Below are 57671 nucleotides of genomic sequence, written 5' to 3'. Positions count from 1 at the left end.
ATTACGATGATTTAAACGCATAAATAAAATAATTATTATTGTCATAAAAGGAATTAAAGCAATAATTACAATTGCAGATCAACGCATAATTTTACCTCCATTTAATCAGAGCCTAAAGTAATATTACCATTATTTCCTTGGAAAAGTTTTAACTTTAGTCTTTGATTATCAATATATAATTTAGCTAAACGAAACATTTTGCGATCTTTAACCAAAATTCAATCAATAGCTTCAACAGGAATTGCTTCATATATTTGAACACGATTAGTATCAACATTTAAACCTCAATCTTTAACAGTGTTTTGAAATAATTTATGAATATCAACAGAAATAATAGCTATTTTATTAACATCAACATTTTGCTCTGCACATCACTTTCAAAAAAAATGACGTGTTGAATTACCTAACTCTAATTCTAAATAAGTAGCATGTTCTAAATAAGTTCAAACAATATATTCTTGCTTTGGCAATAATTTAATTTGTGAAGAAGGTTTAATTCCTTGTTCTAATATTAATGTAATGTTACTAACATCAGTATAAAAAAATAAGTTAAAAATATTTTTATTTTCTAAATGTTTAATAATTTTAATAGTTGATCTTCTTCTAAAATTTAAAAAAATATTATTGCGCTTTTTATTATTCGTTAAAGTAGAAGATTTATTAGTTTTTTTTTGTTTTTTAAACCTATTAAAAAAAGGAGTTTTTTTTTCATTGTCTTCTGATAATTTAGAAATATCCAAATTAGGTTGATTTTCATCACTAAAATATTCTTTAATTTTTTTAATTCGTCGACTTCAACCCATAAATTATGACCACCTTATTATTAATATTTACCTAATTATACTAAATTTTTTTAAAATAATGGTGCTAAAATTCTAAGCAATAATAAAAATACACCCCGATAGGCAAAACTACGATGTAGTAGTGGATTACTAATAATTAAACTAGAATGAATAAAATCTTTTTCAAATGAAGCAGATAAATCACTATTTGTTTTACTATCATAAACAATTACTAAAGTTTGATGATCTGAATAAAGACTACGATAATCAAGATTAGTTGAACCAATAATAGTAATATCATCATCAAAAATACCAGACTTAGAATGGTTAAAAACATTATTATATTCATAAATTTTAACACCTGACTCAATCAATGAATCATAATAAGTTCTTGACATATCTAATGATAAAAATTTATCAGTAATTCCGGGTAATGATAATCTAACATCAACACCAGAATAAGCACTATTACGCAATGCAGTAATTAAATCGCTAGTTGGAATTAAATAAGGAGTACTAATTCAAACTCGCTTTTTAGCATTACTAATAAATTTAATAAATAAATCTTTTTGAATTGTTTCTTTAGTAATCGGTCCATCATCAATTACTTGGACAATAATATTATTTTTAATTTTTATTTCAGATTTTTCAGCACTAATATCAAGAATATTACCAGTAATAAAATGCCAATCTTGTCTAAATATTAAATCAATTGATTTAACAGCTTCCCCAACAATTCTAATTTGGGTATCTCTTCAAAAGCCATACTTTGCAGAAAGATAAATATAGTTATCTGCTAAGTTAACTCCACCAGCATAGCCAATATTCCCATCAATAATGATATCTTTACGATGATTACGAAAATTATAATTTCCTGTCATAAATGGTAATCTAACTGGTGAAAATTTATGAATAATAATTCCCATTTTTTTCATTTTTCATATTTTATATTTAGATAAACTAAAATATGAACCAACAGCATCATAAATCATATAAACTTTAACTCCTGCTTCAATCCTTGCTTTTAAAACATTAATAATTACTTCTAATAGTTCCCCTTCACCAAGAATAAAATAATTAATAAAAATATAACTTTTTGCTTGTTTTAAATCTTCAATTAATTTAACAAATTTATTAGGACCATTATTTAAAATTTGAACATCAGTATTATTATAAAATGGTCGATGAGAAATTCTTGTTGTATAGTTAAATAAAGATAAAGTATCATCACTCAAAGTTATTTTTTTTGATTCTAAAATTGAATTAGCAAAAGTTCAATCTTCTTGGGTATAAAAATAACTATTTGTTTTTAAATAAGCTTTTTGTTTTCGTCGATAACGATAAGGACGACCAAAAGTTCAATATAAAAAAATACCGATGATTGGCAAACATAAGGTAACCATAATTCATGATAGTTTTGCATCTTGCATACGATTGGTAATAAAAATAATAATACCAGTTAAAATAGTTAAAGTAATAATTATCATCAAAATAATTCATGAATATTTAATATAATTAAATATAACGAAAACTATTGTTGCAATCAAAGCAATATATAAGATTAATGATAAAAGTAAGTTTACTCGTTTACGCATGATTTCTCCTTAATATAAAGAGTTCTTTATTAAATTATATCTAATTATTAATAAATTTATTATTTAAAAGTAAAAAAAAGCAATTAATGCTTTTTAAATAATGGCGGAATGGGAGAGATTCGAACTCTCGCGACAGTTTCCCGTCCTAACTGATTAGCAATCAGTCCTCTTCAGCCTCTTGAGTACCACTCCAAAGTTATAATAATTATTTTTTTTACAATTATTATTATAACTTTAATTTTAAAATTTACTATGTATTTTTTAATTTTTTTTTAAAAATCCTATATTCCAAAATAAAATTTCACTATTTTTTAAATTAAATAAATAATATATTACTAAATTTGTTACAAATTTATTTATTACTTGAAACCACTATTCAATAATCTAATTAATTTATACAACACAAACATTGCATTGATAATTTTCACTATCCTCTAAAACCTCTTGACGAATACGAACATAATAAATTGATGAACAACCTTTTTTAAAGGCTCTAATATAAGCTTTATTTAAATCACGAGTTGTCGCTTTATCAGTAATAAATAAAGTTAAAGAAATTGCTTGATCAACGTGTTGTTGTGCTGCTGCTACAATATCAATAATTGGATTAGGGCCTAATTCATATCCACCTGCAGTGTAATATGCTAAATTATTATCATCAATCTTATAAGCAGGAACATAAACACGACCTAATTTCCCTTCTTTTCGTACCTCAACAGGAGCAACTACCGGTTGTAGACTTGGTGTACATGAAGATAAATAACTAATTGAACCAGTGGGTGCTACTGCCATTAAATGTGAATTAGCCAATCCTGTTTCTTTAATTTTTATTACTAATTCTTTTCATTGCTTCTGAGTTGGAATCATAATGTTATATTTTGCAAATAATTCTTGTATTTTTTTTGTTTCAGGAGTTCATTTATCTGACTGACATTTTATATATTTATCAAAATATGAACCATCAGCAAATTTTGAATTTTTAAATCCACTAAAACTTCCAAATTTTAATGCTAATTTATTTGAAGCACTAAAAGCATGATAAGCCATAACATAAAAGAAAATATTAGTAAAATCAATTGCTTCTTTTGAATCATAAAAAATATGATTTGTTGCTAAAAATCCATGTAAATTCATAGCGCCTAAACCCAAAGCATGATTTTTTTTATTTCCATATGCAACTGATGGAGCACTAGAAAAATCACTACTTCTTGATACGTGATCTAATGAATGAATTGCTTGAAAAATAACCTCACCAAATTCACTTCCACTTTCCATTACTTTTGCAATATTAATACTTCCTAAATTACAACTAATATCTTCACCAATTTCTTTAAAACTTAAATCACTATTAAATTCACTAGCTGTACTTACTTGAATAATTTCACTGCACAAATTACTCATAACAATTCTACCAGGATGAGCATTATTTTTATTTACTGTATCATCAAATAATAAATAAGGATATCCACTTTCAAAATGTAATTCAGCAATCATTTGAAATAATTTGCGAGCACTAATAAAATTTTTACTAATATCAGGGTTTTTTAACATATTATAATACTCTTTAGTAATAGAAATATCTGTCATTGCTTTACCATAAACTTTTGCAATATCATAAGGACTAAAAAGTGCCATCTGTTCATTATTTTTTGCTAATTCAAAAGTAATATTAGGAATAACTACTCCTAAAGACATTGATTTAATACGAATTTTTTCATCTGCATTTTCACGCTTTGAATCTAAAAATAACATAATATCTGGATGATGAACATTTAAATAAACTGCCCCAGCACCTTGTCTTTGACCTAGTTGATTAGCATATGAAAATGAATCTTCAAGAATTTTCATAACCGGGATAACCCCTGTTGCTTGATTTTTAATATTTTTAATTGGCGCTCCAAATTCTCTTAAATTTGTTAAACACAAAGCAACTCCACCACCACGTTTTGATAACTGTAATGAAGTAGTAATAGCTCGAGCAATTGATTCCATGTTATCTTCAATTCGTAAAAGATAACATGAAGTGTATTCACCTCTTTGTTTTTTCCCTGCATTTAAAAATGTGGGAGTAGCTGGTTGAAATCTACCAGACATAATTTGTCTTAAAATTTTACTAGCATGTTCAATATTACCATCAGCAAAAAATAAACTATTCATAACAACTCTATCTTCATAATTTTCTAAATATTGTTTACCATTAAAACTTTTTAAAGCATAAGAATTATAAAATTTTAAAATACCCATAAAACTTGTAAACTGATAATTAAAACTGTATGCTTCATTTGTTAATCGTTCAATTTCCGTAATTGAATATTTATTAATTATTGTTTCATCATAATATTGATTTTTTACTAAATATTCTATTCTTTCTTTAACGGTTTTAAAAAGCAATAAATTTGGTTTAATATGATTTTTCATATAAGATTGTGCTGCTTGCAAATCAAATTGTGCATTATTAGTAGTTTTTGCTCTAGCATTTAAAGTAACATATTCATCACTTTCTAAAGTTCCAGATAAAGTATTTATTTCATTAGTATTTTTTTTATCTTTATCTCAAAAATCTACTAATATATTTTTTATTGTTGATACATCATTTTGAGTTCCTAATAATTCAAATTGAAATAATAGTGGGACATTTAATTTTTTTGAAAGAATTGGCCCAGCAATTGCAAAAGTATCACCAAAATTAGTATTCCCCGACGCAATAACACCACGACAAAAATTACGATTTTGCTTATTATTTAAAAATTTAATTACCTGTTTAGGAACTGCCCCTTCTTTAATATCACCACCCCCACTATATGTTGGTGTTATTAACACATAATCTTTATCAACTAAAATTTCCTCTTGTAAATCGTGAGGAATTCTTGAATTTAAAACCTCTAATTTTTGAATAAAACGATGAGTATTATTTGACAAAGAAGAAAAATAAACAACATGAATTTTTCCTTCTGGCTTTAATATTTTTTGGTTTGAAACTTTTACAACATCATTATGCATTTTTTTACTCCTTTAAAATTAAAATTCTCAATCTTCATCTTGCGTTTCTACAGTAATGCCCATTACATAAGATGAACCATTACCTGAAAAGAAATCGTGATTTTCATCAGCTCGAGCTGATAATTGATTAAAAATTTCCGGTTTAATTCTTGTTTGTTCTTCACTAAAAGGTGAATCATATCCTAAATTTTGTAAAAACTTACCAGCATTATATAAACTAAACTTAATAGCGTCTTCAGCTAAATTAAATTCTTGATATAATTCTGTCAAATATTGCTTTTCTAAATCAATTAATTTAAACAATAAATCAAATACAAATTTTTTCATTTCTTCTTGTTTTTCTTTTGGTAACTTTTCAACTTTTCTTTGATATTTATAGCCACTATAATAATTATGAATAACTTTATCACGTAAAATTAATCTAATAATATCTGAAGTATTAGGTAATTTACTACGAGCAGATAAATAAAATGGTAAATAAAAACCACCATATAATAAAAAACCCGGCATTAAAGCGGCAGCTACTTTCGATTTTAAAGGATCATCACTTGTATAATAAGGAATTAGTGCACGTGCTCTGGCTTGTAAACTTTCATTATTAATTACTCACTCATGAGCAGATTCAATCTGCTCACTAGAACATAAAGTTGAAAAAATTGTTCCGTATGATCGAGCATGAACTGCTACCATAAAAGCAAAATTTGTATAAATAACTTGTTCATGATCAGTTAAAGAATTAGGTATTTGTGCAATATCACCAACCGTTGCCTGAATTGTATCTAATAAAGTTAAACCTGTAAATGTTCTTGTTATTAACTCTTGTCATTTTGGATTTAATGTTTTTCAAGAAGTCAAGTCATTAGAAACAGGAATTTTTTCTGGTAACCAAAAATTTTGAGTAATACGATTTCAAACTTCTAAATCTTTTTCATCATTGATTACATTTCAATTTACAGATCGCATTTTTCCATTAAAATTTTTCATAATATACTCTAATGGTGACTGTGATTGTTGAAAATATTTGTTATCTTTTGCCATTTATTATTACCCCTCTACTTAATTAAACAACTAAAACATCCCCTATATTATATAAAGGATGTTGTCATTATTAAAAATTACTTGATTAAAATTACAAATATTAAAAAATAAAAGTAATTATTAAAAATAATCATTAATTCACGCCCAGGAATATAATATCACTTAAAAAATTAGACCGGTCTACTGGCTTAGCTTCATTTTACTTGTTACCCTTCTCAAAGTTTTATCTTCAATGGTTTTGTAACGTTCATCAACATCACAGTTGCTGGGGCAGCAAAGAATTCTCATCTTTTTCCCGAACATCTAAAGTTCCTTGTTATTTAGTTGTATAAATATTCTACTACAAGAAAAACAATTTTGGTAATTTATAAATACATTACTATGTATTTTTTTAACCTCAACTATTTTAAAATTATTCTTAATTTTTTTATTATGAAAATTTTCATTTTAATATACAAAAATAATTTAATATATTTTACTATTGTTTTTTAAAGTAAAAAAACATTAATCTTTATACTTTATTTGTTAATAATTTTTTTCAACTTTTTGTAATTGTTTAATAAAATCATTAATAGTGCCGTTATTTTTAACAATAAAATCAATATCTTTATTTAAAATTAAATATTTTTTTTGTTGATTTAATAGTGAAATAACTTGTAAATCATTAACATTATCACGTTCTTTTATTCGTTGGATTTTTTTATCTTCCTCAGCCTCAATTAAAAGAATTTTATCAACTAATAAATTTAAATTTGCATTAAATAATACTGCACAATCAATAACAATTAATTCTTGGTGTATTTTATTACGAATAATATCTTCTTCAACAATTTTTACGATTTTTGGTCAAATAATATTTTCTAATTTACGTAAAATATGAGGGTGTTGAAACGCTTCATACCGTAATTTTATTTTATTAATTGTTTTATCACTATTAATAAAAGTATTACCGAATTCATTAATTAATGCTTTTTTTGTTTCTTTTAGTGTATAAATATGTTTAACAACTTTATCAACAAAAATAACATACGCACCTTTATTTTGAAAAAAATTTGTAGCGGTTGTCTTACCTACTCCCGCTTCACCAATAATACCAATAATCATGAGTTCACCCTTACTTATGTTCAATTTGATAACTTGCAAGAATACCAATCATTGCTGCATTATCAGTACAGTATTCTAATTTTGGAACAATTATTTTTAAATTTGGATATTTATTTTTTAAATCTAATACTGCTAATCTTAATTGCTGATTAGCACTAACTCCTCCTGCTAAAACTAAAGTTTTTGGATTATTTTTTTTTAATGCTAATTCAATTTTATTAATTAACACTTGAATAACTGTTGTTTGAAAAGAAGCTGCAAAATTATTAAATTGTAACTTACCTTTTTCTTTATTTATCAAATTAGCACATGCTGATTTTAAACCACTAAAACTAAAATCTAAACTATTATCATTTTTAGGTAATGGTAATTTATAAGTTGGCTTTCCCAATTTAGCACTTCGTTCAATTTCAAGACCACCGGGATATTTTAAACCTAACATTCTTGCAACTTTATCATAACATTCACCAACAGCATCATCTAATGTTTGACCAAGTATAGTGAAATTTAAATGTTCATTTGCCAACATCAACTGTGTATGACCACCACTAACTAATAAACCAAGTACTGGAAATTCTCATTCATTATTAATTAAAGAAGCATACAAATGTCCATACAAATGATTACATGGAAGCAATGGCTTTTCTAAATAAGCAGCAATAGTTTCTGCTATAATTTTACCTACGTGTAAACAACTAGCAAGACCAGGAGTATTAGTATAAGCAATAAAATCAATATCCATAATTGAAATGTTAGATTTTTCAATTGCTGTTTGTAAGACAGTAGCAATATTTTCACTATGAGCTCGTGCTGCTAATTCTGGAACAACACCACCATATTGTTGATGAAGCTTAATTTGTGAAGCAATAATATTACTTAAAACATTTTTATCTTTAATAACAGCAACACTAGTTTCATCACAACTAGTTTCTATTGCTAAGATTATCATCAATATCCTCTTCTTTATAATAAGCAACTGCTGATTCTAAAGCTAAAATCATCATTTTTTTAAAACTAGTTTCGCGTAATGTTGCTGAAATTGATTCACCGGTAATAAAAGAATCAGAAATTGTTAATAAACAAGCAGCATTTTTTTCTAAATGTTTTGCATTAGCAAATAAAGCAAAAGATTCCATTTCTACTGCTAAGCATTTGCTAATTAAAGGATTAGTTTTATAATCATTATCATTAATACGATAAAATACATCACTTGAATGAATTAAACCTGATCTTAAATTTATTTTTTCACTTACTATATACGAAGAATTTTCATTTTTTTGCTGATCAAATTCATTATCAATTTTTTGTGCCACTTTATTAATAATTTTGCTAATATTACCAACAGATTCAATTTGATTTTCATCAATATTAGCAGCATATTTAGCGAAAGTAGATTCACTATATACTTTAGTAGTATTAATAATATCATAAACTTTAACATCTTTTTGATATGAACCAGCACTACCAACACGAATAATACAGTCAACATCATAAAATTTAAATAACTCATATGAATATATACCAATTGAAGGCATACCCATACCACTAGCAGCAATAGTAATATTATATCCTTTATATTTTCCAGTAAACATTAGCATATTACGAACATTATTTACTTGTTTTCAATCTTGTAAAAAATTAGAAGCAATGAATTGAGCACGTAATGGATCGCCTGGCATAATTACTACTTTTGCAATTTGATCACGAGCAGCTTTAATATGAGCTGTTGGAATTTTTTCTTTATTTTCCATATATTCTCCTTTTTTTAAATAATAATAGTTATTATAATATATTGTTAATTTAGTAACAACATTAATATTTTTAATGACTGGTTTTTTATTTTAAAAATTAAATTTAATTTTATAACTTTTCATACTAATTAAAGAAAATAAAAAATAATCTAAAAAAGTTTAATCAACACCTTTTTAGTTTTTTTAGTATAATTTACTAAAACTAAATAATGTTTAGTTTATAAAAAACTCATTACTTTATTTTAAAGTAAATGAGTTTTTATTTTAAAAAGGTGGGAAACATAAATGTTTAAAAATTTAACTAAAGGAAATAAAAAAGAAATAGAAGAATGCCAAAGAAAAATGAAAAATTCTTCTGAAAATCAAAAATATTTACAACAAAAAATATATTTTGAATGAGAAAAATTAGATAAAATAAATTGGATAACAGAAGCAGAACGAGTAGTTGAAACAAATAATACTATAAAACCATTAGAACAAAAATTACGAAAAGAAGAAAAAAAATGAATAAATAATTATAAACAAATAGAAGTAATAAAAAATAGACCATATTGTCAAGAAGAAAGAAAACAACGAGAAGCATTAAAAAGTCAAGAATTTGCAAAATTAAAACATGTACGTATGAATGAACCATCTATTTATCATGATGGAACTTTTGGTATAGTGGAATGGCAACCCTTTTTAGGACTATTTTTTGGTAGACATTTGTTTTTGATAACTAACTGAAGTTAGGTAGTTTAAAGTGCTGTGAATTCTTATGTTGTTATATCAATTGATGTAATCAAATAATTCTAATTTTAATTGGATTAATGATGTAAAATTTTTATCATTAATAAATTCAATTTTGAAAGTTTTAAAAGTTGCTTCAGCAACAGCATTGTCATAAGGACATCCTTTTTTGCTTAAAGATCGAGTTATTTTGAAAGCTAATAAAAGTTTATCAATAGTTTTATTATTGAATTCATTACCGCGATCAGTATGAAATATTTCAATATCTTTTAAACAGTGATTTGATTGCATAAATGCTTGATATACTAATGATGCAGGTTTTTTAACTCCAACACTATGTCCAATAATTTCGCGGTTAAATAGGTCGATTAATAGGCAAATATAGTTTCATTTACCATTAACTTGAACATAAGTTAAATCACTAACAATAACTTCATTTTTAATTCTATTATTAAAGTTTCTATTAACAAGATTGGTTATTTGACTATCATTGACTTTATTATGATAATTTTTGAATGATAATTTAGTGTATTTTGATATTAAATTATGCTTATTCATAATTTCTTTAATTTTTCTGCGTGATAAATAAATTTCTTGGTTTGCTAGTATGACTTTTAATCTTCTAGTACCATAAACTTCTTTATTTTCTTTAAAAGCACTAATAACAGCTTGTTCATAAATATTATTTTGAATTTTATTTTTTTTCTTTAAATTAAAATAATATGTTGATTTAGAGAGTTTTAAAAAATGACACATTGTGCGAATTTTATATTTAGATTTATTATTTGCAATAATCTCTACTTTCTGCCTATTATTAGTGCTGCTTGCTTTAAAATATCAATTTCCATTCGTAACTGTTTTAATTCTTTATTTGCTTGAATTAATTGTTTTTCTAAATCTGAAAGATTATCTTTAGTTTTAAAACTACCTGAATTAGTAAATTGCTTAATTCAATTGTAAGTAGCTGCTCTTGTAACATTGTATTCTTTAACAAGGCAAGATACTGATTTGCCACTTTGATATAAAGCTACTATTTGTTTTTTAAATTCATCTGAATATGAGTTAATAGTGACCATAATTATAATTCCTTTCTTTTAACTAATTTGTTCACTTGTCTATGTAATTAGTGTCCAATAAAGTGTAACCCATCCAGTTTTATGGTGCTTCAGCATTTAACCAAGACCTTTCAACATGAAATACTTCTAATGTAATATATATGAGTTGCATGTTTTATGGTGCTTCATCATTTAACCAAGACCTTTCAACCTGAAATGTAGAAAAAGTAACAGAGCATAAACATTTTAGTCTTAATTCAGGAATTGATAATTCTAATAAATTACCAAAATTTAAAAACTAAAAATTTTTTCCTAATATTTATATAAAAATATCTTTGTATTTTACAAAGATATTTTTATTTCTATCATAAACTAAACACTTATTGCATTTATTTTTAAACGACTTAAAATATAATTAACTTCTTAAGTTTAAGAAGTTATTGGGGAAAAACAAAAAAAAGGAGAACTTAATGAAAATATTAATCAAAACATTAAGTGTTTTAACACTTGCAACAACCACAGGAAATTTAACGAGTTTCTTAAACTCAACTATACAAAAAAATAATATTACAACTAACTATATTCAAAATAAAACTCAACAAGACACAATTTATATTGACAAAGATGGCAAACAAATAACAACTAGTGAAAGAGATTTGTCAAATATAAATAGTAAAGAAGTTATTCAAATTGGATTTTTTAAAAATAATCAACAAATACAAGTAGTAACAATGCCAGAAACTATTGAAAAAGTTCCAAAACAATTACCACCAGAAATAACATCCTTGAGAGAAATGTTCATAAAAGCCAAATCATTTAATCAAGATATTTCAACATGAAATACTTCTCACGTGACAGATATGGCTTATATGTTTTATGGTGCATCAGTATTTAACAAAAATATTTCATCTTGAAATACTTTTAATGTAACTGATATCAGTTACATGTTTACACGTGCTTCAGCATTTAACGAAAATATCGGAAACTGAGATACATCAAAAGTAATAAACATGAGTAGTATATTTTTTGAAGCAACTTCATTTAACCAAGACCTTTCAACATGAAATACTTCTAATGTAACAAATATGAATAGTATATTTAATGGTGCTTCAGCATTCAATAATGATTTATCAAAATGAAATACATTAAATGTAAAAAATATGCATGCTATATTTTGTAATGCCACTGCATTTAATAAAGACCTTTCAACATGAAATACTTCTAATGTAACAAATATGAGTTCAATGTTTTATGGTGCTTCATCATTTAACCAAAAAATTCTAAATTGAAATACTTCTAATGTAACAAGTATGGATTTTATGTTTTATAATGCCACTACATTTAACGAAAATATTTCAAAATGAAATACAAAAAATGTAACAAACATGAATTCAATGTTTTATGGTGCTTCATCATTTAACCAAGATCTTTCAAAACGAAATGTAAATAAAGTAACAAGTCATGAAGAATTTGCTATTGGTTCACAAATTGATAATTCTAATAAATTACCAAAGTTTAAAAACTAAAATCAAAAATTTTAATAAAAAAGTAATATCTTATTGACATTAAATAAATAAAAATGTCTTTAAATTTTTAAAGACATTTTTATTAAACTCATTTATTAAACAATATTATCAATTTACAAAGATAAATCTTTTTTAATAAGAAAATAATTTCCTAATGGAAATAAACCAAGAGGTACTATTAACATTATTGGATATTGTCAAGCAAAATCTAATGCTCTAATAGAAAAAAGTGGTGCTTTTGCTACTTCTGTAACACCGGGAGCAGGTGTTATATTTGGAATATCACCAAACTTAAATGGAGAATTTAATAAAGAAGCAATTGTCATATATTTAAAATATTTAAGGTACTCAACTTCAGGAATAAAAGAGAATAATGTCATTGTTTGAAATAAAATAAATACCGTTGAAATACCTGTTGCTACTGAAAGAGAAATAACTGACTTATTAAAGTAACTAATAAAAGTTCAATTAATTGATGCTCAAAGTAAAGCCAATAATATTAACCCCAAATTATATAAAACAAGATATCCAAATTCTTGAAGTTTAAAATCTTGAAATCTAATTGGAAAAATAATTAATTGAAAAACAAAAGCCGAACCATATAATATTAATATTGAAGAAAGCAAAACAAAAAGTTTTGAATTTAAAATAGTTTTTCTAGACATTGGCATTGTTAATCATGAAGCTAAATAACATTTATCAATTTCTTTAGAAACTAAAATATGATTTAAAATTAAACTAAAAGAAAAAATTAATATTAACCCCGGAATACCAAAAAAAACAAAATTAAGATAAGTCATGCCACCTAATCCACCTAAACCTGATACTCCATGTTCTTCGCCAATGAATGTCATAGTTGGAGCAAGATAATCTTGTGTTAAAATGGGAACTATTAAAATACATAAAATTATAAAAAATAATATTAATGGAATTTTAACATTTTTAAATTGTGATTTAACAAATCTAAAATTAATCATTAAAATTTACCTCATCCTTATAAAATTTAATAAAATATTATTCTAAACTAAATGGTAATTCTTTAAAATTAGCAACTTTATAAAGTGATAATTCTTTTAAAAACTTATCAACATTAGTACTTAAAACATTCACTTTAATAACTTTTGTTATATTATTTTTTTCAATAATATCTCATTTTTTATTTAAGAAATCATTATAATCTTTCACTGTTGAAAATTTAATTTCATAATTTTTCTTAGCAGAATTTTGTATTTCCTTAATTGATATTTCAGAAATTATTTTCCCTTTTTTAAAAATAGCAACTTTATCACATATATTTTCAATTTCGCCAAAAATATGGGAACTCATAAATATTGTTGCACCTTCATTTTTAGAATTTCTAATTAAAGTATTAAACCTTTCTTGCATTAAAGGATCTAAACCTGAAGTTGGTTCATCTAAAACTAAAACTTTTGGTTTATGCATAAAAGCTGAGATAATCGCTACTTTTTGTTTCATACCCTTAGACATTTTTTTAATTTTTCTTTTTGCATCAAGTTCAAAATAATTAATTAATTTTTCAACATATGCCCAAGAAATATTTTTTCTAATAGTAGCTACTGTCTTTAAATAAGAAATTCCTGACATATAATCAGGCAATGTTACTTCACCAGCTAAATAGCCAAGAGATTCCATAATTTTTGCCGATTCTTTTCAACAATCATAATCTAAAATATTTGCAAAGCCAGTATCAGATTTAATAAAACCTATCATTTGTCTAATAACAGTAGTTTTTCCAGCACCATTAGGACCAATAAAACCATAAACTTCACCTTTGTTGATTGAAAGATTAATATCAAAGCAACCAATATTTGGAGAATATTCTTTAGTTAAATTTTTTAATTTAATTATATTCATATTTCCTCCAAACTAAATTAATTCATGAAATTATTATAAACGAAAAAGGGGAAAATATAAATAATGATATGTTTCTCTTTTATAAGCGAATCTTTAATATACTTATTTTCAAGTTTTATAAAACATTATCATTTAATTAAATTAAATAATTAAACGTTTCCTAACTCACGAAAACGAAATGAAGTTTTATTTAATTTCTTTAACTCTCGTTTATTTAAAATATAAATAATTATTCCGGCAATTAAACCAACTAAAACACAAACGATAGCAATAATTAATAAAATTTGAATTCCCTGCAATGAATAATTTCGATGACCATCAACCACATAAGAATTATTTGGCAATTTTCCAATGGCTGAAGCAACATAATTAAATCAAGCATCTGGAGTAAAAGCAATTCAAGAAATTAATGATATTGTACTAGCATAACTGTTCTTTTCCATTGGTAATTCTCCAACTTGAACAAATCTTAACGTCAATAATGCTCAACCTACACAGCCAATAAACATAAAAAGTAAACACATTATAACTTGAAATAAAACTTGAACGAGGCTTTTTAATAATCTGTGTATCTTTGTTTTACAAAGTTACTAATTTAGATTAATTCTGTCTTCAAATTTTATCATAAAATGAGCAATTGCTGTATTTCAATTTTGAATAGGCAATGTTCATTTTTTTGTTATATTTTCAATTGCCAAGTAAAATATTTTGAAAACTGCCATATCATTAGGAAAAACTTTTTTATTTCTGATGATTTTTCGTAATTGACTATTAACAGATTCAATAGCATTTGTAGTATAAATCACTCTTTTGATTTCTACTGGATAACTAATAAAAACCATTAAATTATCTCAATTTTTATATCAAGATTTAGCAATTTGAGGATATTGTTTATTTCACTTATTTTCAAATGATTCTAAAGCCTGCATTGCTTGTTCTTCACTACATGCAGTATAAATTGGTTTTAAATCTGCAACTAGAGATTTTCTATGCTTATATGAGACATATTTAAAACTATTTCTAATTTGATGAACTATGCATAATTGATGTTCTGTTTTAAGATAAACTGATTGTATTGCTTCTGACATGCCTGTTAAATTATCACTACAAGCAATAAGAATATCATTTAAGCCATGATTTTTCATTTATGTTAAATTTGCTAATCAAAATTTAGAACCTTCATTTTCACTAATTCATAATCCTAAAACATCTTTTTTGCCTTCTAAATCAACTCCTAATGCTATATAAACTGATTTGTTAATAATCCGTTTATCTTGTCGTACTTTAACTACTATACAATCAAAATAAACAATAGGATAAATACTTTCTAATGGTCGATTTTGTCATGCTTTAACATCATCAATAACATCATCAGTAATTTGACTAATAACACTTTCACTAATATCAGCACCATGATATAACTCTTGCAACTGCATTCTAATGTCAGATAATGTCATTCCTTTTGCATACAAGGAAAGAACTTGTTGATCAAAACCATCAAATCTTCTTTGCCTTTTAGGAACTATTACAGGAGTAAAATTACTATTGCGATCTCTTGGTACATCAATTTCAATTTTACCTTGTTGAGTTATTAATTTTTTTGAACTTGTACCATTACGAGCATTTTCAGTAGTACTATGTTGATTTTTTTCATATCCTAAATAATTTTGCATTTCAGAATTCAACATTTTTTCAACTAATCTTTTTGTTAATTCTTTATATAAACCGCCAGATTTAAAAACTGTTGTTAAATCTTCAGTATTTTCTAGTAATAAATCTACTGCTTTTGATATTGGATCATTATTATTAAAGTTATCTTTTTTAGCCATCTGTAACTCACTCTTTCTAGTCATTTAATTATATTTACTAGAATTAATTAAACATAGTTATTTTTGTAAGTTACACAGATTACTAAACATTTCCACTTGAACTGCTTTTGATGACTGTAAAAATCAAGCATTACCTCAACCAGGGATAACTACATATAAAGAACATGCAATCATTCCAACTAATAATAAAAATATTAAACCCAAAACGTAAGACTTTCACTTATCAGCTCAACGACCAATTGGACTAGCAACTAAAAATCTTAAACCATATGACCGAATTCCACCAAGAATAGTTACTACACCAACAGTAACACCAACTTCTGTTAAAGCGTCCTTCATATAATATGCAAAAGTAGACTGGAACATGTACATCCCAAAAACAAAAATACCACAAAGTCAAACTCGCAAAAATTTCATTGGTTGAAATAGTGAAATTATTTTTTCTTTTCAAATAATTTCTGTTTCTTCACGTTTTTTATTAGGAATAAATATTCAAACTAATAATGCCATTATAAATACCATACCACAAATAAAATAAGCAAAAACTAAAAATGGTATTTTTGTAATAAAATCATTTTGACCATATTGATTTTGTAAATTTTTAGTTAAAATTGTTATTCCTGTTGCAATTCCAGCAATAAAAATTAAACCAAATAATCCCAAAACTGTGCCTTCAAGACCATAAGCAACACCTTGTTGTTCTTTTGTTACATTCTGTGATACTAATTTTCAAAGTGGTGCTCAAAAAAGTCCCGCAATCGAAATACCCCATATTGTATAAATAATATACAATTGAATCATTCGTATATTTTTATCCATATTAAGTTGAATTATTAACGTTCATCATAAACCACATAATCCAGTTATTATAAGTGATACTATCATTATTTTTTTTGCACTAAAACGATCAGTAAGTCAACCACCTGGAATTCTAGAAATAAGAGCAACAAAACCATAAATAGCAACAACAAAATCAAAATCATCTTGATTTAAATTAATATACTGATTAAAGTTGGGAATAATATATCGTAAATAAAGCACTCCACTAAAAACAAATAAATCAGATAAAGCTAAAATGCTAATAATCAAAATAGTTTTACTATCCAAGTCATGTGTAAAACTTTTTCAACATTTACTTAAAAATATCTTCATTATTTATTTTTCTGCTTTCATAATAATTTAGGATTATCACTAATATAGCCAGTTACTTGATTACCATATATTTCATTTATCTTCACGGCTTCTTCATCACTCTTAAATGTTCATATATTTAACGGTTTTTTTAATTTTTTTAACTTACTAATCATTTCAAAATCTAAAACTACGGAAATTGAAGGATGCAAATAATCAAAGTTTTTAATATACCTCTCACTAAAATCATTTTTATTTTCAAATAAATAACCTTTTTTCATAGGATATTTAATTCTTTTAACAATTTCGTTTAATAACTGGTGATTAAATGAAGAAACAATAATTTCGGCTTTACTTTTTTTTTCTAATTTTTTAATTTCTGAAAAAATAACCATTAATTGATTTGAAGTATATTTACGATTAATTTCTTCTTTAATTTCAACATTAATCATTTGATAATTTTTACTTAATTTTTCAATAAAATCATTAAATAATGGTGGAATTCATTCTTTATTATTTTTAAAAAATTCCAAATTAATAATTTCTTCATATAATAAACTACTAACCTCACTTTTATTATTGGCAATTCTTTCAAATGTATCATCATGAAAAATAATTACTTTATTATCTTTTGTTAATCGAATATCAAACTCTACTGCTTGGCAAATTTTCAAAGCATTTTGGAAATCAATGATTCGATTTTCACCTTCTGTAGAACGAAATCCACGATGTGCCACTAATAATGCCATAAAATAAACACCCCCAATATTCCTATACCTAATTATTTTACACTAGACTTGTTTTGTAATTAAAAAAGTACTTTGTGTTTCCCAAAAATTCAACTATAAAATTTTATTTTTTTAAGTTTAAGTAAAAATTAACAATTAAAATTAATATTTAATTAAGGAATAAGTCTAGTTGATAAATTATAATCATAAATATCATTATCTAAATTACTTGTAACTACAATACTATTATTTCATTCAACATTTTGTTTTGCTATTTTTTCATTAACTAACAATTGTTCAATAGTTTTATCTAATAAATTTAATTGTTCTAATTCTAAATTATTTGATATATCTTTTACAATTTCTTCACTATACACATCATCAAAAATTAAATTAGATGACAAATTTTCACTACTCATTACTGAACTTTGTTCTTCATTAACCATATATTCAAATTCTGCTTCCTCTAACAACTTATCTAATTCTGTTTCTTGTGTTTCTGAATAAAGTTGTAATTCTAAAACATCTCATGCAATATTTTTTATTTGTTCACTACACATATCATCACAATTAAAACTGCTTAAATCAAAATTTTGTTTTAAAGTAGAAACACGACCAGATTGCAATTCTTTTTGTTTTTGTTTTTTTTCTTTATGGCGTTGATATCATTTTTTATTATATTCTTTCATTTTTGCCTTTATCTCAGGCCTTTGAGTATACTCTCGTTTTTTTTCTTTATTTTGATGACATCATTTTTTATTATATTCTCGCTTTCTTGCCTTCACTTCAGATTTTTGAAAATATTCTTTAATTTTTTCTTTATTAAGTTGATATCTTTTTTCCTCATATTCTTTCCTTCTTGCTTTTACTTCGGGTCTTTGAAAATATTTTTTCTTTTTTGCTTTTACTTCAGATCTTTGATTATATTCTTTCCTTCTTATTTTTACTTCGGGTTTTTGTTCATATTCTTGCTTTCTTGCTTTCACCTCGGGCCTTTGAGCATATTCTTTAATTTTTTCTTTATTACGTTGATATCTTTTTTCCTCATGTTCTTGCCTCCTTGCTTTCACTTCAGGTCTTTGATCATATTCTCGTTTTTTTTCTTTCATTTCAGGTCTTTGCTCATATTTTTTTCTTCTTGCTTTGACTTCAGGTCTTTGAGTATACTCTCGTTTTTTTTCTTTATTAAGTTTATATAACATTTTTCTATATTCTTGTATTTTTTCTTTATTGCGTTGGTATCTTTTTTTCTCACATTCTCGCTTTCTTGCCTTCACTTCAGACCTTTGATCATATTCCCTTCTTCTCGCCTTTACTTCTGGTCTTTGAGCATACTCTCGTTTTTTTTCTTTATTTTTTTGATATAATATTTGACTTTTTTTTAATTTCTGTTCTAGCATAACTTCTTCATCATTTTGAAATGAAGAAGTTACATTAATAACTACACTTCCATTATCCATATTTTTGCCCTTCTAAATATAATTTTTTTGTTATTAAAATAAAAATATTTTATAATAAGATTCATACTTTTTATTATCTTTATTTTTCTTATATTCCTATGCTTTTTTAAGTAAAAACCTTAATTTAAACTTAAAAATATTATTAACAATTAAAATTAATTAAGGAATAAGTCCAGTTGATAAATTATAATCATAAATATCACTATCTAAATTACTTGTAACTACAATACTATTATTTCATTCAATATTTTGCTCCGCTATTTTTTTACCAACTAATAACTGTTCAATAGATTTATCTAATAAATTTAATTGATCTAATTCTAAATTATTTAATACATTTTTTATAACCTGTTCATCATACATATCATCAAAAATTAAATTAGATGACAAATTTTCACTACTCATTACCGAACTTTGTTCTTCATTAACCATATATTCAAACTCTATTTTCTCTAACAACTTATCTAATTCTGTTTCTTGTGTTTCTGAATAAAGTTGTAATTCTAAAACATCTCATGCAATATTTTTTATTTGTTCACTACACATATCATCACAATTAAAACTGCTTAAATCAAAATTTTGTTTTGAACTAAAAACATAATCAGATTGTAATTCTCTTTGTTTTTGCTTTTTTTGCTTATTAACTTGATATCTTTTTTTATCATATTCTCTTCTCCTTGCTTTCACTTCAGGTCTTTGTTTATATTCTTTTTGCCTTTCTTTATTGCGTTGATATCATAATTTACTATTTTTTAGTTCCAGTTCTTTATTAAGCTGATATCTTTTTTTATCATATTCTTGTTTTTTTGCTTTCACTTCAGGTCTTTGAGCATATTCTTGTTTTTTTTCTTTATTTTTTTGAAATAAATAAGGTACATTAATAACTACACTTCCATTATCCATATGCTTTGCTCCCCCTATAAACATAATTAATTTAATTTAAACTTTTACCACATTTTTTCTATCTATAAAAAATTATATTTATTTTTTAAATAAATAAAAGTCTTAGTTTAAACTTAAAAAAATTATTATTAATACTTTAAAATTAATTAAGGAATAAGTCCGATTGATAAATTATAATCATAAATATCACTATCTAAATTACTTGTAACTACAATACTATTATTTCATTCAATATTTTGCTCCGCTATTTTTTTACCAACTAATAACTGTTCAATAGATTTATCTAATAAATTTAACTGATCTAATTCTAAATTATTTAATGCATTTTTTATAACCCGTTCATCATACACATCGTCATAAATTAAATTAAATGAGAAATTTTCACTATTTAATAACAAATTTTGTTTTAGTGTTGGTTTACCAACTAATAACTGTTCAATAGATTTATCTAATAAATTTAATTGATCTAATTCTAAATTATTTAATACATCTTTTATAACTTGTTCATCATACACATTATTATAATTAAAACTACTCAATTCAAAATTTTGTTTTGAACTAAAAACACGATCAAATTGCAATTCTCTTTGTTTTTGCTTTTTTTGCTTATTAAGTTGATATCATTTTTTATCATATTATTGTTTTTTTGCTTTTACTTCAGGTCTTTGAGCATATTGCCGTATTCTTTCTTTATTAAGTTGATATCATTTTTGATTATTTTTTAGTTCCTCTTCCTTATTGGTTTTATATAATGTCTGTCTATATTCTTTTTTTCTTATTTTCACTTCACGTTTTTGAGCATATTCTCTCATTTTCAATTTTACTTCAGACCTTTGAGCATATTTTTTCTTTTTTGCTTTTACTTCAGGTCTTTGAGCATATTGCCGTATTCTTTCTTTATTTTTATGATATCACTCTCGATCATATTTTCTCCTTCTTTCCTTCACTTCAGGTCTTTGCATATATTCTCTTCTTCTCGCCTTTACTTCTGGCCTTTGAGCATATTTTTTCTTTCTTACTTTTACTTCAGGTTTTTGATTATATTCTTTTATTTTTGCTTTTATTTCAGGTTTTTGATCATATTTTTGTTGTTTTTCTTTATTAGATTGTTTATTAACTATTTCATTAATTTGAAATGAATAAACTGTATTAATAACTATACTTCCATTATTCATGTTTTTCCCTTCTAAATATAATTAATTAAATTTAATTTAAACTTTTACCACATTTTTCTATCTATCAAAAATTATATTTATTTTTTTTGATAAATAAAACTGTATTATTGTGAATTTTTTTTCAAATTCTTAATAAAATAAAAAATTTTATAGTATAAAATAACCATAAAATTTTTTATTTTTTATTATATTTTTAATTAAGTCTTGGAAAATATTACTAAAAAAGTAAAATTTAATTTCAAAATTAATTCATCATTAAAATTATTAATAACTAATTTTATCGTTTAGATTTATTGAAAGCAATACCCAATGCTTTTGGTGTTTTACTTCATTTTGATGTAAACACTAAAACTAATAAAGATGTTACAAAAGGCAATATATTCCATATATCAGAATTACTTGATATTCATTGAGGAATATTTGGTAAAAACGTAATTCTGGCACCTGTTGTTTCAACAATAGCAAATAAGGCAGCACCAATTGTAATCAATGGTACCCTTCATTGTCCAAAAATTAAAATAGCTAAAGCAATAAAACCATTTCCACTAACTGTTCCACGAAAAGTTTGACTGGCATACATTGGAAAAATACCACCAGCAATTCCTGCTAAAAAACCAGATAATAATACAGCAACATATCGTTGTTTAATAACATTAATTCCCGCAGCATCAACTGCATTGGGATTTTCACCAGTCGCAACATGATGTAATCCTCATTTAGTATATTTCAAAATAATAGCAATACTGACTAAAACTATAATTGCTAAAAATAAATATAAATTAAAAAATTCATTATTACCAATTTTTGGTAATTGATAAATATTTGTTAATGAAATAAAACCATTATTCCCTGGTAACTGAACAACAAAAACTGCAATTGCTGCTGCTAAAATATTAATTGCAACGCCAGAAATAATTTGATCAGATTTTAAAGTAACTGATGCAAAAGCATGGAAACAAGCAAATCCCATTCCCGCTAATCCACCTACTAATAAAGCAATAATTTGTGATCAATTACCTCAATTAACAGCTATATTTTTTCCAAATGAAGAAAAAGCAAGAGCACCAATCGTCATCATTCCTTCAATACCAATATTAACAACACCAGCACGTTCTGAAATTAATCCAGATAATGCACCAAGTACTAAAACAACAAAAATTAAACTAGAATGTTCAAGAATTATTTTGAGTGCTTCCATTAACTTTTTCCTCCTGTTCTTTCGGTTTTTATTTTCATAATTGCTTGTTGTTCATTTTTAAATATATCAGTAAATTTATTAATAAAAGTTGTCTTTTCAATTTCCGCTTTTTTAGTAAATTGTTTGGTTAATATATTAATATTACTATTAATTGGGATAATTTGACTTTTTAATTGCTGTTTGTTAATTTTATAATTTTTAATTAACTCTTTAACATTATTTTTATAATTAGTTTGAAGTTGATGTTTTGCTAAAATTAATTGTTTTTTTATTTTTTTATCATCAGTTTTAACTTTTTGATTTTTTAATGACTTTAATTCATCACTTAATTCTTGTTTCAATTTATTAATTTCTCGATAAAGATTTAATTTTAAGTCTTTTACTCTTGACTTATCTAATATTGCTTTTTGTTTTTTTAATAATGTTATTTCTCGAATTAAATCTTGCTTATAGTTATAAACATTATTTTCATATTTCATTTTTTCATTAATATACATATTTAAACTTTCACTATAAATCGTTTTTATTTCTTGTTGAAAATTATTTCAATTACCAATTTTACCTTTTTTTCAAATTGCATTATATTGTTTATATATATAATGATTTAAAGCTTTATTTTCTTGGAAAAATTGTGCTCAATTAACACCAACTTTATCATTTTTATTATTAATAACTGCTTGTAACTGTAAGTTGATATCACTATTAACTTTATTAATTTCTTGTGAAAGATTTTGTTTTAAATTTTTAACTTTTGACTCATAATCTGATAATGATTTATTATATTCTACCTTTAATTGTTCTTTATCAATTTTATATTTTTTAATTAATTCCTTAATTTCAATTTTATAAGTAATTTGAAGTTGACATTTTTTTAAAATTAATTGTTCTTTTAATTTTTTATCATTAGTTTTAACTAATTCATTTTTTAATGACTTTAATTCATCACTTAATTCTTGTTTCAATTTATTAATTTCTTGTGAAAGATTTTGTTTTAAATTTTTAACTACTGACTCATAATCTGATAATGATTTATTATATTCTATCTTTAAGTGATTAATTTTATTAATTTTATTATTTTTTTCTTTAATTAAATCTGATTTTAACTTATTATATTGTCTCTTTATTTTAAAATTTTCAATAAAATGATAGTACATCTTGGCAATAAAAATATTTGTAACTTTTCGTTTTTCTCCATCAAAGGCTATATTTAAATAACGAATTAAAAATTTAATTGGCTGTAAACGAGATAATAAAACTGCACAGGCAGCTGAATAAATAATAACACCAAAAATAATATCACCAGTTGCTGTTGGTAATGTTAATACTGAACCAATTGAACCACCGCTCTTAATTAAACCTCAAAGAAAAGCAGAACCCACAACACCTATTGGATTAATTTGACCAACTAAAGCAACAGCTATACTATCAAAACCAATAGTCGGCAAATCATCAGTTAAAAAACTAATTGAAGGATTTTTGGCAATGTAATAAATAACAGCCATTACTCCTGCTAATGCTCCTGAAATAACAAATGATGTTATGCAATAATGTTTATGATTAATACCACTATAAACCGCAGCAAATGGATTTAAACCTACTGTTCGAATTTTATAACCTAAAGTTGTTTTTTTCAATAAGAATCAAACTGTTATTATTAAAATAATAGAAATTAATAATGGTAGTATACAATTATAACCATTAATACTCATACTCATACTATCATGAATAGTTGCTGATGTTCCGTGATCAGCATCATATAAATCTTTATTGATTTTAAATAGTCATTTTACTAAATATCAAATTGTTCAATTTAATAAAATAGAAGTAACAACCTCATGAACATTAAAAAAAACTTTTAATAACACTGTTACCAACGCCACCAATATTGCTGCTAATACTCCAGCAAAAAACGCGCTAATTATAGCTAATGGTTGTGATAAGTCATAACGAACACCAATTGCGATAACAACAGCTCCTGCTGCTAACATTTGACCAGCAACTCCAATATTAAACATTCCTAAGCGGAAAGAAATAACTAGTGCTAATCCTGCTACAATATAAATTGCTCATCAAACTAAAGTATTATCTCAATTATTAGCTGGCCAACTTGTAAAAGCATATGTTAATAACAACTGAAAATAAGTAAAAGCATTTTGACCTGAACCAATTATAACAAAACAAGCAATAATTAATCCAAAAATAATGGCAAAAATTGAACCCTTAAATTTAGTAAGACTACTATTCATTTCTTTTGAACCAAGATATAAACGACTTCGTCGTTTTAAAAATCATGTTTTTTGTTTAAACATTATCTTCATTTCCTTCCATTAACATTTTTTGTCCTACCATCATTAATCCTAACTGTTCACGAGTAACATTTTTAGCACTAACATTACCAGTAATTTTACCAGCATGTAAAACAACAATTCGATCTGCTAATGACATAACTTCTGATAATTCATAAGAAATTAATAATACTGCATTACCTTCATTTTTTTCATCAAGAATACGACTATGAATATATTCAATAGCACCAATATCCAAGCCACGTGTTGGCTGAGCAACAACTAAAATTTTATGTTTTCTTGTTAATTCTCTACCAACAACCGCTTTTTGTTGATTACCACCCGACAAACCTCTAACTAAAGCAAAACCACTTTTACTACCACGAACATCATAATTATTAATAATATTTTGTGCATAAGATTGAATAGCTTTACTGCGAATCAAACCATGCTTAGAAAAAGGATATTCGCTAATATTTTGTAAAAACATATTATCAATAACATTATAATCTAAAACAAGTCCATATTTATGACGATCTTCAGGAATATGACTTAAACCATTTTTATATAAACTTTGAATTGAACTGTGTTTCATATTCTTATTACCAAAAAAAATATCACCTTTTTCTGGCTTAATTAAACCAGTAATTGCTGAAATTAATTCGGTTTGACCATTACCTTCAATACCAGCAATAGCCACAATTTCTCGTGACTTAACTTCTAAACTAAAATCAGAAAGACCCATTATTGATTTCTTATTACCAATTTTATGAACAAATAAATTATCAATTTTTAATAATACTGGCCCTAATACAACATTACCTTGATTTCTAATATCAACTAAATCTCTACCAACCATCAAAGTAGCAATTTCTTCTTTAGTTTTACTCTTAGATTCAAAAGTTTCAATAACTTTACCTAAACGAATTACTGTAACATTATCAGCAACTTGTTTAACCTCTTCTAATTTATGACTAATAAAAATAATAGTTTTACCATCACGTCTAAGTTCTTCAATAATTGTTAATAAACTAGTAATTTCTTGTGGTGTTAAAACCGCGGTTGGTTCATCAAGCACAATAATACTAGCACCACGATAAAGAACTTTTAAAATTTCAACACGTTGTTGCATACCAACACTAGCATTCTCAATTTTTAAATTAAGTTTAATGTCTAATTTATATTTTTTTGAAATTTCTAAAATTTTAGACTTAGCTTTTTTATAATTAATTCACTGTCATTTATGAACTGGTTCACTACCTAAAATAATATTTTGTAAAATAGTGAAGTTATCAACTAATTTAAAATGTTGATGTACCATTCCAATACCTAATTCACTTGCTCTAATTGGTCCTGATATTACTACTTCTTTACCATTAATTTTAATAATACCTTTTGTTGGTTGATATAGTCCAAATAAGATTGACATTAGTGTCGATTTACCTGCACCATTCTCACCAACCAAAGCATGAATTTCTCCTTTTTTAATTTTAATAGAAATATTATTGTTAGCAATAATAGTATCTAAAAAAACTTTAGTAATACCTTCCATTTCAACAGCATATTGTAAGTTCTGTTTTTCAATATTTACTTGCATTTTATCACCCCTCTTAATTATTTAAATGGATCATATTCTTTTTTAATACCATTAATTCAATAATGATCTTTTAAATTGAGTACTTTTTGTCATCCAGCAGAAATTTTATCTAATCAATTAGTAGTTTCTGTCATTAATGGTGTGTAAATATCTTTATCACCATCTTTAATTGCTTTATTTGGTGCTATTCCAGTAAAATTAGGTCCACCTCTGTATGGTGCATCATCAATAAATGTTTGATCGGCAGTTGGATCAGTTGGATGCTCTGGATTCTGATTAGTTTTACCAACTGATTTTCAGAGCATAAGTTTAATTGAACTAATTAAATCTTTTTCTGCAGAAGTAATAAATCTATCTGCAGATTGTGGATATTGAAGTTGTTGATCTGTATCAACACCAATAATTTTACCTTGACCAGATTTTTTTAATGATGATAAAGTATCTTCGGTTTGTGGTCCTGCTACTGGAAAAATAATATTAGTTTTTTGTCGAGCAAGATCATCATTAATTGCTTGTGAACCTTTTGAACCTTGAGTAAAATCACCACTAAATTGAGTACCTGAATTTATAAATTTAATATTTGGTAATGGTTCTTTAAAATCTGAATTTAAAATTTTAACTCATGATATTAATTTTTCTTCATCTTCTTTATTTTTAAATTTATTATTAAAAAACTGTATGGCTCAATAATAACCATACATATAATTAGTAACTGCTGGAATATCAAGTCCACCATAGGTTGACATTTTTAAATTATCAAGTCCACCATATTGATTAGCATGAGCAGTTAACCATATTGCCCCTGCCAATCCGGCTAAAAAGCCTGATTGTTCTGCTTTGTAAAGTAAACCAGCCAATTGCTTATTAGATTTTGGTACTTCTTTATTTGGAGTATCACCATCAATAAAAATAAATTTCACTTTATGTTTTAAAATAGTATTTTGTGCTTTAACCAAAGCATTATGATGTAAAAATCCTGAAGCAATAATTACTTTACTATTTATGAAAACGGCTTTATTATATGATGTCATTAAATCATCAGTATTAGTTAATTGGGGATTATCTCAAGAAACCTCAACTCTTTTATTTTTATATTGAGGATCAACATAATCACTATGTGTTCAATCATTAAACTCTTGTTTAAACTTGAGAGAAGCATTATATGATGATTCATTAAAAGAAGCATCATTAATAGTATGTCCATCAGTTACAACAGTTATTCGATAAATATTTGGATCATTAAACTGACTATTGCAAGCAATGATTGGTAATATCATTATTACTGACAATGATATTGCACTAAATACAGTAAAAATTTTACGCATACTATTATATTCCTCCTACAAATATATATAAATATTTATATAAAAAAAATATAAAAAAAGAAAGCAAAAACATTGCTTTCTTAATTCAATTATTCAAAATAAAATAAAACTGTGTATAAATAAATTTTGAAAATAAATAGGTGGGAATAACTTACTATTAAAAAATACAGTATATATGTATTTAATATTAATTATTTTCTTATTTTCACAATTAACTCTAAACACTAGTTTCTCCTTTAATGGCATAACTACCATTATATAAGATAATAAAACTTATTCTTTAAAAATTCAAGAATAATTATAATTTTTTTAAAATATATAGTAAAGTTTTATTAAAACTGTGGTTTATACTTTTCAACACTTTCATCAACATAATTTTTTCAAGCATTTTCTCACTTATCACGAGTAGAATCATTAACTAAATCAGCAACTAATTTATTATAAGCGTCAGTTACTTTTTGTGCTAAACGTCAATAATCATTACTATCAATAATTAAGTTATTATAAATAGCACTAATAGAATCATTATTAGCAATTCCAAGATATTGCTGACCACCTAATGCTGGTTGTGATATGCTGCCATCAAAGTATTGTTCACCATTAATAGGTTTAATAACTGAATGTTGATCATCCTTATTATAATCTAAATTAAAAGAATGTCATAATCAAGTATTAACTGACTTATGAATTCCTTTTAAAGCTGATGTAATAAAAATATCTTTAGCATAACTATATTGAACACTTTGATCAACATCGACACCAATAATTTTTGCTTTGCTATTAGTAGTAGAGTTTTTAACAGCTGATACTAAATCAATTGTTTGTGCTCCTGCAACAGGCATTACAATATCATCTTTATATCCATCAATTAATTGTGAAGTTATTGCTTTTGATGATTTTGTACCAGATTCAAAACTACCTGTAAATTGTTTAGCAATTTTATCAAAATGAATATCAAATTTATTAGTTCATTTTTCAATTTTTTCCTTACCCTCTTTAATTCTAATGGCATTAGTCATTTCCAATAAATTATCATTGCTATTACGATATTTATTAAAATAATATACACCTCAATAATAACCCATCATATAACTAACAATAGTATCAGCTGGTAAACTACCAAAAGTTGACATTTTTAAACCATTATCATCATATGTTTCATGATTAGCTGCTAATCATATTGCTCCTGCTAATCCTGATAAAAACCCTGATTGTTCTGCTGAATAACTTAAACACGCTACATCAACTGGTTTTTCTAATTTAGCATCAACTAAAATAAAACGAACACCTAACTTTTTATATTGATTTTGAATAGCTGGTGTTAATGCACCAAGATGATTAAACCCAACAACAATAATTGTTTTAGCACCAGCAAATGTTGCTAAATTATAATTATTTTGTAAAGTTGAAACAGTACTATCTCGTGAAATAATTCAACGTGTTTTCATTTTTTTATTTTTTCAAACTTCATTACCGGGTAAATTACTAATCATAATACGATTATCATTAAATGTTTTAGTAAACTCTTTTGAACCTTCTAATACTTGCTGATTAAAAGCTTTATCAAATAAATCACCACCATCAGTAATTATTCAAATATCACCAACACTAGGAATACTACATCCAATTAATCCTACTGACGAACTATTTATTAACAAAGTAATAATTAATAATTTTAAAAAATATTTCATAAATTTCTCCTATAAATAAAAAAATGTACTACAGTAAAAATATTAATATTTATTTACAATTTTTTTATACTTTATTTTTACCATATTTTTCATCAAAATTAATAATTCCTCTATTATATGCATCAATAATAATTCGTGCGCAATGAACAGGATTATATAAAATATTAGTTTTTAATTGTGAATTAGCCATTAACAGTTTAATAAATAGTTCAAAATCATTTTCTTTTAATACAAAATCATGCGTAAAACCTTTTATATCATTCATATCTACTAATAATGCTAAAAGAATTTTATGAATTATTCCTCATGAAGAATTTTTAGCATTACTCTCAATTCTACTAATTGTTGCTTGACGAACACCTACTAATTTCCCCAAATATGCTTGCGTTCAACCAAGTCTTAGACGTATACGCCTAATTTCTACTTCAATTGCCATTTTATTTCCCTCTCTAATTTTAGTTATTCCCAAACTTATTATGTTATGAAAAATTATAAAAAGATAAATTTTATTCTATATTTGCATAAAATATACTAAAATTAATATGGTGATACAAAATGGAAAATGAATTAATTAAATACTGAACAAAAAAAAGTTTTTTTTATGTTAGCATTTTGTGATTAATTGTTCAAATTATATTTATAATAATAGGTTCAATTTTAATAAATACTACTAGCGAAAAAATAATTAATATTTTATTAATAGTTGGCATAAATAGTTTAATTCTATTAATTTTGTTTGCTTTTTCTATTAATCATTATACTTATGAAACGGTTTATCAAATTAAAGTCAAAGGTAGTACTTTTCAAACTAAATTTTATCGTTATCTAATTATTCTATTTAGTTTTGGTTGATTAATTTTTTTCATTTTAAATGCATTATTTATGTTAGTTGAAACTGCCGTTTTTAAAAGCAAACTTGATTATTTTAATACTTTAAACGATCATTGATGAATTTTACTTATTGTAACAATATTTAACGTTTTAATTATTAGCATACATCGACAATTAATGCATTATACATTAACAAATTTACAATTACCATGAAGTAAATATATAAATAATAAAAAGTAGATTATATCTACTTTTTCTTTGCATCTCATAAATTTATAATGTTTTTTGCACTAATTAAACCAAATAATGATCCACAAGCAACTAAACCACCATTCAATCCAATAAAAACAAATGATAATCCTAATACTAAAGTTATTACTCCATTGCCAAGACTAGCAATACTAACAATAATTAATGGTAATAATGTAACAACAATTGAAGCAACTCCAATTACTAAACCAAGAATATAACCAATTCTTTGTTCAAATGCTTTTCTTGAATTTATCATAACTAAAATAAATATAAGAATACCATAAGTTGTTAGACAAGCTATCAATATAATTCATCCCAATCATTGAATAGTACTTAATCCAAAATCAAAAACTTCTTGTAATCATTCTCCAAACTTCCATAATAATTCATAAGAACTTTCCATTAATCCTTTTAAAGAAATCATAATTATAGAAATAACCATTACCGGCATTAATGTTGTCAAAAGTAGATAAATACCAATGTTAGATAATGTTTTTGAAAATTTTAACATCCTTTTTACCTCTTTATAATTATTATTTCGCAATATTTCTAGTAAACTATTCGTACTTTATCTTTAACATCTTATGCAAAAAAAATTTAAAATCTATAAACAATAATTTTATTTATCAATCATTTTTAAAATTATTAAAAACTAAATGTAATTAATAATTAAGTATCTAATTTTACATTTATCTTAACATTTAGCCAATATAAATCAACAATAATACGTAATTTAAATAGTTAAAAATAATTATATCTTGTCTTTTAAATTTTAAAAATAAATATATTATCTTTATTGATTGTAAAATTTCAAAAAAAATGTTAAAAAAACTACAAACTAAATATAGTTTTTAACCTATTTACTTTGTTTCTCAAAGTAAATAGATTTTTATTTTTAAAAGGAGAAAAAACATGAAAAAAATATTAAAAATAATAAGTGGTTTAATAATTATTACAAGTACAAGTTTAAGCGCTATTGGATGTTATAAAAATAACAATATTTATGATTTAAAAGTGTTACAATCAATAATTTGACAAGAATCAGCAGAAAGAAAAATATCATTATTAAATACTTTTCGTGCAGCAATAAAACAGTATGATGATGTTATAGAAGCAAATAAAAAACATTTATCATTAGATGTTATTTACGCAACCGCAAATAAACCTAATGCCAAAAATGATGAAGAAGATAAAAATTATACTGTGCATTATAATGAATCAAAAATTGAAGCTAATAAATATGTACCTATTGTTATTACTGATTTGGATGAAACATTCATAAATAATATTGGTTTTTCAATTTATAAATTTTTTAATCCAAAAATGAAAGATATGGATTATGAATTTAAAAAATGAGTTGATCATCAAGTCAATTTTGAAGAACAACTTTATAATGGAGTTTTAGCATTTGTTAAACATGTATGAAAAAGTGGTGGTATTGTTTTATTTGATTCAAATCGTTTTCAAGGCGAAAATATCAAGTATGGAGATGAAGCAATACCAACTAAAAAACTACTAGAAAATAATTATTATCCAAAGGCATTTCTTGATAGTTATGTTTGATGAATGCAAGGAGTAACTAAATATGATTCAAATAATTATAAAGATTTAATATCAAAAGAAAATCGTTTTAATTATATTAATAATAACAATTTTAAATTATCATCAAAAGATAAAAATAGTATGCAAATAAAAAATTGAGAAAATGATTTAGTACCAATAAAAAATGTACCATCACATATTGTAATGAGATTGGGTGATAACATTAATGATTTTCATTCTAATTTAACTAATTCAAAATTAATTGATAAAATATCATTAAAAAATGAATTAATAAATAATAAAAATTTTAATAACTTAATTGGTAAAGTGGGAGATGAATTTTGATTTACAAAAAATGAAAATGGAGAAATAATAGAACATTATTGAAAAGAAAATGAAAAAAATAGTTTAATTGATAGTGATCTAAAAAACCTTGGTTTTGTAAAAGAAATTAAACTAGAAGAAGGAAAAATTAATTGAAAAGAAACTTATGTACTGGTTGGTGGTAATGATGTATATGGTAATTTTTTATGAGATTTAGAAAAAAAATATGGTTCTAATTTAGATAATTGATTAAATTTACTAAAACATTATTTCAAAAAATATGAAAATATATGAAAATAATTTACAAAAATTAATATTCAATCTCTAAATAAAATTAATATATATATATATATATTAATTGTAAATTTTCAAAAAGATGTTAAAAATAACTATAAACTAAATATTGTTTTTAACCTATTTACTTTGTTTCTCAAAGTAAATAGGTTTTTATTTTTAAAAGGAGTAAAAAAATGAATAAAGAAATTGAACAAGAAATAAAAAACTTAATGTTTAAAGAAATAAAAAAATTAAGAACATATGCTATTAATTATCATAATTACAAAAAAAACGTACAATTTAATGATATAGATATTCAAAATATAAATAATGGTATTGAAAATAAAAGTAAAAAAAGTAATATAAACAGTATTATGAGAGAACATAATTATGCAAAAAAATTATCTATTTTATAAAAAAATTTAATTTAATTATAAAAAGTTTTAATATAAAAAATAGTAAGAACATATGTTCTTACTATTTTTGTAAACTTTGGTTTTGGTAATTTTTTCAATAATTTAAAATTACATCATCATTAAATAAATTAATTTCATTTTTTTTAACTCCTTTTTTTAATTTATTTATATTTTGTCATAATATATTTTGTAAAGGTATTGGATACTTTCATATTCGACGATTAGTTTTAAATTCTTTCAAATCTAACAGTTTATAAGAACGATTAGGAAATACTTTAATATCTAAATCATAATCAATGTATTTAACTGTTTGCGAATCTAAAATAAAGGGACTGGCAATATTACAATAATAATGAACACCATCATTACGAATCATACAAATAATATTGTATCAATCATTTTTAAAAAATAACCAAATTGCTGGATCAACGGTTGTTCATTTACGACCATTAATTTCAGTAATTGTTACATTCTCATTTACTAAAACTAAATATTTTTCAGTATCTTCTAAAACAATTGAATTATTTCAACTACGATATAAATAGCCATTATGCTTATATGCATGAATTGAAAGTATTTGCCCTTCTTTAAGGTACATATACATTTAAACCTCAACTTTCTGCAAATCATAAACAAGTATATAGGGGCGTTGCCCCTAGTTGCTTCGCAACTTACCCCAGTGGCGTAAACGCCACGGCCAACCAAGGTTCTGGTTGGCTTCGACCAATAATATAGGTTTACTCTATTTTAACATCTTTCTTATTTTTCTTAGAATATTTATTTCTATAATAACAAGCACGGCATACAGTATTTTCAGTTTCTTTCTTTTCAGTTTGTAATATATTATCCAACTTATCTAATCCTACTACTCTAATATCATCAACAGTAAAATCTAATGCTTGTGATTGTTCATAGTCTTTAACAGTACTTAATTCACTCTTTAAAGAATGAATATAATTTAAAGCACGACTATTATATCTTTGTAAATAAGACCTAGGAAATCATAAACTAAAAGTCATAGTTTCACCACTATAACTTGGTGGTAAACCACCACGTTTAATTATTCGCTTTGTTTGTCTTTTAGATAATACAACTTTATTATAATCATCAATATTAGTGTAAATATTTAGTTTAAACTTAACTAAAAATAACAAAATACGCATTCTTTTAACTTGCACAATATATTCCACTTTTTCACGTGCTTGTTTTGGTATTCTATCGGGGTGTTGTTCAATCATATACATAATTCCATTAAAATTATGACCTATTAATTTACAAAACATTCCCAAACTTTCTTGTGTTTCTTTAAATTCGGGTGACAAATCATTACTATTAATTTTCAAACCTAACTCATCTAAAACAACCATATCACACTCTTTAAAAGAATAATTACTATTTAATTGATTAAATTTAAAAACATCATCATAAGAACAACGATAACTATATTCATTACGTACTTTATTCATTACGTACTTTAATAGGAATAGGACTTACTACTCTACCTTTATGTTTTTGTGCTAAACAACAAGCAAGAGCAGATTTACCAGTTCTTGGAGGTGCAGAAATAATATAACTACCTACACGTTGTAATATCTTTATATTTTTTCTAGTTATTAAAAATGGATACAATATTATTAATAATAAAAGTCCTAAAAGAACATAACCATATCAAGGCATTATTTCAACTCCTAACCAACTAAAAACCCAACTGCTTTTAAAAATACTCACAATGTTAAAACTTGTTCTAAACCACTAGTAAAATCAACATTTAAAACAGAACTAATAGTATCATCAAAAATACGTCTCAATAATCCGTCAAGTTTAGTAAAAAACTCTCTTAATGGTTCTACTGGTAAAACTTTACCAACAACGCCATAAAGTACTCACCTAAAAGAATTACGCAAATGACCAAAAACATCATATCAACTAACACGCTCATACTCAGGATTAAAAGGACTATTTGGTGGTACTGGGGTTACTTTCTCACTTGAAAAAATATTAATTTGACCAAAATTTAACCGTGGTGACATATGTGAAAATGAATCACCATGAACATCAAAAAATACTGTTAAATGTCTTAAATTTGGAACACGAATAGGCATAGTAACAAAATTATATAAATCTTGCTGATAAATATCATTATCAACCTTACCTTTAAAAACATACTTTGTATCACCAACATTATCTAAAAAACTAAGAACAAAATTAGCAGTAAAAGTTTTAAAATATTCATATTCAAAATAAAACATAAAACCTTGAATATAAAAACTTAAAGGTTTATCAATTTCAAAATTTAACTGTGTTTGAAAATTTATAACTCTCCTATCAGCATTAACAAAATTCAAACGATTAGTATTCTTTTCTGCAACATAATTATGATTAAACATAATACGTGAAAATTCATCCAATTGTTTTCTATTAAAAGTATAAACACCAGACCCCATATTTATCTCTTGTGACGGAACACCAACTGTATCACTATAATAAGAACATATATAAGTACCCTGATTACCAATAAATTCACCACTTACTAATTTTAAATCCGGTTGGTCAACATCAAAATAAGCAGAATTTCATGGAATTGTTGCTCAATCATCAAAACTATGGTATTTGGAATGGCAACCCTTTTTAGGACTATTTTTTGGTAGACATTTGTTTTTGATAACTAACTGGAGTTAGGTAGTTTAGAGTACTGTGAATTCTTATGTTGTTATATCAATTGATGTAATCAAATAATTCTAATTTTAATTGGATTAATGATGTAAAATTTTTATCATTAATAAATTCAATTTTGAAAGTTTTAAAAGTTGCTTCAGCAACAGCATTGTCATAAGGACATCCTTTTTTGCTTAAAGATCGAGTTATGTTGAAAGCTAATAAAAGTTTATCAATAGTTTTATTATTGAATTCATTACCGCGATCAGTATGAAATATTTCAATATCTTTTAAACAGTGATTTGATTGCATAAATGCTTGATATACTAATGATGCATCTTTTTTAACTCCAACACTATGTCCAATAATTTCGCGGTTAAATAGGTCGATTAATAGGCAAATATAGTTTCATTTACCATTAACTTGAACATAAGTTAAATCACTAACAATAACTTCATTTTTAATTCTATTATTAAAGTTTCTATTAACAAGATTGGTTATTTGACTATCATTGACTTTATTATGATAATTTTTGAATGATAATTTAGTGTATTTTGATATTAAATTATGCTTATTCATAATTTCTTTAATTTTTCTGCGTGATAAATAAATTTCTTGGTTTGCTAGTATGACTTTTAATCTTCTAGTACCATAAACTTCTTTATTTTCTTTAAAAGCACTAATAACAGCTTGTTCATAAATATTATTTTGAATTTTATTTTTTTTCTTTAAATTAAAATAATATGTTGATTTAGAGAGTTTTAAAAAATGACACATTGTGCGAATTTTATATTTAGATTTATTATTTGCAATAATCTCTACTTTCTGCCTATTATTAGTGCTGCTTGCTTTAAAATATCAATTTCCATTCGTAACTGTTTTAATTCTTTATTTGCTTGAATTAATTGTTTTTCTAAATCTGAAAGATTATCTTTAGTTTTAAAACTACCTGAATTAGTAAATTGCTTAATTCAATTGTAAGTAGCTGCTCTTGTAACATTGTATTCTTTAACAAGGCAAGATACTGATTTGCCACTTTGATATAAAGCTACTATTTGTTTTTTAAATTCATCTGAATATGAGTTAATAGTGACCATAATTATAATTCCTTTCTTTTAACTAATTTGTTCACTTGTCTATGTAATTAGTGTCCAATAAAGTGTAACCCATCCATTTACTAAATAACAAAGAATTAATACTTCCCAAAATTGGGTTTTTTAAATATTGACCATAATAAGCACTAACTCCTACCATAGCACTTAATGGACTTAATCCAGTTCTTAATATTTTAGTTAAAGTATAATTACTAGTTTGTTCTAACTCATTAGGCATAAATAAAACTCCTTACTTTTATATTAATAAGGAGCATATTTATACTAATTTGTATAACATGGGAGCAAAGTACACAAAAAAGTATAAATATGCTCCCTATTTAGTTTTTAATTTTATTTTTGTTGTAATTGTTCTTTTTGTTTAACCAAAGCAATATCTAATATGCAATTTGGACAATAATATTTTCCAGTATATAAATTTTGTAAAACTCTTTTTGGACAAATAATTTGGTCACAAAGTTTGCATACATACATTGCTAAATGAAAATGTTGTTCACAAGCACAATTATTAATTTTTGACATAACTTAAATCCTTTAAATAATTATTTAATAATTACCCTATAATAAATAACTATTTAGTTTTTAAATTATGTATATCAATAATTTTTGCTTCTCATGTTATTTCAACATCATAATAAGAACCAAGACTTAAATTCATTTTAGAAAGTTTAGTATATAATTCACTATCATGTAAAACTCATTTATCCTTAGACTTTTCACCAGTTGATATTTTAATACCTTTATCAGTAACATAAAACGGCGAAAAAGTAAGTACATCATAATTTTTGGACTTACCACTTTTCTCATCTTTAATTACTTCATTACTTCTAATTTTTGTCAATTGACATAAAAAATACATCTTAACCTCCTCGACAGAGACTTAATTAAAGTCAGATTAATAATGCGGGTAATTAACATTATTAATTATAATATAACATAAAAAAATAAAAAAACAACAAAAAAACGCCATAAAGAAAAATAATGTCTGTCGAGGACACAATAAATATCTTTATGACAATAACCATTATATATATACAAGTATTTTAACCAAAATTTTATTTTTAATTAAAAATAAAAATACTATAATATTTATATAAAAAGGTGGTGATAAAATGCAAAAATGTGATTGTTATTATGTTAAAAGAAACAATGGTTTAAATGAAAATGATTTTGATGAAAAAAAGTTCAATAATATAAAAATATGAAAAGAATATAACGGATTATTAGGAATAGAATATATTGTTTATGAATCAAAATGTAACTTTTGTAAATTACAACATAAATATAAAGAAATTATGACTAATAATATAAATCCTGTAAGTAATGAAAAAACACAATTACTCAGAAATTTATGTGAAAAATACTCTAAAAATAAAATTTAATGTAAAATTTTCGGTATAAATTTAATTGCATTCCTAAATCTAATACTATCAATTGAAAGATATTCATCATAATCTTTAAAATTATCACCAAAAACAGTAGTATCAAAAATACCCCCAAAAAGTATAGTACGACCTAAATTATCAATTTTCTTTTTAAAAAATTGTGTATGTAATGCATTAACAGAAGCGTCAATTAAACGTTGATATAACATTATCTTTTGACCTTTAACTACTTTTGGATTAGAACAATTACGAGAAAAAGCATAAGCACGAACACCCAAATCATATTGATTTTGAGATTTTATAGAGGCTTTTTAATAATATGTGTATCTTTGTTTTACAAAGTTACTAATTTAGATTAATTCTGTCTTCAAATTTTATCATAAAATGAGCAATTGCTGTATTTCAATTTTGAATAGGCAATGTTCATTTTTTTGTTATATTTTCAATTGCCAAGTAAAATATTTTGAAAACTGCCATATCATTAGGAAAAACTTTTTTATTTCTGATGATTTTTCGTAATTGACGAGGCTTTTTAATAATCTGTGTATCTTTGTTTTACAAAGTTACTAATTTAGATTAATTCTGTCTTCAAATTTTATCATAAAATGAGCAATTGCTGTATTTCAATTTTGAATAGGCAATGTTCATTTTTTTGTTATATTTTCAATTGCCAAGTAAAATATTTTGAAAACTGCCATATCATTAGGAAAAACTTTTTTATTTCTGATGATTTTTCGTAATTGACGAGGCTTTTTAATAATCTGTGTATCTTTGTTTTACAAAGTTACTAATTTAGATTAATTCTGTCTTCAAATTTTATCATAAAATGAGCAATTGCTGTATTTCAATTTTGAATAGGCAATGTTCATTTTTTTGTTATATTTTCAATTGCCAAGTAAAATATTTTGAAAACTGCCATATCATTAGGAAAAACTTTTTTATTTCTGATGATTTTTCGTAATTGACGAGGCTTTTTAATAATCTGTGTATCTTTGTTTTACAAAGTTACTAATTTAGATTAATTCTGTCTTCAAATTTTATCATAAAATGAGCAATTGCTGTATTTCAATTTTGAATAGGCAATGTTCATTTTTTTGTTATATTTTCAATTGCCAAGTAAAATATTTTGAAAACTGCCATATCATTAGGAAAAACTTTTTTATTTCTGATGATTTTTCGTAATTGACGAGGCTTTTTAATAATCTGTGTATCTTTGTTTTACAAAGTTACTAATTTAGATTAATTCTGTCTTCAAATTTTATCATAAAATGAGCAATTGCTGTATTTCAATTTTGAATAGGCAATGTTCATTTTTTTGTTATATTTTCAATTGCCAAGTAAAATATTTTGAAAACTGCCATATCATTAGGAAAAACTTTTTTATTTCTGATGATTTTTCGTAATTGACTATTAACAGATTCAATAGCATTTGTAGTATAAATCACTCTTTTGATTTCTACTGGATAACTAATAAAAACCATTAAATTATCTCAATTTTTATATCAAGATTTAGTAATTTGAGGATATTGTTTATTTCATTTACTTTCAAACGATTCTAAAGCTTGCATTGCTTGTTCTTCACTACATGCACTATAAATTGGTTTTAAATCTGCAACTAGACCTTTTCGATGTTTGTATGAAACATATTTTAAACTATTTCTAATTTGATGAACAATGCATAATTGATGTTCTGTTTTAGGATAAACTGATTGTATTGCTTCTGACATGCCTATTAAATTATCACTACAAGCAATAAGAATATCATTTAAGCCACGATTTTTCATTTCTGTGAAATTAGATAATCAAAACTTAGAACCTTCATTTTCACTAATTCATAATCCTAAAACATCTTTTTTGCCTTCTAAATCAACTCCTAATGCTATATAAACTGATTTGTTAATAATCCGTTTATCTTGTCGTACTTTAACTACTATACAATCAAAATAAACAATAGGATAAATACTTTCTAATGGTCGATTTTGTCATGCTTTAACATCATCAATAACATCATCAGTAATTTGACTAATAACACTTTCACTAATATCAGCACCATGATATAACTCTTGCAACTGCATTCTAATGTCAGATAATGTCATTCCTTTTGCATACAAGGAAAGAACTTGTTGATCAAAACCATCAAATCTTCTTTGCCTTTTAGGAACTATTACAGGAGTAAAATTACTATTGCGATCTCTTGGTACATCAATTTCAATTTTACCTTGTTGAGTTATTAATTTTTTTGAACTTGTACCATTACGAGCATTTTCAGTAGTACTATGTTGATTTTTTTCATATCCTAAATAATTTTGCATTTCAGAATTCAACATTTTTTCAACTAATCTTTTTGTTAATTCTTTATATAAACCGCCAGGTTTAAAAACTGTTGTTAAATCTTCAGTATTTTCTAGTAATAAATCTACTGCTTTTGATATTGGATCATTATTATTAAAGTTATCTTTTTTAGCCATCTGTAACTCACTCTTTCTAGTCATTTAATTATATTTACTAGAATTAATTAAACATAGTTATTTTTGTAAGTTACACAGATTACTAAACATTTCCTTTATCAACCGGACTTACTCCTTAATTAATTTTAATTATTAATATATTTTAAATTTAAATTAAGAATTTTTAATTAAAAAAAAATAATAGTGAGTATAAGAAAAAATAAAAATGATAAATATTATGACTCTTGTTGCAAAATTTTTAATTAAATTTAATATTAATAACATTTAAAATTAGTAAAGCTAATTCATATACGTTTATTATTGTGAATAATAATCATCAATAAATGGAATTCTTCAAAAAATTTCTGGATGATAAGTATAAGATATAAGAAATGCTAACAATCCTAAACCAATAATAAAGAAAAATATATCTTTAAAATCAATATGGTATTGACAAAAACGTGTTCTTTTACCTTGTGGATCATAACCCCTTGAATCCATAGCGTACGCTAAATCTTCTGCTTTTTGAAATGAAGAAACTAATAAGGGAATAATTAATGATACTAACGATTTAACTTTTTCTTTAAAATGACCATTTTTTAAATCTACACCACGTGATGCTTGCGCTTTTAAAATTCTACCGGCTTCATCTAATAATGTAGGAATTGAACGAAGAGCAATAGAAATAATCATTGAAATAATATGTACTGGAAATTTAATTAATTTTAATGGTAACATTAAATCTTCTAATGCTAATGTTAAATCTAATGGTTGTGTTGTGGTTGTTAAAATTGTTGTAATTAAAATCATTAAATAAATTCTAAGAGCAATATAAATACTAACAAATATAGCTTTATATGATACCTTAATACCATGCCAACGTCAAATCATTCCAACATTAGGGCCATCAGTTAAAAAACAGTTAATTATAAATAAAATAAATGCCATAAATAAAATGGGACGCATTAATTTTAATAACATCATAAAAGGTAATTTTGCACAAAAGAAAATTGTTATGACAGTAAAACCAATAAGAGCGTAACCTTCAAAAGCAGTATGAAAAAAAAGTGAAGCAATTAAACAAATTAAAACTAGTAATTTAATTCTTGGATCTACACGATGAATGATTGAATTTAAAGGTAAATAACGACCAAAACTAACTTTCATTATTTATTACTCCTTACTTTTTATTGTTATTTTTTTTGGATAATATTTTTGATAGCTGGTCAATTAATTCTGAATCACTTCTAGCAGTAATTTTTGATGTATCAAATCCTGCTGCTTCTAATTTATATAAAAAACTATAAATTTTTGGTGGTTCAATTCCGGTTTCGGTAATTAATTTTTTATCTCTAAAAATAGTAATTGGATCTGCTTTTTTATAAATCTGTGTATTATGTAATACAATAACTTCATCAGCAACCATTAGTACATGATTCATATTATGAGTTACTAAAATAATAGTTTTGTTTTCTTTATGATTTAAATCATAAAATAAATTAATTAATTCTTTTTCACCATCGGGATCAAGTCCTGCTGTTGGTTCATCTAAAATTAAAGTATGACCTTGTAATGCCAAAATACCAGCAATAGCAACTCTTCGTTTTTGACCACCAGACAAATCAAACGGACTTCTTGATAAGTATGTTTCGTCTAATCCAACCAAATTAATATATTTTTTTGCTAACTCTCGTGCTTTATCTTTTTTCTCACCAAAATTAACTGGTCCAAACATAATATCTCGTTCAATAGTTTCTTCAAATAACTGATATTCGGGAAATTGAAAGACTAAGCCAATTTGTTTACGTATTTTTTTAATATCACGAATTTTTTTTTGATTAGCCTTAATAATAAAATCATTAATGGCAACTGAACCTGCCATTGGAACTAATAAACCATTAATATGTTGAATCATAGTTGATTTACCACTACCAGTTTCACCAATAATAGCAACTATTTTTTGTTCAACAATTTCAATAGTAATATCTTTTAATGCTTGATATTGATAAGGGGTTTTTGGAGAATAAGTATAACTTACTTCTTTGAATTTAATTGACATAAGCTAGAAATCAACTCCTCTTCACTTAATATTTCATTAATATTAATCCCCTTATTTTTTAAACCTAACGATACTTTTAAAACAAAAGGAATATCTAAATGAATACTTTGTAAAAACTCTCATTCTTTTAATATTTCAGATGGAGTTCCATAACGAACTAACTTACCTTTATTCATAACAATAATTTTATCGGCATTAATAATTTCATCCATATCATGAGTAATAGAAATAATAGTTTTATTGCGTTGTTCTTGTAATTTTAACATAATTTCTTTAACTTCTCGTTTACCTTTTGGATCAAGCATACTAGTTGCCTCATCAAAAATAATAATATCAGGTTCTAAAGCTAAAACTGAAGCAATAGCTACACGTTGTTTTTGACCACCAGATAATCATAGCGGTTCATGATCTAAATATTTTTCCATACCCACTGCCCTAGAAACTCTGTCAATAATTGCTGGCATATCACTGGGTTCAACTAAATGATTTTCCAAGCCAAAAGCAATATCATCACGAACAGTTGAACCTATAAATTGATTATCAGGATTTTGAAAAACAATACCTAAGTGACGACGTAATTGTTTAATGTTTTTATTAGTAATTGTTTCACCAAATAATTGAATTGTACCTTTTTGTTTGTGTAAAACACCAATAATAATTTTTGAAAGTGTTGACTTACCACTACCATTATGACCAATTATAGTAATATATTCACCATGATTAATATCAAAACTAACATTATCAACAGCGTTATTGTATTCTTGTTTATAACGAAATTCAACATTTTTTAAACTTAATGAAATTTTAGATTTACTCATATTACTTCTAACTCCATTTTAAATATTATGCTAGTAAAATTATAACAGTAATTTTATATATATCAATTTATAATTTATAAAAATTATAAAAAAAGAAAAAAATGAACAATATCTGTTCAAAATTGAAGTAAAATTATTGTTCATTTTCTAATAAAATTTAGTTTATAAATTAAAGTTATATAAATTTCTATTCTATAAAATTAATGTAAAGAAATATCCGGATTTTTAGAATTTTCTTTTAATAAAGAATCATTTTTTGTTACTTCTTCTGTTGATTTCAATAATTTGTCACTTCAACTTTTAGATGAGCTGGGTACTGCTGATGAAGTTGAAGGTTGCGGATCATTATTTGAAATATTATTTTTTGATAATTTTTCTAGTTCTTTTTTAATATCTTTTAATTCTCGTTTTTTTTCTTCTATTTTTCTTGTTGTTTTACCATGATTATTATAACAACCACAGCTCATAAGTAATCAAAATTTATTTCAAAAATCTTTTAATTTTTCAGCTTCTAATTTCCTAATTTCCGCTTCTAAAGATTTTTCTTTTCTTTGATAATATCCTAATGTAAGTTTTTGTTTACTACTTCTATAAAGTTTAGTAAATGGTTTATATATACGTTTAAATCATGGTTTTGCATTTTGCTGAGTAGAAGTAACATTTTCTTCTGGTGAAATTATTATTGATTCTTCTAATGAATTATTTTTTATTCGTTTTAAGACATCTTTTTTTTCTGTAATTTATTTGACAATTTTTATAGAAGATTTTTCAAGCCTACATATTGTCAAAAGTAAACTTAAAATTTTTGAATTAATATTTGCTTCATCTATAACCACTATATTTAGTTTATGCTGTAATTAATATATTTCACAAATTCTCTTGTTTTTTTTGATCTCCAATTCTGCTATTTTAACTTCATTTTCTGTTTTTTTATTTGAATATAATTTATGATTTGCTTTTATTAATTGTTCTTTATTTTCTAAAATAATTTGTGGAATGGCAACCCTTTTTAGGACTATTTTTTGGTAGACATTTGTTTTTGATAACTAATTGGAGTTAGGTAGTTTAGAGTACTGTGAATTCTTATGTTGTTATATCAATTGATGTAATCAAATAATTCTAATTTTAATTGGATTAATGATGTAAAATTTTTATCATTAATAAATTCAATTTTGAAAGTTTTAAAAGTTGCTTCAGCAACAGCATTGTCATAAGGACATCCTTTTTTGCTTAAAGATCGAGTTATGTTGAAAGCTAATAAAAGTTTATCAATAGTTTTATTATTGAATTCATTACCGCGATCAGTATGAAATATTTCAATATCTTTTAAACAGTGATTTGATTGCATAAATGCTTGATATACTAATGATGCATCTTTTTTAACTCCAACACTATGTCCAATAATTTCGCGGTTAAATAGGTCGATTAATAGGCAAATATAGTTTCATTTACCATTAACTTGAACATAAGTTAAATCACTAACAATAACTTCATTTTTAATTCTATTATTAAAGTTTCTATTAACAAGATTGGTTATTTGACTATCATTGACTTTATTATGATAATTTTTGAATGATAATTTAGTGTATTTTGATATTAAATTATGCTTATTCATAATTTCTTTAATTTTTCTGCATGATAAATAAATTTCTTGGTTTGCTAGTATGACTTTTAATCTTCTAGTATCATAAACTTCTTTATTTTCTTTAAAAGCACTAATAACAGCTTGTTCATAAATATTATTTTGAATTTTATTTTTTTTCTTTAAATTAAAATAATATGTTGATTTAGAGAGTTTTAAAAAATGACACATTGTGCGAATTTTATATTTAGATTTATTATTTGCAATAATCTCTACTTTCTGCCTATTATTAGTGCTGCTTGCTTTAAAATATCAATTTCCATTCGTAACTGTTTTAATTCTTTATTTGCTTGAATTAATTGTTTTTCTAAATCTGAAAGATTATCTTTAGTTTTAAAACTACCTGAATTAGTAAATTGCTTAATTCAATTGTAAGTAGCTGCTCTTGTAACATTGTATTCTTTAACAAGGCAAGATACTGATTTGCCACTTTGATATAAAGCTACTATTTGTTTTTTAAATTCATCTGAATATGAGTTAATAGTGACCATAATTATAATTCCTTTCTTTTAACTAATTTGTTCACTTGTCTATGTAATTAGTGTCCAATAAAGTGTAACCCATCCATACCATTAACTTGAACATAAGTTAAATCACTAACAATAACTTCATTTTTAATTCTATTATTAAAGTTTCTATTAACAAGATTGGTTATTTGACTATCATTGACTTTATTATGATAATTTTTGAATGATAATTTAGTGTATTTTGATATTAAATTATGCTTATTCATAATTTCTTTAATTTTTCTGCGTGATAAATAAATTTCTTGGTTTGCTAGTATGACTTTTAATCTTCTAGTACCATAAACTTCTTTATTTTCTTTAAAAGCACTAATAACAGCCTGTTCATAAATATTATTTTGAATTTTATTTTTTTTCTTTAAATTAAAATAATATGTTGATTTAGAGAGTTTTAAAAAATGACACATTGTGCGAATTTTATATTTAGATTTATTATTTGCAATAATCTCTACTTTCTGCCTATTATTAGTGCTGCTTGCTTTAAAATATCAATTTCCATTCGTAACTGTTTTAATTCTTTATTTGCTTGAATTAATTGTTTTTCTAAATCTGAAAGATTATCTTTAGTTTTAAAACTACCTGAATTAGTAAATTGCTTAATTCAATTGTAAGTAGCTGCTCTTGTAACATTGTATTCTTTAACAAGGCAAGATACTGATTTGCCACTTTGATATAAAGCTACTATTTGTTTTTTAAATTCATCTGAATATGAGTTAATAGTGACCATAATTATAATTCCTTTCTTTTAACTAATTTGTTCACTTGTCTATGTAATTAGTGTCCAATAAAGTGTAACCCATCCACCTTACTTTTATATTAATAAGGAGCATATTTATACTAATTTGTATAACATGGGAGCAAAGTACACAAAAAAGTATAAATATGCTCCCTATTTAGTTTTTAATTTTCTTTTTGTTGTAATTGTTCTTTTTGTTTAACCAAAGCAATATCTAATATGCAATTTGGACAATAATATTTTCCAGTATATAAATTTTGTAAAACTCTTTTTGGACAAATAATTTGGTCACAAAGTTTGCATACATACATTGCTAAATGAAAATGTTGTTCACAAGCACAATTATTAATTTTTGACATAACTTAAATCCTTTAAATAATTATTTAATAATTACCCTATAATAAATAACTATTTAGTTTTTAAATTATGTATATCAATAATTTTTGCTTCTCATGTTATTTCAACATCATAATAAGAACCAAGACTTAAATTCATTTTAGAAAGTTTAGTATATAATTCACTATCATGTAAAACTAATTTATCCTTAGACTTTTCACCAGTTGATATTTTAATACCTTTATCAGTAACATAAAACGGCGAAAAAGTAAGTACATCATAATTTTTGGACTTACCACTTTTCTCATCTTTAATTACTTCATTACTTCTAATTTTTGTCAATTGACATAAAAAATACATCTTAACCTCCTCGACAGAGACTTAATTAAAGTCAGATTAATAATGCGGGTAATTAACATTATTAATTATAATATAACATAAAAAAATAAAAAAACAACAAAAAAACGCCATAAAGAAAAATAATGTCTGTCGAGGACACAATAAATATCTTTATGACAATAACCATTATATATATATATATATATATATACAAGTATTTTAACCAAAATTTTATTTTTAATTAAAAATAAAAATACTATAATATTTATATAAAAATGTGGTGATAAAATGCAAAAATGTGATTGTTATTATGTTAAAAGAAACAATGGTTTAAATGAAAATGATTTTGATGAAAAAAAGTTCAATAATATAAAAATATGAAAAGAATATAACGGATTATTAGGAATAGAATATATTGTTTATGAATCAAAATGTAACTTTTGTAAATTACAACATAAATATAAAGAAATTATGACTAATAATATAAATCCTGTAAGTAATGAAAAAACACAATTACTCAGAAATTTATGTGAAAAATACTCTAAAAATAAAATTTAATGTAAAATTTTCGGTATAAATTTAATTGCATTCCTAAATCTAATACTATCAATTGAAAGATATTCATCATAATCTTTAAAATTATCACCAAAAACAGTAGTATCAAAACTACCCCCAAAAAGTATAGTACGACCTAAATTATCAATTTTCTTTTTAAAAAATTGTGTATGTAATGCATTAACAGAAGCGTCAATTAAACGTTGATATAACATTATCTTTTGACCTTTAACTACTTTTGGATTAGAACAATTACGAGAAAAAGCATAAGCACGAACACCCAAATCATATTGATTTTGAGATTTTATATCATTTTGTACTTTTACAACATATTTACTTAAATACTTAACTATATTTTCATTAGTACCTTTTTGAACAACTCTTACATCATTAAAACCAAATGGTCATCATTGTGGTAACATACTTTTATGTATTTTTCTATTAAATAGTATATGAAAATGTATAGCACCACGTTTTTGATATTCATAAACATACATATATTTTAATTCACCTAAATATTTAGAACGTTTAGGGTCATTTCATCAACGCTTTAAACGTTTAAAGAATATAGCAATATCATGTTTTGCTTTATTAATATCTTGCATATTATCAGCATAAGTCAAAGTAACAAAACTTAAAACTTTTTAATTATAAAAATTATGATACGCTTTATGTATTAATTTTGTTTTAGTCCGAATTGCATTATTACGTAATTTTTTATCATTAATCCCTAAATTTTTAATACCAATTTCATTGCGCTTATTATTTAAAATAGCACTCATAGGCAAAACTATATTTTTAACATAAGCACCATAATAAACTTTTTTAATATAAAAATTTTCTTGCATATATAAAAATCCTCGACAGTATTATTAATTTTATATATTTTTACTAACAAAATAATCATAACACAAAAAACAAAATAATTAATAAATTATCTTGCGGTGAATTGTGATACTTAATTTAATTTAATACATAATAATTATAGCATTATTTATTTAGTAAATAAAAAGCGAAAAATAAATTTATAATAATATTTATTTAAAAAAGAAAAAACTCCAAAAAGGAGTAGTAAAAAACATAATTTTATTAAATGGGGCGACTGACGGGATTCGAACCCGCGAATGTCAGTTCCACAAACTGATGCGCTAGACCGCTACGCCACAGTCGCCATATTAGTTTCTATAAGTAAAACCGTTAAATATTATACAATAAATTTATCATTTTTTAATATTTTTTTTCATAAAACTACAAAAATAATCATCTAATTTTCATATATAACAGTAACAATAATAAAAAAACAATGCTACTATTAACAATTAGAACACAATTTAAAATTAATAATTATGGTTAATTATTAATTTAAATACTCTTAAAATAAAGTTTTATGCCCTTAATAAAAAGCATAAAAATGTAATAGATAATATCTTATTAAATCAATTTATTAATCAAATTTTATTAACAATACTAACTTACAAGTAATTTAGATACTAATACTTATGATTAAAAATTTAGCAATATACTGATTCCTTTCTCAATTAATTTTAATTAAGAACACCAAAAACAAAACAAATACCCTGATTTACAGATTGAAAAAACATTTAAAATTGGTATAATTTATATAATTTTAATTTATATAATTTTAATTTATATATCTTATTAATCTTATTATTAAAACTTTGAAAAAGTTATAATATGCATTTTTATGTATCAAAAAATATTATTTTTAATAAATAGCAAAATATATATAATAAAAGTTTAAATAAAATTAACTTTAATTATATTTAGGGGAAAAAACATGAATAATAGTTTAAGTATAGTTACTAATACTATTTCTTCATTTCAAACCAATGAAGAAATAGTTAATAAACAATCTAAAAAAAGAAAATGACAAGAATATGAACAAAAACCTGAAGTAAAAGCAAAAAAGAAAGAATATAGACAAAGACCTAAAGTAAAAGCAAAAAAGAAAAAATATGATCAAATGTGATACCAAAAAAATGAACAAAGAAAGAAAAAATATGATCAAAAACCCGAAGTAAAAGCAAAAAAGAAAAAATATTATCAAAGATCCGAAATAAAAGTAAGAAAGAAAAAATATGACCAAAAAAGAAATCAACTTATTAAAGAAAGAGAAAGAGAATTGCAATCTGATCATGTTTCTAGTTCAAAACAAATTTTTGATTTAAGTAATTCTAATTGTGATGATGTATATGATGAACAAGTTATAAAAAATGCATTAAATAATTTAGAATTAGATCAATTAAATTTATTAGATAAAGCTATTGAACAATTGTTAGTTAGTGAAAAAATAGCACAACAAAATGTTGAATGAAATAACAGTATTGTAGTTACAAGTAACTTAGATAGTGATATTTATGATTATAATTTATCAACCGGACTTACTCCTTAATTAATTTTAATTATTAATATATTTTAAATTTAAATTAAGAATTTTTAATTAAAAAAAATAATAGTGAGTATAAGAAAAAATAAAAATGATAAATATTATGACTCTTGTTGCAAAATTTTTAATTAAATTTAATATTAATAACATTTAAAATTAGTAAAGCTAATTCATATACGTTTATTATTGTGAATAATAATCATCAATAAATGGAATTCTTCAAAAAATTTCTGGATGATAAGTATAAGATATAAGAAATGCTAACAATCCTACACCAATAATAAAGAAAAATATATCTTTAAAATCAATATGGTATTGACAAAAACGTGTTCTTTTACCTTGTGGATCATAACCCCTTGAATCCATAGCGTACGCTAAATCTTCTGCTTTTTGAAATGAAGAAACTAATAAGGGAATAATTAATGATACTAACGATTTAACTTTTTCTTTAAAATGACCATTTTTTAAATCTACACCACGTGATGCTTGCGCTTTTAAAATTCTACCGGCTTCATCTAATAATGTAGGAATTGAACGAAGAGCAATAGAAATAATCATTGAAATAATATGTACTGGAAATTTAATTAATTTTAATGGTAACATTAAATCTTCTAATGCTAATGTGAAATCTAATGGTTGTGTTGTGGTTGTTAAAATTGTTGTAATTAAAATCATTAAATAAATTCTAAGAGCAATATAAATACTAACAAATATAGCTTTATATGATACCTTAATACCATGCCAACGTCAAATCATTCCAACATTAGGGCCATCAGTTAAAAAACAGTTAATTATAAATAAAATAAATGCCATAAATAAAATGGGACGCATTAATTTTAATAACATCATAAAAGGTAATTTTGCACAAAAGAAAATTGTTATGACAGTAAAACCAATAAGAGCGTAACCTTCAAAAGCAGTATGAAAAAAAAGTGAAGCAATTAAACAAATTAAAACTAGTAATTTAATTCTTGGATCTACACGATGAATGATTGAATTTAAAGGTAAATAACGACCAAAACTAACTTTCATTATTTATTACTCCTTACTTTTTATTGTTATTTTTTTTGGATAATATTTTTGATAGCTGGTCAATTAATTCTGAATCACTTCTAGCAGTAATTTTTGATGTATCAAATCCTGCTGCTTCTAATTTATATAAAAAACTATAAATTTTTGGTGGTTCAATTCCGGTTTCGGTAATTAATTTTTTATCTCTAAAAATAGTAATTGGATCTGCTTTTTTATAAATCTGTGTATTATGTAATACAATAACTTCATCAGCAACCATTAGTACATGATTCATATTATGAGTTACTAAAATAATAGTTTTGTTTTCTTTATGATTTAAATCATAAAATAAATTAATTAATTCTTTTTCACCATCGGGATCAAGTCCTGCTGTTGGTTCATCTAAAATTAAAGTATGACCTTGTAATGCCAAAATACCAGCAATAGCAACTCTTCGTTTTTGACCACCAGACAAATCAAACGGACTTCTTGATAAGTATGTTTCGTCTAATCCAACCAAATTAATATATTTTTTTGCTAACTCTCGTGCTTTATCTTTTTTCTCACCAAAATTAACTGGTCCAAACATAATATCTCGTTCAATAGTTTCTTCAAATAACTGATATTCGGGAAATTGAAAGACTAAGCCAATTTGTTTACGTATTTTTTTAATATCACGAATTTTTTTTTGATTAGCCTTAATAATAAAATCATTAATGGCAACTGAACCTGCCATTGGAACTAATAAACCATTAATATGTTGAATCATAGTTGATTTACCACTACCAGTTTCACCAATAATAGCAACTATTTTTTGTTCAACAATTTCAATAGTAATATCTTTTAATGCTTGATATTGATAAGGGGTTTTTGGAGAATAAGTATAACTTACTTCTTTGAATTTAATTGACATAAGCTAGAAATCAACTCCTCTTCACTTAATGTTTCATTAATATTAATCCCCTTATTTTTTAAACCTAACGTACTTTTAAAACAAAAGGAATATCTAAATGAATACTTTGTAAAAACTCTCATTCTTTTAATATTTCAGATGGAGTTCCATAACGAACTAACTTACCTTTATTCATAACAATAATTTTATCGGCATTAATAATTTCATCCATATCATGAGTAATAGAAATAATAGTTTTATTGCGTTGTTCTTGTAATTTTAACATAATTTCTTTAACTTCTCGTTTACCTTTTGGATCAAGCATACTAGTTGCCTCATCAAAAATAATAATATCAGGTTCTAAAGCGAAAACTGAAGCAATAGCTACACGTTGTTTTTGACCACCAGATAATCATAGCGGTTCATGATCTAAATATTTTTCCATACCCACTGCCCTAGAAACTCTGTCAATAATTGCTGGCATATCACTGGGTTCAACTAAATGATTTTCCAAGCCAAAAGCAATATCATCACGAACAGTTGAACCTATAAATTGATTATCAGGATTTTGAAAAACAATACCTAAGTGACGACGTAATTGTTTAATGTTTTTATTAGTAATTGTTTCACCAAATAATTGAATTGTACCTTTTTGTTTGTGTAAAACACCAATAATAATTTTTGAAAGTGTTGACTTACCACTACCATTATGACCAATTATAGTAATATATTCACCATGATTAATATCAAAACTAACATTATCAACAGCGTTATTGTATTCTGGTTTATAACGAAATTCAACATTTTTTAAACTTAATGAAATTTTAGATTTACTCATATTACTTCTAACTCCATTTTAAATATTATGCTAGTAAAATTATAACAGTAATTTTATATATATCAATTTATAATTTATAAAAATTATAAAAAAAGAAAAAAATGAACAATATCTGTTCAAAATTGAAGTAAAATTATTGTTCATTTTCTAATAAAATTTAGTTTATAAATTAAAGTTATATAAATTTCTATTCTATAAAATTAATGTAAAGAAATATCCGGATTTTTAGAATTTTCTTTTAATAAAGAATCATTTTTTGTTACTTCTTCTGTTGATTTCAATAATTTGTCACTTCAACTTTTAGATGAGCTGGGTACTGCTGATGAAGTTGAAGGTTGCGGATCATTATTTGAAATATTATTTTTTGATAATTTTTCTAGTTCTTTTTTAATATCTTTTAATTCTCGTTTTTTTTATTCTATTTTTCTTGTTGTTTTACCATGATTATTATAACAACCACAGCTCATAAGTAATCAAAATTTATTTCAAAAATCTTTTAATTTTTCAGCTTCTAATTTCCTAATTTCCGCTTCTAAAGATTTTTCTTTTCTTTGATAATATCCTAATGTAAGTTTTTGTTTACTACTTCTATAAAGTTTAGTAAATGGTTTATATATACGTTTAAATCATGGTTTTGCATTTTGCTGAGTAGAAGTAACATTTTCTTCTGGTGAAATTATTATTGATTCTTCTAATGAATTATTTTTTATTCGTTTTAAGACATCTTTTTTTTCTGTAATTTCTTTGACAATTTTTATAGAAGATTTTTCAAGCCTACATATTGTCAAAAGTAAACTTAAAATTTTTGAATTAATATTTGCTTCATCTATAACCACTATATTTAGTTTATGCTGTAATTCATATATTTCACAAATTCTCTTGTTTTTTTTGATCTCCAATTCTGCTATTTTAACTTCATTTTCTGTTTTTTTATTTGAATATAATTTATGATTTGCTTTTATTAATTGTTCTTTATTTTCTAAAATAATTTGTTTATGTTTAAATTCTTCAAATTCTAATAATGTTATTTCTTTCTCTTTTCTTTTTAAACTAGCAGATAAATTAGCAATTTTTAATCTTACTTCTAATATTTCATTTTCTTTTTCTTTAATCAAAAGTGGAATGGCAACCCTTTTTAGGACTATTTTTTGGTAGACATTTGTTTTTGATAACTAATTGGAGTTAGGTAGTTTAGAGTACTGTGAATTCTTATGTTGTTATATCAATTGATGTAATCAAATAATTCTAATTTTAATTGGATTAATGATGTAAAATTTTTATCATTAATAAATTCAATTTTGAAAGTTTTAAAAGTTGCTTCAGCAACAGCATTGTCATAAGGACATCCTTTTTTGCTTAAAGATCGAGTTATGTTGAAAGCTAATAAAAGTTTATCAATAGTTTTATTATTGAATTCATTACCGCGATCAGTATGAAATATTTCAATATCTTTTAAACAGTGATTTGATTGCATAAATGCTTGATATACTAATGATGCATCTTTTTTAACTCCAACACTATGTCCAATAATTTCGCGGTTAAATAGGTCGATTAATAGGCAAATATAGTTTCATTTACCATTAACTTGAACATAAGTTAAATCACTAACAATAACTTCATTTTTAATTCTATTATTAAAGTTTCTATTAACAAGATTGGTTATTTGACTATCATTGACTTTATTATGATAATTTTTGAATGATAATTTAGTGTATTTTGATATTAAATTATGCTTATTCATAATTTCTTTAATTTTTCTGCGTGATAAATAAATTTCTTGGTTTGCTAGTATGACTTTTAATCTTCTAGTACCATAAACTTCTTTATTTTCTTTAAAAGCACTAATAACAGCTTGTTCATAAATATTATTTTGAATTTTATTTTTTTTCTTTAAATTAAAATAATATGTTGATTTAGAGAGTTTTAAAAAATGACACATTGTGCGAATTTTATATTTAGATTTATTATTTGCAATAATCTCTACTTTCTGCCTATTATTAGTGCTGCTTGCTTTAAAATATCAATTTCCATTCGTAACTGTTTTAATTCTTTATTTGCTTGAATTAATTGTTTTTCTAAATCTGAAAGATTATCTTTAGTTTTAAAACTACCTGAATTAGTAAATTGCTTAATTCAATTGTAAGTAGCTGCTCTTGTAACATTGTATTCTTTAACAAGGCAAGATACTGATTTGCCACTTTGATATAAAGCTACTATTTGTTTTTTAAATTCATCTGAATATGAGTTAATAGTGACCATAATTATAATTCCTTTCTTTTAACTAATTTGTTCACTTGTCTATGTAATTAGTGTCCAATAAAGTGTAACCCATCCACTTTTGGTTTTAAACTTTGACCATCATTTAAATTTTTATAACTTCCTAATTGTCCAATAAAGATGCTAAGTAAAGATTCATCATTTTCTAATAATTTTATTGTTATTTTTGATCCTTTAACTACAAAAATTCCTGTTGGAGTAAATTTAGAATGATTAAGTACTCTTTGTTCCTTAGTAAGATTTTCTTCAACAATACCTTGTGCATTAGCAATAATTATTTTTTTCATGTTTTATTCTCCTTTATTTGAGATAAATATTTAAAAATTACTATATCTAATAAATTTCTTTACAAAAATAATTTTAATTATTGACTGATATTTTTTTGATAATTATTGTTTTAAATACAAATAATCCAAATACTACCCCAATCAAATATATAAGTTTTACTTTTTATTAAAGAAACTAAAAACTCCTTATAAAAATAAGGAGTTTTAATTATAAAATAAAACTTACATATATAATATAACATTGAAATAATAAAAATACCATAAAAAATATTTATCAATAATTGTATTAAAAAATACAATTTTATTTAAAATTGTCAACCATATAAAAAAGAGAAAACATAAAAATGCTTTACTCTTTCCAAAATTTTCTTGCTTTAATATTTTTAATTAAACAAAAGTAATTAATACCATTGGCGCATTATCACCAGTTCTATTATCTACTTTAATTAACTTTGTATATCCACCTTTACGGTCTTTATATCTTTCAGCAATATTGCCAAATAATGTTGGAATAACACCATCCTTTGGATGCTCTTTAGTTGTAATTTTACGTAATTTAGCAATTGCCATTCTTCTTGAATGCAAATCACCACGTTTAGCTAATGTTACTAAAGGTTCAATAAATGTTTGTAATCTTTTTGCTCTTTTTTCTAACAAAACTAATTTTCCATGAACAATTAATTCACTTGCTAAATTACGGATTTCAGCATCTACTTTAGCACTATTTCTTCCGATATCGTTAATATATGACATTTTTTCTTATCCTCCTTCTTAGTTTTTAATAGAAAACTCTAAATTATGTTTTGATACACAATCTTCAATTTCTTTAATTGATTTTGAACCTAAATGTTTAATTTGTTTAATTTCATCTAAACTTTTACTTACAATATCACCCAAAGTTTTATAACCATCACGTTTTAAACAATTGTATGAACGAACAGTTAAATTCAATTCTTCTAAGGCTTTGTTTAAATCATTATTTTCTTGCTCATTAGTAATTGAAATAACTTCAAAGTTTTTAACATTATCATCTAAATTAACAAAAAATTCAATATGACTCATTAAAATTTTAGCTGCCATTGCAATAGCTGATGCTGCTTTAACTGAACCATTAGTTTGTACACCAAGAATTAATTTTTCATATTCAATACCTTTTAATGTTTTAGTTACAGGTTCAATTTTATAATCAACTTTTTCAACGGGTGAAAAGTTTGAATCAATAGCAATAATGCCTGAACTATTAGCAATTTCTTTTTTATTTTCCTCAAATGAAGAATAACCACGAGATTTCTTTACCATTAATTCCATTTCAAAAAGAACATTTCTTGAAGTTGTTCGAGCAATAATTAATTCTGGATTAACTACTCTAACATCAGTTGGACAACTAATATCTCCAGCAGTAATATCTTGTTCACCAGTAATACTAATTTTTAAATTAGCAATTTTTTCGTCCTTTTGAATATCACCATCAAAGGCTAAAACTAAGTCCTTAACATTTAAAATTATTTCAGAAACATTTTCAATTACACCTTTAACTGCAGTAAATTCATGAGATACACCACTTATTCTAATTGCATATACAGAAATACCTGGTACTGAAGATAATAATGTTCTTCTTAAGGCATTAGCTAAAGTTGTTCCATAACCACGTTCTAATTGACTCACAATAAATTCACTGTAATTAATAGCACTATTTTCACTGTTTAAACTAAATTTTGGTTTTAAAAATTGTTGTTCCATGTTTTATTTTCACCTACTTTATTTTCTTGGTTTTTTTGGTGGACGACAACCATTATGAGGGATTGGTGTCACATCATTTAAATCTTTGATTTCAAAACCTACTGCTTGTAAACTACGAATTGATGGTTCTCTTCCTGGTCCTGTTCCATTAACAAAAACACTTAAAATTTTAACTCCGTGTTCCATAGCAGTT

At 24.4% G+C, this 57671-nt stretch carries 65 protein-coding genes, 2 tRNA genes, 4 pseudogenes and 1 riboswitch (2 of these 72 running past the window's edge); of the genes and pseudogenes, 9 read left to right on the top strand and 62 right to left on the bottom strand.

From position 1 onward, the window contains the following. The 9 genes from AACK94_RS00990 to AACK94_RS00950 all read right to left on the bottom strand — a co-directional run. Positions 1 to 87 carry the beginning of a hypothetical protein gene (locus tag AACK94_RS00990; RefSeq protein ID WP_338975847.1) on the bottom strand. Its footprint begins 1698 nt before the window's first position, so only the first 87 of its 1785 coding nucleotides appear in the window; it begins with the start codon at positions 85 to 87; its stop codon lies beyond the left edge, outside the window. A 14-nt stretch (positions 88 to 101) separates the two neighbouring features. Then, the gene (locus tag AACK94_RS00985) at positions 102 to 803 is read right to left on the bottom strand and encodes an acetyltransferase (protein WP_338975845.1); all 702 of its coding nucleotides are present in this window, start codon (positions 801 to 803) and stop codon (positions 102 to 104) included. Positions 804 to 853: 50 nt separating this feature from the next. Beyond that, positions 854 to 2377 (bottom strand): cardiolipin synthase, encoded by a 1524-nt coding sequence (gene cls / locus AACK94_RS00980; protein WP_338961075.1) that lies wholly within the window; start codon positions 2375 to 2377, stop codon positions 854 to 856. A 101-nt stretch (positions 2378 to 2478) separates the two neighbouring features. After that, a tRNA-Ser gene (locus AACK94_RS00975) sits at positions 2479 to 2569 on the bottom strand. A 201-nt stretch (positions 2570 to 2770) separates the two neighbouring features. Next, positions 2771 to 5377: a class 1b ribonucleoside-diphosphate reductase subunit alpha gene (gene nrdE, locus AACK94_RS00970; protein ID WP_338975843.1), complete on the bottom strand. Its 2607-nt coding sequence runs from the start codon at positions 5375 to 5377 to the stop codon at positions 2771 to 2773. Between the two features lie 18 nt (positions 5378 to 5395). Next, a complete protein-coding gene (gene nrdF / locus AACK94_RS00965; protein ID WP_252319910.1) occupies positions 5396 to 6415 on the bottom strand; it encodes a class 1b ribonucleoside-diphosphate reductase subunit beta in 1020 nt (339 codons plus the stop codon). A gap of 156 nt (positions 6416 to 6571) precedes the next feature. Continuing rightward, a riboswitch (cobalamin riboswitch) is annotated at positions 6572 to 6737 on the bottom strand. Between the two features lie 203 nt (positions 6738 to 6940). Further along, positions 6941 to 7519 (bottom strand): dephospho-CoA kinase, encoded by a 579-nt coding sequence (gene coaE, locus AACK94_RS00960; protein WP_338975842.1) that lies wholly within the window; start codon positions 7517 to 7519, stop codon positions 6941 to 6943. Between the two features lie 10 nt (positions 7520 to 7529). Then, positions 7530 to 8468: a tRNA (adenosine(37)-N6)-threonylcarbamoyltransferase complex transferase subunit TsaD gene (gene tsaD, locus AACK94_RS00955; protein ID WP_338975841.1), complete on the bottom strand. Its 939-nt coding sequence runs from the start codon at positions 8466 to 8468 to the stop codon at positions 7530 to 7532. Continuing rightward, positions 8443 to 9270, bottom strand: coding sequence for a purine-nucleoside phosphorylase (locus AACK94_RS00950; RefSeq protein ID WP_286642056.1), 828 nt, complete (start codon positions 9268 to 9270; stop codon positions 8443 to 8445). The genes tsaD and AACK94_RS00950 overlap by 26 nt, the downstream gene beginning before the upstream one ends. A 285-nt stretch (positions 9271 to 9555) precedes the next feature. Here AACK94_RS00950 and AACK94_RS00945 point away from each other — a divergent pair, with 285 nt between their 5' ends. Then, complete coding sequence (locus tag AACK94_RS00945; protein ID WP_338975840.1) at positions 9556 to 10002, top strand: hypothetical protein; 447 nt, start codon at positions 9556 to 9558, stop codon at positions 10000 to 10002. Here the strand turns inward: AACK94_RS00945 and AACK94_RS00940 are convergent. Further along, positions 9958 to 11075 (bottom strand): IS3 family transposase gene (locus AACK94_RS00940; protein WP_422397392.1). Its coding sequence is split into 2 segments (ribosomal slippage): positions 9958 to 10805 and positions 10805 to 11075, totalling 1119 coding nucleotides; the frame shifts between segments, so codons are not numbered across the junction. The genes AACK94_RS00945 and AACK94_RS00940 overlap by 45 nt on opposite strands. Positions 11076 to 11146: 71 nt before the next feature. On the opposite strand from AACK94_RS00940, the gene AACK94_RS00935 reads away from it, so the two are divergent. Continuing rightward, positions 11147 to 11356, top strand: coding sequence for a BspA family leucine-rich repeat surface protein (locus tag AACK94_RS00935; RefSeq protein WP_338976302.1), 210 nt, complete (start codon positions 11147 to 11149; stop codon positions 11354 to 11356). A 168-nt stretch (positions 11357 to 11524) separates the two neighbouring features. Continuing rightward, positions 11525 to 12580: a BspA family leucine-rich repeat surface protein gene (locus tag AACK94_RS00930; RefSeq protein WP_338975837.1), complete on the top strand. Its 1056-nt coding sequence runs from the start codon at positions 11525 to 11527 to the stop codon at positions 12578 to 12580. A 113-nt stretch (positions 12581 to 12693) separates the two neighbouring features. Here the strand turns inward: AACK94_RS00930 and AACK94_RS00925 are convergent, their stop codons facing one another. The 16 genes and pseudogenes from AACK94_RS00925 to AACK94_RS00850 all read right to left on the bottom strand — a co-directional run bounded on the left by AACK94_RS00925 (position 12694) and on the right by AACK94_RS00850 (position 30213). Then, positions 12694 to 13557 (bottom strand): ABC transporter permease, encoded by an 864-nt coding sequence (locus tag AACK94_RS00925; protein WP_338975836.1) that lies wholly within the window; start codon positions 13555 to 13557, stop codon positions 12694 to 12696. Between the two features lie 37 nt (positions 13558 to 13594). Further along, the gene (locus AACK94_RS00920) at positions 13595 to 14455 is read right to left on the bottom strand and encodes an ATP-binding cassette domain-containing protein (protein WP_338975835.1); all 861 of its coding nucleotides are present in this window, start codon (positions 14453 to 14455) and stop codon (positions 13595 to 13597) included. 149 nt (positions 14456 to 14604) lie between these two features. After that, entirely contained in the window at positions 14605 to 14979 is a 375-nt protein-coding gene (locus AACK94_RS00915) for a hypothetical protein (protein ID WP_338975833.1), read from the bottom strand. 66 nt (positions 14980 to 15045) lie between these two features. After that, positions 15046 to 16284: pseudogene (locus tag AACK94_RS00910) on the bottom strand (IS256 family transposase). A 57-nt stretch (positions 16285 to 16341) separates the two neighbouring features. Then, on the bottom strand, positions 16342 to 17436 hold the full coding sequence (locus AACK94_RS00905) for an MFS transporter (RefSeq protein WP_338975832.1): 1095 nt from the start codon (positions 17434 to 17436) through the stop codon (positions 16342 to 16344). Then, positions 17436 to 18164, bottom strand: coding sequence for a glycerophosphodiester phosphodiesterase family protein (locus AACK94_RS00900; RefSeq protein ID WP_281748966.1), 729 nt, complete (start codon positions 18162 to 18164; stop codon positions 17436 to 17438). The genes AACK94_RS00905 and AACK94_RS00900 overlap by 1 nt, the downstream gene beginning before the upstream one ends. Before the next feature lie 152 nt (positions 18165 to 18316). Next, a complete protein-coding gene (locus tag AACK94_RS00895; RefSeq protein WP_338975831.1) occupies positions 18317 to 19603 on the bottom strand; it encodes a hypothetical protein in 1287 nt (428 codons plus the stop codon). A 159-nt stretch (positions 19604 to 19762) separates the two neighbouring features. Then, positions 19763 to 20506 (bottom strand): hypothetical protein, encoded by a 744-nt coding sequence (locus tag AACK94_RS00890; protein ID WP_338975829.1) that lies wholly within the window; start codon positions 20504 to 20506, stop codon positions 19763 to 19765. Positions 20507 to 20652: 146 nt separating this feature from the next. Next, positions 20653 to 21087, bottom strand: coding sequence for a hypothetical protein (locus AACK94_RS00885; RefSeq protein ID WP_338975828.1), 435 nt, complete (start codon positions 21085 to 21087; stop codon positions 20653 to 20655). Positions 21088 to 21141: 54 nt separating this feature from the next. Then, positions 21142 to 21681 carry a hypothetical protein gene (locus AACK94_RS00880; RefSeq protein ID WP_338975827.1) on the bottom strand — a complete coding sequence of 180 codons (540 nt, stop codon included), beginning with the start codon at positions 21679 to 21681 and terminating at the stop codon, positions 21142 to 21144. Positions 21682 to 21958: 277 nt separating this feature from the next. After that, the gene (locus AACK94_RS00875) at positions 21959 to 22879 is read right to left on the bottom strand and encodes an ABC transporter permease (protein WP_338975825.1); all 921 of its coding nucleotides are present in this window, start codon (positions 22877 to 22879) and stop codon (positions 21959 to 21961) included. Continuing rightward, positions 22879 to 25188 (bottom strand): ABC transporter permease subunit, encoded by a 2310-nt coding sequence (locus tag AACK94_RS00870; protein WP_338975824.1) that lies wholly within the window; start codon positions 25186 to 25188, stop codon positions 22879 to 22881. Before AACK94_RS00870 ends, AACK94_RS00875 begins: the two co-directional genes overlap by 1 nt. Then, positions 25181 to 26761 carry an ABC transporter ATP-binding protein gene (locus tag AACK94_RS00865; protein WP_338975823.1) on the bottom strand — a complete coding sequence of 527 codons (1581 nt, stop codon included), beginning with the start codon at positions 26759 to 26761 and terminating at the stop codon, positions 25181 to 25183. Before AACK94_RS00865 ends, AACK94_RS00870 begins: the two co-directional genes overlap by 8 nt. A gap of 17 nt (positions 26762 to 26778) precedes the next feature. Continuing rightward, positions 26779 to 28086 carry a BMP family ABC transporter substrate-binding protein gene (locus AACK94_RS00860; RefSeq protein WP_338975822.1) on the bottom strand — a complete coding sequence of 436 codons (1308 nt, stop codon included), beginning with the start codon at positions 28084 to 28086 and terminating at the stop codon, positions 26779 to 26781. A 332-nt stretch (positions 28087 to 28418) separates the two neighbouring features. Further along, positions 28419 to 29777 carry a BMP family ABC transporter substrate-binding protein gene (locus AACK94_RS00855; RefSeq protein WP_281748981.1) on the bottom strand — a complete coding sequence of 453 codons (1359 nt, stop codon included), beginning with the start codon at positions 29775 to 29777 and terminating at the stop codon, positions 28419 to 28421. Between the two features lie 64 nt (positions 29778 to 29841). After that, entirely contained in the window at positions 29842 to 30213 is a 372-nt protein-coding gene (locus AACK94_RS00850) for a helix-turn-helix transcriptional regulator (protein WP_338975821.1), read from the bottom strand. A gap of 119 nt (positions 30214 to 30332) precedes the next feature. Here AACK94_RS00850 and AACK94_RS00845 point away from each other — a divergent pair, with 119 nt between their 5' ends. Further along, entirely contained in the window at positions 30333 to 30848 is a 516-nt protein-coding gene (locus AACK94_RS00845; RefSeq protein WP_338975820.1) for a hypothetical protein, read from the top strand. Positions 30849 to 30855: 7 nt separating this feature from the next. On the opposite strand, the gene AACK94_RS00840 is transcribed toward AACK94_RS00845, so the two are convergent. Then, on the bottom strand, positions 30856 to 31371 hold the full coding sequence (locus AACK94_RS00840) for a hypothetical protein (RefSeq protein WP_338975819.1): 516 nt from the start codon (positions 31369 to 31371) through the stop codon (positions 30856 to 30858). Between the two features lie 401 nt (positions 31372 to 31772). Here AACK94_RS00840 and AACK94_RS00835 point away from each other — a divergent pair, with 401 nt between their 5' ends. Beyond that, positions 31773 to 33026, top strand: coding sequence for an HAD family acid phosphatase (locus AACK94_RS00835; protein ID WP_338975818.1), 1254 nt, complete (start codon positions 31773 to 31775; stop codon positions 33024 to 33026). 170 nt (positions 33027 to 33196) lie between these two features. Next, positions 33197 to 33418, top strand: a complete 222-nt coding sequence (locus AACK94_RS00830) for a hypothetical protein (protein WP_281748988.1) — start codon at positions 33197 to 33199, stop codon at positions 33416 to 33418. A gap of 61 nt (positions 33419 to 33479) precedes the next feature. Here the strand turns inward: AACK94_RS00830 and AACK94_RS00825 are convergent, their stop codons facing one another. The 8 genes from AACK94_RS00825 to AACK94_RS00790 form a co-directional block, all read right to left on the bottom strand. Further along, positions 33480 to 34016 (bottom strand): DUF402 domain-containing protein, encoded by a 537-nt coding sequence (locus AACK94_RS00825; RefSeq protein WP_338975817.1) that lies wholly within the window; start codon positions 34014 to 34016, stop codon positions 33480 to 33482. 139 nt (positions 34017 to 34155) lie between these two features. After that, entirely contained in the window at positions 34156 to 34884 is a 729-nt protein-coding gene (locus AACK94_RS00820) for a hypothetical protein (protein ID WP_338975816.1), read from the bottom strand. Continuing rightward, on the bottom strand, positions 34877 to 35095 hold the full coding sequence (locus tag AACK94_RS00815) for a hypothetical protein (RefSeq protein WP_338975815.1): 219 nt from the start codon (positions 35093 to 35095) through the stop codon (positions 34877 to 34879). The genes AACK94_RS00820 and AACK94_RS00815 overlap by 8 nt, the downstream gene beginning before the upstream one ends. An 11-nt stretch (positions 35096 to 35106) precedes the next feature. Next, positions 35107 to 35862: a hypothetical protein gene (locus tag AACK94_RS00810; RefSeq protein WP_338975814.1), complete on the bottom strand. Its 756-nt coding sequence runs from the start codon at positions 35860 to 35862 to the stop codon at positions 35107 to 35109. A 190-nt stretch (positions 35863 to 36052) separates the two neighbouring features. Further along, positions 36053 to 37170, bottom strand: a protein-coding gene (locus tag AACK94_RS00805) for an IS3 family transposase (RefSeq protein ID WP_338975221.1) whose coding sequence is annotated in 2 segments (ribosomal slippage) — positions 36053 to 36900 and positions 36900 to 37170 — 1119 coding nt in all. Because the reading frame shifts where the segments join, the coding sequence is not laid out codon by codon here. A gap of 22 nt (positions 37171 to 37192) precedes the next feature. Further along, positions 37193 to 37405, bottom strand: a complete 213-nt coding sequence (locus tag AACK94_RS00800; protein WP_338975813.1) for a hypothetical protein — start codon at positions 37403 to 37405, stop codon at positions 37193 to 37195. A gap of 113 nt (positions 37406 to 37518) precedes the next feature. After that, on the bottom strand, positions 37519 to 37707 hold the full coding sequence (locus tag AACK94_RS00795) for a hypothetical protein (protein ID WP_338975811.1): 189 nt from the start codon (positions 37705 to 37707) through the stop codon (positions 37519 to 37521). Between the two features lie 49 nt (positions 37708 to 37756). After that, positions 37757 to 38044 carry a hypothetical protein gene (locus AACK94_RS00790; protein WP_281748544.1) on the bottom strand — a complete coding sequence of 96 codons (288 nt, stop codon included), beginning with the start codon at positions 38042 to 38044 and terminating at the stop codon, positions 37757 to 37759. A 253-nt stretch (positions 38045 to 38297) separates the two neighbouring features. Here AACK94_RS00790 and AACK94_RS00785 point away from each other — a divergent pair, with 253 nt between their 5' ends. Beyond that, positions 38298 to 38567, top strand: coding sequence for a hypothetical protein (locus tag AACK94_RS00785; RefSeq protein ID WP_338975800.1), 270 nt, complete (start codon positions 38298 to 38300; stop codon positions 38565 to 38567). Here the strand turns inward: AACK94_RS00785 and AACK94_RS00780 are convergent. The 15 genes and pseudogenes from AACK94_RS00780 to AACK94_RS00710 all read right to left on the bottom strand — a co-directional run bounded on the left by AACK94_RS00780 (position 38564) and on the right by AACK94_RS00710 (position 47492). Beyond that, the gene (locus AACK94_RS00780; RefSeq protein WP_338975810.1) at positions 38564 to 38848 is read right to left on the bottom strand and encodes a hypothetical protein; all 285 of its coding nucleotides are present in this window, start codon (positions 38846 to 38848) and stop codon (positions 38564 to 38566) included. The two genes, AACK94_RS00785 and AACK94_RS00780, sit on opposite strands and share 4 nt — an antisense overlap. A 67-nt stretch (positions 38849 to 38915) precedes the next feature. Next, positions 38916 to 39092 (bottom strand): annotated as a pseudogene (locus AACK94_RS00775) (IS256 family transposase); the annotation flags it as partial. A 44-nt stretch (positions 39093 to 39136) separates the two neighbouring features. Beyond that, positions 39137 to 39313, bottom strand: a pseudogene (locus tag AACK94_RS00770) (IS256 family transposase); the annotation flags it as partial. A gap of 44 nt (positions 39314 to 39357) precedes the next feature. Continuing rightward, positions 39358 to 39534, bottom strand: a pseudogene (locus AACK94_RS00765) (IS256 family transposase); the annotation flags it as partial. Positions 39535 to 39578: 44 nt separating this feature from the next. After that, positions 39579 to 39710 carry a hypothetical protein gene (locus AACK94_RS00760; RefSeq protein WP_255495882.1) on the bottom strand — a complete coding sequence of 44 codons (132 nt, stop codon included), beginning with the start codon at positions 39708 to 39710 and terminating at the stop codon, positions 39579 to 39581. Positions 39711 to 39799: 89 nt separating this feature from the next. Beyond that, positions 39800 to 41038, bottom strand: coding sequence for an IS256 family transposase (locus tag AACK94_RS00755; protein ID WP_338976300.1), 1239 nt, complete (start codon positions 41036 to 41038; stop codon positions 39800 to 39802). Positions 41039 to 41335: 297 nt separating this feature from the next. Further along, positions 41336 to 42184 carry an energy-coupling factor transporter transmembrane component T gene (locus tag AACK94_RS00750; RefSeq protein ID WP_338975808.1) on the bottom strand — a complete coding sequence of 283 codons (849 nt, stop codon included), beginning with the start codon at positions 42182 to 42184 and terminating at the stop codon, positions 41336 to 41338. A 13-nt stretch (positions 42185 to 42197) separates the two neighbouring features. Continuing rightward, positions 42198 to 43076, bottom strand: coding sequence for an energy-coupling factor transporter ATPase (locus AACK94_RS00745; protein WP_338975791.1), 879 nt, complete (start codon positions 43074 to 43076; stop codon positions 42198 to 42200). Continuing rightward, a complete protein-coding gene (locus tag AACK94_RS00740) occupies positions 43052 to 43894 on the bottom strand; it encodes an energy-coupling factor transporter ATPase (RefSeq protein ID WP_338975806.1) in 843 nt (280 codons plus the stop codon). The genes AACK94_RS00745 and AACK94_RS00740 overlap by 25 nt, the downstream gene beginning before the upstream one ends. Positions 43895 to 44094: 200 nt before the next feature. Then, the gene (locus AACK94_RS00735) at positions 44095 to 44361 is read right to left on the bottom strand and encodes a hypothetical protein (protein WP_338975805.1); all 267 of its coding nucleotides are present in this window, start codon (positions 44359 to 44361) and stop codon (positions 44095 to 44097) included. 548 nt (positions 44362 to 44909) lie between these two features. Next, positions 44910 to 46027, bottom strand: a protein-coding gene (locus AACK94_RS00730; protein ID WP_422397391.1) for an IS3 family transposase whose coding sequence is annotated in 2 segments (ribosomal slippage) — positions 44910 to 45757 and positions 45757 to 46027 — 1119 coding nt in all. Because the reading frame shifts where the segments join, the coding sequence is not laid out codon by codon here. A gap of 47 nt (positions 46028 to 46074) precedes the next feature. Continuing rightward, positions 46075 to 46467, bottom strand: a complete 393-nt coding sequence (locus AACK94_RS00725) for an IS3 family transposase (protein ID WP_338975803.1) — start codon at positions 46465 to 46467, stop codon at positions 46075 to 46077. A 41-nt stretch (positions 46468 to 46508) separates the two neighbouring features. Further along, positions 46509 to 46787, bottom strand: a complete 279-nt coding sequence (locus tag AACK94_RS00720) for a transposase (RefSeq protein ID WP_338975565.1) — start codon at positions 46785 to 46787, stop codon at positions 46509 to 46511. 173 nt (positions 46788 to 46960) lie between these two features. Next, the gene (locus AACK94_RS00715) at positions 46961 to 47155 is read right to left on the bottom strand and encodes a hypothetical protein (RefSeq protein WP_281748545.1); all 195 of its coding nucleotides are present in this window, start codon (positions 47153 to 47155) and stop codon (positions 46961 to 46963) included. A gap of 49 nt (positions 47156 to 47204) precedes the next feature. Continuing rightward, positions 47205 to 47492 (bottom strand): hypothetical protein, encoded by a 288-nt coding sequence (locus AACK94_RS00710; protein ID WP_338975801.1) that lies wholly within the window; start codon positions 47490 to 47492, stop codon positions 47205 to 47207. Positions 47493 to 47759: 267 nt separating this feature from the next. On the opposite strand from AACK94_RS00710, the gene AACK94_RS00705 reads away from it, so the two are divergent. Beyond that, positions 47760 to 48029: a hypothetical protein gene (locus tag AACK94_RS00705; RefSeq protein WP_338975800.1), complete on the top strand. Its 270-nt coding sequence runs from the start codon at positions 47760 to 47762 to the stop codon at positions 48027 to 48029. On the opposite strand, the gene AACK94_RS00700 is transcribed toward AACK94_RS00705, so the two are convergent. The 3 genes from AACK94_RS00700 to AACK94_RS00690 form a co-directional block, all read right to left on the bottom strand. After that, a complete protein-coding gene (locus tag AACK94_RS00700) occupies positions 48026 to 48649 on the bottom strand; it encodes a rolling circle replication-associated protein (protein WP_422397389.1) in 624 nt (207 codons plus the stop codon). The genes AACK94_RS00705 and AACK94_RS00700 overlap by 4 nt on opposite strands. 21 nt (positions 48650 to 48670) lie before the next feature. Further along, the gene (locus AACK94_RS00695; protein ID WP_338975796.1) at positions 48671 to 48874 is read right to left on the bottom strand and encodes a hypothetical protein; all 204 of its coding nucleotides are present in this window, start codon (positions 48872 to 48874) and stop codon (positions 48671 to 48673) included. Between the two features lie 246 nt (positions 48875 to 49120). Continuing rightward, a tRNA-His gene (locus AACK94_RS00690) sits at positions 49121 to 49197 on the bottom strand. Positions 49198 to 49824: 627 nt separating this feature from the next. On the opposite strand from AACK94_RS00690, the gene AACK94_RS00685 reads away from it, so the two are divergent. Beyond that, on the top strand, positions 49825 to 50439 hold the full coding sequence (locus tag AACK94_RS00685) for a hypothetical protein (RefSeq protein ID WP_338975794.1): 615 nt from the start codon (positions 49825 to 49827) through the stop codon (positions 50437 to 50439). 177 nt (positions 50440 to 50616) lie between these two features. Here the strand turns inward: AACK94_RS00685 and AACK94_RS00680 are convergent, their stop codons facing one another. From AACK94_RS00680 to rpsK, 9 genes are all read right to left on the bottom strand, one after another. After that, on the bottom strand, positions 50617 to 51465 hold the full coding sequence (locus AACK94_RS00680) for an energy-coupling factor transporter transmembrane component T (protein WP_338975792.1): 849 nt from the start codon (positions 51463 to 51465) through the stop codon (positions 50617 to 50619). A gap of 13 nt (positions 51466 to 51478) precedes the next feature. Continuing rightward, the gene (locus AACK94_RS00675) at positions 51479 to 52357 is read right to left on the bottom strand and encodes an energy-coupling factor transporter ATPase (RefSeq protein WP_338975791.1); all 879 of its coding nucleotides are present in this window, start codon (positions 52355 to 52357) and stop codon (positions 51479 to 51481) included. A 64-nt stretch (positions 52358 to 52421) separates the two neighbouring features. Continuing rightward, entirely contained in the window at positions 52422 to 53174 is a 753-nt protein-coding gene (locus tag AACK94_RS00670; protein WP_338975790.1) for an energy-coupling factor transporter ATPase, read from the bottom strand. A 413-nt stretch (positions 53175 to 53587) separates the two neighbouring features. Further along, positions 53588 to 54289, bottom strand: a complete 702-nt coding sequence (locus AACK94_RS00665; RefSeq protein WP_338975789.1) for a hypothetical protein — start codon at positions 54287 to 54289, stop codon at positions 53588 to 53590. A gap of 26 nt (positions 54290 to 54315) precedes the next feature. Continuing rightward, positions 54316 to 55433 (bottom strand): IS3 family transposase gene (locus tag AACK94_RS00660; RefSeq protein WP_338975281.1). Its coding sequence is split into 2 segments (ribosomal slippage): positions 54316 to 55163 and positions 55163 to 55433, totalling 1119 coding nucleotides; the frame shifts between segments, so codons are not numbered across the junction. A 47-nt stretch (positions 55434 to 55480) separates the two neighbouring features. Then, positions 55481 to 55738, bottom strand: coding sequence for a hypothetical protein (locus tag AACK94_RS00655; protein ID WP_338975788.1), 258 nt, complete (start codon positions 55736 to 55738; stop codon positions 55481 to 55483). A 387-nt stretch (positions 55739 to 56125) separates the two neighbouring features. Next, positions 56126 to 56491, bottom strand: a complete 366-nt coding sequence (gene rplQ, locus AACK94_RS00650; protein WP_252319218.1) for a 50S ribosomal protein L17 — start codon at positions 56489 to 56491, stop codon at positions 56126 to 56128. Positions 56492 to 56509: 18 nt separating this feature from the next. Continuing rightward, a complete protein-coding gene (locus AACK94_RS00645) occupies positions 56510 to 57478 on the bottom strand; it encodes a DNA-directed RNA polymerase subunit alpha (RefSeq protein WP_281748527.1) in 969 nt (322 codons plus the stop codon). Positions 57479 to 57496: 18 nt separating this feature from the next. Continuing rightward, positions 57497 to 57671, bottom strand: the end of a protein-coding gene (gene rpsK / locus AACK94_RS00640) for a 30S ribosomal protein S11 (RefSeq protein ID WP_252319229.1). The gene runs 218 nt beyond the window's last position; 175 of the gene's 393 nt are visible here — the last part of the coding sequence; its start codon lies off the right edge, out of view; it ends in the stop codon at positions 57497 to 57499.

The sequence above is a fragment of the Spiroplasma endosymbiont of Monopis laevigella genome, from assembly GCF_964019975.1.
Lineage (GTDB): Bacteria > Bacillota_I > Bacilli_A > Mycoplasmatales > VBWQ01 > Spiroplasma_E > Spiroplasma_E ixodetis_A.
The sequence above is the reverse complement of the archived record's forward strand: the minus strand, read 5'-3'. Positions and strand labels throughout refer to the sequence as shown.